The organism is Endozoicomonas sp. ALC013 (assembly GCF_049310205.1).
Lineage (GTDB): Bacteria > Pseudomonadota > Gammaproteobacteria > Pseudomonadales > Endozoicomonadaceae > Endozoicomonas.
In genome coordinates this window covers 1-57,671 of record NZ_JBLYNS010000001.1, presented here as the reverse complement: position 1 = coordinate 57,671, position 57,671 = coordinate 1, and the positions used below count along the sequence as shown (strand labels likewise).

43 protein-coding genes and 2 pseudogenes (1 of these 45 running past the window's edge) are annotated in these 57,671 nt (G+C 48.6%); 26 read left to right on the top strand and 19 right to left on the bottom strand.

Going from position 1 to position 57,671, the window contains the following annotated elements; all coding sequences use genetic code 11:
- The 3 genes in view from dnaQ to ACO6V1_RS00215 are tightly spaced (at most 35 nt apart) and all read right to left on the bottom strand, a layout consistent with a single transcriptional unit that may run on beyond the window.
- Positions 1 to 357, bottom strand: the 5' end (the start) of a protein-coding gene (gene dnaQ / locus ACO6V1_RS00225; RefSeq protein ID WP_422444870.1) for a DNA polymerase III subunit epsilon. Its footprint begins 357 nt before the window's first position; 357 of the gene's 714 nt are visible here — the first part of the coding sequence; its start codon is at positions 355 to 357; its stop codon lies off the left edge, out of view.
- A 35-nt stretch (positions 358 to 392) separates the two neighbouring features.
- Positions 393 to 833 carry a ribonuclease HI gene (rnhA, locus tag ACO6V1_RS00220; protein WP_101745800.1) on the bottom strand — a complete coding sequence of 147 codons (441 nt, stop codon included), beginning with the start codon at positions 831 to 833 and terminating at the stop codon, positions 393 to 395.
- Positions 817 to 1,641, bottom strand: coding sequence for a methyltransferase domain-containing protein (locus ACO6V1_RS00215; RefSeq protein WP_422459200.1), 825 nt, complete (start codon positions 1,639 to 1,641; stop codon positions 817 to 819). The genes rnhA and ACO6V1_RS00215 overlap by 17 nt, the downstream gene beginning before the upstream one ends.
- Positions 1,642 to 1,873: 232 nt before the next feature.
- Between ACO6V1_RS00215 and gloB the strand changes: the two genes are divergently transcribed.
- From gloB to ACO6V1_RS00165, 10 genes are all read left to right on the top strand, one after another.
- Entirely contained in the window at positions 1,874 to 2,656 is a 783-nt protein-coding gene (gene gloB / locus ACO6V1_RS00210) for a hydroxyacylglutathione hydrolase (protein ID WP_422459202.1), read from the top strand.
- A gap of 42 nt (positions 2,657 to 2,698) precedes the next feature.
- Positions 2,699 to 4,324, top strand: coding sequence for a LysM peptidoglycan-binding domain-containing protein (locus ACO6V1_RS00205; protein WP_422465365.1), 1,626 nt, complete (start codon positions 2,699 to 2,701; stop codon positions 4,322 to 4,324).
- Between the two features lie 118 nt (positions 4,325 to 4,442).
- Positions 4,443 to 6,248: an extracellular solute-binding protein gene (locus ACO6V1_RS00200; protein WP_422465363.1), complete on the top strand. Its 1,806-nt coding sequence runs from the start codon at positions 4,443 to 4,445 to the stop codon at positions 6,246 to 6,248.
- A 28-nt stretch (positions 6,249 to 6,276) separates the two neighbouring features.
- The gene (locus tag ACO6V1_RS00195) at positions 6,277 to 8,079 is read left to right on the top strand and encodes an extracellular solute-binding protein (protein ID WP_422465361.1); all 1,803 of its coding nucleotides are present in this window, start codon (positions 6,277 to 6,279) and stop codon (positions 8,077 to 8,079) included.
- Positions 8,080 to 8,198: 119 nt separating this feature from the next.
- On the top strand, positions 8,199 to 10,184 hold the full coding sequence (locus ACO6V1_RS00190) for an extracellular solute-binding protein (protein ID WP_422465359.1): 1,986 nt from the start codon (positions 8,199 to 8,201) through the stop codon (positions 10,182 to 10,184).
- Between the two features lie 12 nt (positions 10,185 to 10,196).
- The gene (locus tag ACO6V1_RS00185; RefSeq protein WP_422465357.1) at positions 10,197 to 11,285 is read left to right on the top strand and encodes a microcin C ABC transporter permease YejB; all 1,089 of its coding nucleotides are present in this window, start codon (positions 10,197 to 10,199) and stop codon (positions 11,283 to 11,285) included.
- A 6-nt stretch (positions 11,286 to 11,291) separates the two neighbouring features.
- A complete protein-coding gene (locus ACO6V1_RS00180; protein WP_422465355.1) occupies positions 11,292 to 12,317 on the top strand; it encodes an ABC transporter permease in 1,026 nt (341 codons plus the stop codon).
- Positions 12,318 to 12,333: 16 nt separating this feature from the next.
- Complete coding sequence (locus tag ACO6V1_RS00175) at positions 12,334 to 13,953, top strand: ABC transporter ATP-binding protein (RefSeq protein WP_422465354.1); 1,620 nt, start codon at positions 12,334 to 12,336, stop codon at positions 13,951 to 13,953.
- A gap of 405 nt (positions 13,954 to 14,358) precedes the next feature.
- A complete protein-coding gene (locus ACO6V1_RS00170; RefSeq protein WP_422444851.1) occupies positions 14,359 to 14,682 on the top strand; it encodes a hypothetical protein in 324 nt (107 codons plus the stop codon).
- Positions 14,683 to 14,729: 47 nt separating this feature from the next.
- Entirely contained in the window at positions 14,730 to 15,326 is a 597-nt protein-coding gene (locus tag ACO6V1_RS00165; RefSeq protein ID WP_422444849.1) for an RING finger domain-containing protein, read from the top strand.
- 41 nt (positions 15,327 to 15,367) lie between these two features.
- Here the strand turns inward: ACO6V1_RS00165 and ACO6V1_RS00160 are convergent, their stop codons facing one another.
- Positions 15,368 to 15,679, bottom strand: coding sequence for an RNA recognition motif domain-containing protein (locus ACO6V1_RS00160; protein WP_269674327.1), 312 nt, complete (start codon positions 15,677 to 15,679; stop codon positions 15,368 to 15,370).
- 247 nt (positions 15,680 to 15,926) lie between these two features.
- Between ACO6V1_RS00160 and ACO6V1_RS00155 the strand changes: the two genes are divergently transcribed.
- On the top strand, positions 15,927 to 19,094 hold the full coding sequence (locus tag ACO6V1_RS00155; RefSeq protein ID WP_422444847.1) for a DUF1601 domain-containing protein: 3,168 nt from the start codon (positions 15,927 to 15,929) through the stop codon (positions 19,092 to 19,094).
- A 163-nt stretch (positions 19,095 to 19,257) separates the two neighbouring features.
- Positions 19,258 to 19,734 (top strand): hypothetical protein, encoded by a 477-nt coding sequence (locus ACO6V1_RS00150; protein WP_422465353.1) that lies wholly within the window; start codon positions 19,258 to 19,260, stop codon positions 19,732 to 19,734.
- On the opposite strand, the gene ACO6V1_RS00145 is transcribed toward ACO6V1_RS00150, so the two are convergent.
- The 13 genes and pseudogenes from ACO6V1_RS00145 to ACO6V1_RS00085 all read right to left on the bottom strand — a co-directional run bounded on the left by ACO6V1_RS00145 (position 19,656) and on the right by ACO6V1_RS00085 (position 33,175).
- Positions 19,656 to 22,622: a Tn3 family transposase gene (locus ACO6V1_RS00145; protein ID WP_422465352.1), complete on the bottom strand. Its 2,967-nt coding sequence runs from the start codon at positions 22,620 to 22,622 to the stop codon at positions 19,656 to 19,658. The genes ACO6V1_RS00150 and ACO6V1_RS00145 overlap by 79 nt on opposite strands.
- 56 nt (positions 22,623 to 22,678) lie before the next feature.
- The gene (locus tag ACO6V1_RS00140; RefSeq protein WP_422465350.1) at positions 22,679 to 23,278 is read right to left on the bottom strand and encodes a recombinase family protein; all 600 of its coding nucleotides are present in this window, start codon (positions 23,276 to 23,278) and stop codon (positions 22,679 to 22,681) included.
- A 348-nt stretch (positions 23,279 to 23,626) separates the two neighbouring features.
- A pseudogene (locus ACO6V1_RS00135) lies at positions 23,627 to 23,887 on the bottom strand (transposase); the annotation flags it as partial.
- 100 nt (positions 23,888 to 23,987) lie between these two features.
- A complete protein-coding gene (locus ACO6V1_RS00130; protein WP_422444841.1) occupies positions 23,988 to 24,884 on the bottom strand; it encodes a DMT family transporter in 897 nt (298 codons plus the stop codon).
- Positions 24,881 to 25,207, bottom strand: a complete 327-nt coding sequence (locus ACO6V1_RS00125) for a hypothetical protein (RefSeq protein ID WP_422444839.1) — start codon at positions 25,205 to 25,207, stop codon at positions 24,881 to 24,883. The genes ACO6V1_RS00130 and ACO6V1_RS00125 overlap by 4 nt, the downstream gene beginning before the upstream one ends.
- Before the next feature lie 77 nt (positions 25,208 to 25,284).
- Positions 25,285 to 26,394, bottom strand: coding sequence for an iron-containing redox enzyme family protein (locus ACO6V1_RS00120; protein WP_422444837.1), 1,110 nt, complete (start codon positions 26,392 to 26,394; stop codon positions 25,285 to 25,287).
- Between the two features lie 29 nt (positions 26,395 to 26,423).
- On the bottom strand, positions 26,424 to 27,461 hold the full coding sequence (locus tag ACO6V1_RS00115) for a hypothetical protein (RefSeq protein ID WP_422444835.1): 1,038 nt from the start codon (positions 27,459 to 27,461) through the stop codon (positions 26,424 to 26,426).
- Between the two features lie 4 nt (positions 27,462 to 27,465).
- Positions 27,466 to 28,665, bottom strand: coding sequence for a cytochrome P450 (locus ACO6V1_RS00110; protein ID WP_422444833.1), 1,200 nt, complete (start codon positions 28,663 to 28,665; stop codon positions 27,466 to 27,468).
- Between the two features lie 13 nt (positions 28,666 to 28,678).
- Positions 28,679 to 29,803: an acyl-CoA dehydrogenase family protein gene (locus ACO6V1_RS00105; protein ID WP_422444831.1), complete on the bottom strand. Its 1,125-nt coding sequence runs from the start codon at positions 29,801 to 29,803 to the stop codon at positions 28,679 to 28,681.
- Entirely contained in the window at positions 29,800 to 31,008 is a 1,209-nt protein-coding gene (locus tag ACO6V1_RS00100; RefSeq protein WP_422465348.1) for an acyl-CoA dehydrogenase family protein, read from the bottom strand. The genes ACO6V1_RS00105 and ACO6V1_RS00100 overlap by 4 nt, the downstream gene beginning before the upstream one ends.
- Positions 31,001 to 32,566 carry an amino acid adenylation domain-containing protein gene (locus ACO6V1_RS00095; protein WP_422444825.1) on the bottom strand — a complete coding sequence of 522 codons (1,566 nt, stop codon included), beginning with the start codon at positions 32,564 to 32,566 and terminating at the stop codon, positions 31,001 to 31,003. The genes ACO6V1_RS00100 and ACO6V1_RS00095 overlap by 8 nt, the downstream gene beginning before the upstream one ends.
- A gap of 12 nt (positions 32,567 to 32,578) precedes the next feature.
- The gene (locus tag ACO6V1_RS00090) at positions 32,579 to 32,842 is read right to left on the bottom strand and encodes an acyl carrier protein (RefSeq protein WP_422444823.1); all 264 of its coding nucleotides are present in this window, start codon (positions 32,840 to 32,842) and stop codon (positions 32,579 to 32,581) included.
- A 60-nt stretch (positions 32,843 to 32,902) separates the two neighbouring features.
- Positions 32,903 to 33,175 (bottom strand): indolepyruvate ferredoxin oxidoreductase subunit alpha, encoded by a 273-nt coding sequence (locus ACO6V1_RS00085; protein WP_422444821.1) that lies wholly within the window; start codon positions 33,173 to 33,175, stop codon positions 32,903 to 32,905.
- Between the two features lie 386 nt (positions 33,176 to 33,561).
- Here ACO6V1_RS00085 and ACO6V1_RS00080 point away from each other — a divergent pair.
- The 3 genes and pseudogenes from ACO6V1_RS00080 (at position 33,562) to ACO6V1_RS00070 (ending at position 36,022) form a co-directional block, all read left to right on the top strand.
- Positions 33,562 to 34,924: pseudogene (locus tag ACO6V1_RS00080) on the top strand (ISNCY family transposase).
- A gap of 580 nt (positions 34,925 to 35,504) precedes the next feature.
- Positions 35,505 to 35,762 (top strand): hypothetical protein, encoded by a 258-nt coding sequence (locus tag ACO6V1_RS00075; protein ID WP_422444819.1) that lies wholly within the window; start codon positions 35,505 to 35,507, stop codon positions 35,760 to 35,762.
- 104 nt (positions 35,763 to 35,866) lie between these two features.
- The gene (locus ACO6V1_RS00070) at positions 35,867 to 36,022 is read left to right on the top strand and encodes a hypothetical protein (protein ID WP_209278884.1); all 156 of its coding nucleotides are present in this window, start codon (positions 35,867 to 35,869) and stop codon (positions 36,020 to 36,022) included.
- Positions 36,023 to 36,201: 179 nt separating this feature from the next.
- Here ACO6V1_RS00070 and ACO6V1_RS00065 read toward each other — a convergent pair whose 3' ends face one another.
- Positions 36,202 to 36,507, bottom strand: coding sequence for a Tn3 family transposase (locus tag ACO6V1_RS00065; RefSeq protein ID WP_422446121.1), 306 nt, complete (start codon positions 36,505 to 36,507; stop codon positions 36,202 to 36,204).
- Positions 36,429 to 36,785: a Tn3 family transposase gene (locus tag ACO6V1_RS00060; RefSeq protein WP_422444817.1), complete on the bottom strand. Its 357-nt coding sequence runs from the start codon at positions 36,783 to 36,785 to the stop codon at positions 36,429 to 36,431. Before ACO6V1_RS00060 ends, ACO6V1_RS00065 begins: the two co-directional genes overlap by 79 nt.
- Positions 36,786 to 37,805: 1,020 nt before the next feature.
- Between ACO6V1_RS00060 and ACO6V1_RS00055 the strand changes: the two genes are divergently transcribed.
- The 11 genes from ACO6V1_RS00055 to ACO6V1_RS00005 form a co-directional block, all read left to right on the top strand.
- A complete protein-coding gene (locus tag ACO6V1_RS00055; RefSeq protein ID WP_422465346.1) occupies positions 37,806 to 38,777 on the top strand; it encodes a DUF1601 domain-containing protein in 972 nt (323 codons plus the stop codon).
- 163 nt (positions 38,778 to 38,940) lie between these two features.
- Positions 38,941 to 41,535: a DUF1601 domain-containing protein gene (locus ACO6V1_RS00050; RefSeq protein WP_422465344.1), complete on the top strand. Its 2,595-nt coding sequence runs from the start codon at positions 38,941 to 38,943 to the stop codon at positions 41,533 to 41,535.
- Positions 41,536 to 41,670: 135 nt separating this feature from the next.
- On the top strand, positions 41,671 to 42,465 hold the full coding sequence (locus ACO6V1_RS00045; protein WP_422444811.1) for a hypothetical protein: 795 nt from the start codon (positions 41,671 to 41,673) through the stop codon (positions 42,463 to 42,465).
- A gap of 39 nt (positions 42,466 to 42,504) precedes the next feature.
- On the top strand, positions 42,505 to 43,638 hold the full coding sequence (locus ACO6V1_RS00040) for an RAP domain-containing protein (protein ID WP_422444809.1): 1,134 nt from the start codon (positions 42,505 to 42,507) through the stop codon (positions 43,636 to 43,638).
- Between the two features lie 115 nt (positions 43,639 to 43,753).
- Positions 43,754 to 46,642, top strand: a complete 2,889-nt coding sequence (locus tag ACO6V1_RS00035) for a DUF1601 domain-containing protein (protein WP_422465342.1) — start codon at positions 43,754 to 43,756, stop codon at positions 46,640 to 46,642.
- A gap of 186 nt (positions 46,643 to 46,828) precedes the next feature.
- Positions 46,829 to 46,993 (top strand): hypothetical protein, encoded by a 165-nt coding sequence (locus tag ACO6V1_RS00030; protein ID WP_422459216.1) that lies wholly within the window; start codon positions 46,829 to 46,831, stop codon positions 46,991 to 46,993.
- 226 nt (positions 46,994 to 47,219) lie between these two features.
- Complete coding sequence (locus ACO6V1_RS00025) at positions 47,220 to 50,648, top strand: DUF1601 domain-containing protein (protein WP_422465340.1); 3,429 nt, start codon at positions 47,220 to 47,222, stop codon at positions 50,646 to 50,648.
- A 237-nt stretch (positions 50,649 to 50,885) separates the two neighbouring features.
- Positions 50,886 to 54,572 (top strand): DUF1601 domain-containing protein, encoded by a 3,687-nt coding sequence (locus tag ACO6V1_RS00020; protein WP_422465338.1) that lies wholly within the window; start codon positions 50,886 to 50,888, stop codon positions 54,570 to 54,572.
- Between the two features lie 112 nt (positions 54,573 to 54,684).
- Positions 54,685 to 55,119 carry a hypothetical protein gene (locus ACO6V1_RS00015; protein ID WP_422465336.1) on the top strand — a complete coding sequence of 145 codons (435 nt, stop codon included), beginning with the start codon at positions 54,685 to 54,687 and terminating at the stop codon, positions 55,117 to 55,119.
- A 69-nt stretch (positions 55,120 to 55,188) separates the two neighbouring features.
- Positions 55,189 to 56,403, top strand: a complete 1,215-nt coding sequence (locus ACO6V1_RS00010; RefSeq protein ID WP_422465335.1) for an RAP domain-containing protein — start codon at positions 55,189 to 55,191, stop codon at positions 56,401 to 56,403.
- 242 nt (positions 56,404 to 56,645) lie between these two features.
- On the top strand, positions 56,646 to 57,671 hold a 1,026-nt coding region (locus ACO6V1_RS00005), incomplete at its 3' end, for a hypothetical protein (protein ID WP_422465333.1).

Sequence of the window (57,671 nt, the reverse complement as noted above, 5' to 3'; positions counted from 1 at the left end):
AAGCACACCACAGCAGCCTTCTACATTGGGGAACCCCCGGCGTAACAGGGAAAACTCATGGTTGATAAAACCAACATCAAACGCTGCGTTATGAATAACCAGCTCGGCTCCGCGAATAAACTCGAGAAATTCATCGGCAATGGCACTGAACACCGGCTTATCGGCCAGAAACTCATTGGTAATGCCGTGAACTTCGATGGCTTCCTGCTCTACCACCCGCTGCGGGTTGATATAGGCATGGTAATGGTTACCGGTGAGTTTCCGGTCAATCATCTCCACGCAGCCTATTTCAATAACCCGGTGCCCTTGTTTAGGGTCAATACCGGTGGTTTCTGTATCAAGAATAATCTGTCGCATAGTTAACGGTTCTCAAATATTGGCCAGAAGACTGTCTACTTTTTGAAAGCTTCCGCACCCTTACAGGCCAGCCGGTCAGCAATTTCATTTTCCCGATGACCGGCATGGCCTTTGATCCATCGCCAATCGATATCGTGTCGTTGATTCTGTTGGTCCAGCAGCTGCCAGAGATCCTGATTCTTCACCGGCTGACCCGCTGCTGTTTTCCAGTTTTTCCGTTTCCAGCCGGTCATCCATTCGGTGATACCTTTACGGACATACTGGGAGTCGGTAGTAAGAATAATTGAACAGGGCCGTTTCAGAGCCTTGAGCCCTTCTATCGCCGCCATAAGTTCCATCCGGTTATTGGTGGTTTCGGGCTCACCGCCAAATAGCTCTTTCTCTACAGTGCCGTAGCGGAGCAACACACCCCAGCCACCGGGCCCGGGGTTTCCTTTACAGGCACCATCGGTAAAAATTTCAACTGTCTGACTCAAAAGAACTCCAGTCTTTGTTTACTTTAACGGAACTGGTTCTACCAGCACTGGGGCGGGTCAATGGCTGACCGACAAAACGCCTGCGCACATCGGACCATACCTTTCTTACCGGGGTCAGCCCGGGGGTTTCGCGGGTGGCAATCATCATATAAAAGCCACCGACCGGCAGCTGAAGTTGTTCCAGCCTTTGTTCAATCAGATCACCACGCAAACCGGTAAAGAAACGTTTCAGCGGTTGAACATAGCCACCATAAACGATTCTTTCCACATTGAAATTGAGCAGGGCAAGCCAGTCTTTCAACCGTGACGGCGGAATAAAGTGAGCATCCCTGAGAAGACGACGCTGACCTGGTACACACCACCGGGCAATATTGGTCATGCTGTAGGGGTTGAAGCCAATAATTATCAGCTTGCCGTCCGGTATAATGGTATTCGCCGCCTCACTGAGCAAGCGATGCGGGCTGTCCACAATTTCCAGCGTGTGTTGCAACAGAACAAGATCCAGGCTTCCCGGTAACACTGGCCAGTAATGGGGATCAGCCATCACCTGTGGTCTCGGGCAATCGGCAAGATGACTGGAACCGAGGATAAACTGCCTTCTTACCGGACTGCTGAACATCAGATCTTTATGCCAGGAGGCAGAGTATTGCCCCGCATGGAAACCAAAGATGGTACCTAACTCTCTTTCCAGCAGACTTTTTTCATAGTCAACCAGTAACCTTCCTGAGTCGGTATCCAGCCAGCGACGCAAGCCTCCAATACGGTCAGAGAAACTGCTTTTGGTCCTTTTCTGAAATGGTCGAATCATGCAAATTATTGTACCAATAAATATCCCAGAGACTTTTCATCATCAGGTCTGTTCATGTTAACCTCGTTAAGATCGAGTTTATACAGAAAATATTATTCTATGACATCAGCAGATATCGGCTATAACATCTTCAACCGGACAACCTCATAGCACATACAGGCTCAAAACTGATCTTCCCTGTGCAGCAGTATCAACGATGATCACAGGGATGAAAGAAAGGACATTCAAGGCGATGCTGATTATATCTCCGATACCCGCATTTAATGACAACTACATCTGGATATTTCATTCACCGGATAGCCGGGATGTTTTTGTGGTTGATCCCGGTGATGCCAGGCCAGTTGAACAGGCACTGAATCATCATGAACTCAATCTGGTGGGTATTCTCATTACCCACCACCACTTTGATCATATTGGCGGAGTCGCTGAACTGACCCGCAACAGAAATATTCCGGTTTACGGTCCTGATAACCCGGACATCAAGGGAATCACTCACCCTTTGCGTGATAATGATACGGTTGAGCTCAGCACCTGCCAGTTTAAAATTCTGGCCACTCCCGGCCACACACTGGACCATATTGCTTACTTTACCGATTCCGGCGAGGATGAAAATCCAGCGCTTTTTTGTGGAGACACTCTATTTGTTGGTGGTTGCGGCCGATTATTTGAAGGGACGGCAGAACAGATGTACAGCAGTCTGTCCCGACTGGCTTCACTCCCTGGCCATACACGGATTTACTGTGCCCATGAATACACCCAGGCCAATCTTGAATTTGCCCGGTCAGTGGAGCCAAATAACCGAAAGCTACAGGAACAGGTTATGCAAGTTGCTGAGTTACGCTCTGAAAACCGGCCTACCGTGCCCTCAACCCTGAGAAAGGAATTGGACACAAATCCGTTCCTCAGATCAGATCAACCGGAAGTTATTCAAGCCGCCTCTGACAGGGATCCGTCCTCAAGTGCCAGCCCCATCGACGTTCTAAGGGTAATCCGAGCATGGAAGGATAATTTTTGATAGTGGTAAAATAATGAACTGATAATACTCAGAACCCTATATATGACCAAAGCCCCCTACTTAACAGGCCAGCGATTTACTTTTGGCCCTCCCCGACGGACTCTGCCAACGCTGGCCCTTTCGCTGTTTCTGACGGGTTGTCAGCTGGTGAGTAACTCGCCCTCATCTTCGGCATCCACGGTCAAGAAAGAAACCAGGCCTATTGTTGAAAAGCCTTCTGTGGAAAAAGCGGAGGTCACCACACCGGAGAAGATAACGCCTGAAAAAAAAGAACCGGTGGTCATCGACGACCTGTGGGTTCGCATTCAGTCAGGTCTGGCAATGGATCTTGACCAGAATAACCCGCGAATTCAGGCTGAACTGAACTGGTATAAACGTCACAAGTCTTACTTCAGCCAGATTTCCAAACGTTCAGAGCCCTATCTCTATTTTATTGTCAAAGAAGCGGAAGCGAGAAATGTTCCCCTGGAACTGGCACTGATGCCCATTGTAGAGAGCAGCTTCGATCCTTTCGCTTACTCTCATGCAGGTGCTTCAGGGCTCTGGCAGTTTATGCCGGCAACGGGTAAACACTACGGCCTCCATCAGAACTGGTGGTATGACGGTCGCCGGGATGTGGTACATTCTACCCGTGCAGCACTGGACTATATGCAAACCCTGTACAACAGGTTTGGCGACTGGGAGCTGGCACTGGCAGCGTTTAACTCTGGCCCCGGCCGGGTACAGCGGGCTGTTCGGAAAAACAAAAAGCTCGGTAAATCTACCCGTTTCTGGGCACTTGACCTTCCCAGAGAAACCACGGCCTATGTGCCGAAACTGATCGCCCTTGGTAAAGTGGTTCGAAACCCATCCAAACATGGCGTCCAGTTGAACAAAATTCCCAATAAGCCCTACTTCGCCAAGGTAGATACCAGTGGTCAGCTGGATATGGCCAAGGCAGCCAAACTGTCGGGGGTCGAATTGGAAGAACTCTACCGACTCAACCCCGGGCTGAACCGCTGGTCAACGCCACCGGAGGGGCCTCACCACCTGGTAGTTCCAGTCACTCATGCTGAACATTTCCGGACTCAGCTGGCAAACCTGCCGCCGGAGAAACGGGTAAAATGGGATCGCTACACAGTCAGTACCGGTGATACCCTGAGCACCATTGCCATGAAATACCAGACCAGTGTCAATGTCATTACCGAGGCCAATAAACTCAGCGGAACCATTATCCGTATTGGTCAGGGCCTGATGATCCCGGTAGCCGCGAAAACCGCAGAAAGTTACACACTCAGTGCCAGCCAGCGCCTTGCAGCAAAGCAAGATCGTTCGGTGAATGGCCGTTACAAAGTTGAGTACCTGGTAAAGTCTGGCGACAGCTTCTGGACGATTGCCCAAAAGTACGAGGTTGGTGTTAACGAGCTGGCTCGTTGGAACAATATGTCTCCCAAAGATACGCTGCGAATTAATCAGAAGCTGGTGGTCTGGAAGAAACAGGATTCACAAAATGCGGTTGTGAGAAAGGTACACTACAAAGTCCGTTCCGGTGACTCCCTGGCCAAAATTGCCTCAAAGTTTAATGTGAATGTCGCCCAGATCAGAGATTGGAACAGCGATATGAGTGGCAAATTTATTCACCCCGGCCAGCAGGTCACATTATTTGTCAATGTAACCCGCAACTTCTGACTCCCCCACCTTTCCGGCAGATGCTATCCTGATAGCTTTCTGCTGGAAGGTCCTGAGCTTTGATCATCTCTCCCAAAAATAAGATAAGTCTTTAACAACAGACATCGGGATTACGGCTATGGGGTTTACCGTCTTCAGATTAACAACACCGCTGATCATCTGTGTCTTGAGTATCAGTCCAATGCTGTCCGCTGCCGACCAGAACAGCAGGTTAAGACACGCCATCAGCCTTTATGGTGAGCCCGGGTATGCTGAGAGCTTCCGGCACTTTAACTATGTTAATCCCGATGCACCAAAAGGTGGTGAGCTGAAACAGGGCGTTATTGGTCATTTTGACAGTCTTGTCCCCTATATAGATCGTGGCACAGCCGCGGCTGGCAGTTATATGATGTATGACACACTACTGGCCAGATCCTGGGATGAGCCCCTGACCAAATACGGCCTGATTGCCGAGCGCATTGAACTTGCCCCTGATAACACCTGGGCATCCTTTTCCATAAACCCGGCGGCCCGATTCCATGATGGTCAACCCGTCACCGCTTACGATGTTAAGTTCAGTTTTGACCTGCTCCGGGAAAAAGGGTCAACGTTTTATAAACAGTTCTATCAGGATGTCGAGAAGGTAGAAGCCACCAGCAGCCACAGAGTGCTTTTTGTGTTCAGGCACAGCAATAACCGGGAACTGCCATTGATTCTGGGGCAAATGCCCATTCTTCCCAAACACTATTGGGCAAACCGTGATTTCTCTTCTCCCGGCATGGAGATTCCTGTCAGCAGTGGCCCCTATAAACCGATTAAAATAGAGCCCGGCCGCTCAATAACCTTTGCCAGGGTCGACAACTACTGGGGGAAAGATCTGCCCGTTAACCGGGGAAGACACAATTTTGACCGCATTCAATACGAATATTATCGAAACAGCCATGTCCTTTTAGAAGCACTGCAGAAAGGAGAATACGATCTCAAAACCATCAGCGACCCTCGCGTCTGGCACGACCAGATACGGGATGAAGCACTGAAAAAAAACCAATTAATTCGCACATCTTTAAGCAATCATAACCCGCAGACCTTAACCATCACCTATAACGCCAGAAGAGAGATTCTATCAGAGCCGGGGGTCAGAGAAGCTCTGGGATACGCCATCGAATTTGACTGGATCAATCGACACCTATTCCATGGTATGTACCATCGGGCAGACAGCGTTTTTGCCGGGACAGAACTGGGAGCTTCGGGAAAACCTTCAGAACAGGAAACAGAATTGCTCTCAGTATGGAAACATGAAATTCCGAAACAAGCATTGGATCAGGCATGGACTCCACCGGGGAATGAGCCCGGGATGACCCGCCGGGATCGCAAAAGAAAAGCGCTATCGCTGTTAAAGCAGAGCAGCTGGACCATCAACAACAACCAGCTGGTGAACCAGAACGGCAAACCGCTGGAGCTTGAAATCCTGTTATCCTCTTCTGAAGAGGAACGGATCTTTATTCCAGTACAAAAGACACTGGAAAGCATGGGGATCAGACTGAATATAAGAACCGTAGACGCTGCCCAATATGTTGAAAGGCTCAGAAACCAGGACTTTGATATGGTTCTGTACACCTTTCCCCACACGCCCTCTCCCGGCACAGAACAGGCCAGCTTATGGGGTTCAGCGACCGTTGACCAGCACGGCTCCAGAAATATTGCCGGTATCAAGCTGAAATCCATTGATAGCCTGACGGAGAAAATACCCCGGGCCAACTCCCGGGAGGAACTGCTAACGCTGGTCAAATCCATGGATAGAATCATTCTCTGGAACCACTATGTACTGCCCCTGTGGTACCAGCCCCACTGGCTGATAGTCCACAAACAGCAACTGAAGTACCCGAAAAATCCTGCGCCCTATGCACTGGATTTGAGTACCTGGTGGTATCAGAAAAACCAATAAGTGTGGCTAATTGCAAGGAACTCGCTGGATGACTGACTTTTTGAAAAATGGATTTCTATTTATCAGTCTTATCTACTCTGTGTATGCTTTCGCGAACCCCGCTGGTATCAATTCGACCAAAGCCCATGGCCTGAGCTTTCATAACTCGCTGCAATATCCTGAGAATTTTACCCACTTTGGCTATGCCAACCCCAATGCCCCCAAAGGCGGTACCCTGAGAAAAGGCGTTGTCGGCAGTTTTGATACGTTTAATACGTTTGCCCCAAAAGGCAACTGGGCGGATGGCAGCTACTTTCTTTATGACCCGTTGATGGTCAAGGCCGGTGATGAACCCTATTCAGTCTATGGCCTGATCGCCCGGCAAATTGAGTATCCGGAGGATTTTCGATGGGTCATATACCATCTGAATCCCCATGCCCGGTTTCATGATGGACACCCCATCACCTCAGAAGATGTTGTCTATACCTTCCAATCACTGAAAAAACGTGGTCCGCCTCATTACAGGCACCTTTATGGAATCATTGATAATGTCGAGGCACTATCTCCCACGTCTGTTCGTTTCAGTTTTTCCGAGCCACCAGCCAAAAGTCTGATTCTTCGACTTTCGCAACTCAGGGTGCTGCCAGCGCACTACTGGCAGCAGCCAGAGCGTGATCTCTTCAAGGCGACACTGAAGCCCCCACTGTCCAGTGGACCTTACCGGGTAAAAGAGTTCAGTCCCGGACGCTTTGTTACCTATGAACGTGTTACGGATTATTGGGCAGCTGACCTGGCCGTCAACAAAGGTCGACATAATTTTGATCTTATCAGAACCGACTACTACCGGGATGACGGCATTGCTCTTGAGGCCTTTAAAAAAGGAGAGTACGACCTCCGCATTGATGCCAATCCCCGAAGCTGGTCACAGGCGTATAAACCAACGCAGACAGGCAAAGCAAAATTCATTCAGGAAAAAATAGATAACAAAAGTCTGGGCATGCGAGCGTTTGTATTCAATCTGAGAAAGCCGGTTTTTGCCAACCGAAAAGTCAGAAAAGCCATTTCCCAGGCGCTGGATTTCAACTGGATGAATCAACACCTGTTTTTTGGGATGTATTATCAGGCCTACAGTCTTTTCTCTAATTCAGACCTTGCCGCTGATGGGCCTCCTTCTGAAAAAGAGAAGGCATTACTGGCTCCCTGGCAAGATGAACTTCCTGATAAGCTGTTTACCGCCCGCTGGGAGCCGGTTCACACAGACGGTTCAGGCAACTGGCGAAACAACAAGACACAGGCCTTCCAATGGCTGAAAGAAGCTGGTTATCGCTACAACAACAAAACTCTTGTTGATCCCCATGGTCAACCACTAAAGTTTGAAATTCTGTTAACTGACCCTGAACATGAACGCTTTGTGATTCCATTCGTCCGTAATCTCAGTGAACTGGGTATTGCCGCCAGCATCAATACCGTAGATGCCTCGCGGTACATCAATCGTCTCCGCACGTTTGATTTTGATATGATCATTCACGGCTTTTACCCAGGCATTACCCCCGGTACCGAGTTGAAAAATTTCTGGGGCAGCGCCAGCGCAGACAGTGACGCGGGACAAAACCTTTCCGGCATTAAACTCGAATCGCTGGACCGTATGATTGATAACGCCATCATGGCAACAACCCGTAAAGAGCTCACTCTTTACACCCGGGCCATTGACCGGATTGTACTCTGGCACTATGCAGTCATTCCTCAATGGTACCTCCCCTATTGGCCGATGGTTTACTGGCCGGGACTGCAACACCCAGAACTTGCCCCGCCTTTTGACAATGGCTTAAGTACCTGGTGGCGGGAATATTGATATAAGTCCAGCCTGACGGGTACTTAACAACCATCCATGATTCAGTCTATATTAGAACGATTACTTATATACAAGACTTCGCAAAGATTTTTAAACACTAACGGTTGCTTATGATGGTCATGAATTCTGGTTATCTTACACTTGCAGCGCTGACCCTTGGGGTGACTCTCTCTTATTCCAGCGGGTCATCAGCCACTGCCTCTGGAAATACCACCGGGTCTGAGCACGAGGTCATCGCTAAAACGTCACTGGTGCTGCACGGTGAAGCGAAATATGGCAGCAAGCCCTTTACGCACTTTGATTATGTCAATCCGGAGGCCCCCAAAGGCGGCAGTATTCGTATGGCTGCCAGTGGTACCTTTGACAGCCTCAATCCATACACCAACAAAGGAACCCCGGTTAGCGGTATCGCGCTTATTTATGACACATTGATGACCCAGAGCCGTGATGAGCCTTTCTCCCTCTATACACTCATCGCCGAGTCCGCAGAAAAAGCCCCTGATAACAGTAGCATTACCTTTAACCTGAACCCCGACGCCCGTTTCCATGATGGTAAGCCCATCACAGCTGACGATGTAAAATACACCTTTGAACTGCTGACCCGTCAGGGGCACCCTTTCTACCGCAGTTACTATTCCGATGTGGACACCGTCACCGTGCTTGCTGATCGTCGGGTCAAATTCACATTCAAACATAGCAATAACCCTGAACTGCCTTTTATTCTGTCAGAGCTGCCTGTGCTCCCTAAACATCACTGGGAACTGGATGAAAATGATTTTTCCTCTGCCTCACTGCAAATCCCCCTTGGTAGTGGCCCCTATCAGGTTAAGAGTGTTGATGGCGGCCGGAGCATTGCCTATCAGCGGGTCAAGGATTACTGGGCCAAAGATTTACCCGTTAACAGGGGCCGATATAATTTTGATGAGGTCAGTTACGACTACTACCGGGACGAACATGTTGCCCTGCAGGCACTGAAAGCGGGCGAATATGACCTGCGCTATGAAAATATTGCCAAAAACTGGGCCACGGCCTACGACGTGCCCCCGGTTCACAACGGCGAACTGATTCTGGCCACCATCCCTACCCGAAACCCTGCGCCTATCCAGGGCTTTGCCTTCAACCTGCGACGGGACTTCCTGCAGGATCCCCTGGTCCGAAAAGCCATGGGCTATGCCATGGATTTCGAATGGCTGAATCGTAACCTTTTCCATGACAGCTACCTTCGTTCGACGAGCTATTTTGGCAATTCAGGCATGGAAGCCACCGGCATTCCTGAGGGGGATGAACTGAAACTCCTTGAGCCCTGGCGCAAGCAGTTACCGGCAGAACTCTTTACCACACCCTATAGCGTTCCGGTGACTAATGGTTCCGGCAATATCCGGCCGCAACTGAAAAAAGCACTGCGGCTATTGAAAAAAGCAGGGTGGACCCTTGAGAACAACAAGCTGGTCAATAACAATGGCCAACCCCTGGAGGTTGAGTTACTGCTCGGACAACCCTCTCTTGAGCGGGTAGCGCTGCCTTTCAAGAAAAATCTGGAACAAATGGGTATTGAACTGAAGATCCGAACCGTTGATATCTCCCAATACATCAACCGTATTCGTGACTTTGACTATGACATGATCGTTGCCGGCTATGGCCAATCGGCCTCTCCGGGTAATGAGCAGACGGGGTTCTGGGGCAGTAAAGCGGCAGACACCAAAGGCAGCCGTAACTACATGGGAATCAAAGATCCGGTAGTGGATGCCATGATTGACCATGTGATTGATGCCACCAGCAGAGAGGAGCTTACCACTGCAGTAAAAGCGCTGGACCGGGTGCTGTTGTGGGGTGAGTACCTGATTCCCCAGTGGTACTACCCTTATGACCGAATCGCCCATTCCAGCCGATTAATCAGACCAGAATCAGAACCTTTGTACAGTACCGACATTTATACCTGGTGGATCGACAGTCAACCGGATGCAACAACCCATTCATCCCGGAACAATGGCGATGCCAGCGACCCCGCCGGTAACGCTGAAAACGACCGTTCATGGTTATACTCAGCACTGATATTGCTGGGCCTTATTCCTGTCTGGATTTATCGCCGCAGAAAAAACCGTTAACAGGAACCCTCCATGAGCAGCTATATTTTGCGCCGACTTGCCCTGATGATCCCGACCCTGTTCGGGATCATGCTGGTGAACTTTGTTATCATTCAGGCCGCCCCCGGTGGCCCGGTGGAACAGATGATTGCCAAACTTGAGGGTTTTGAAGTCAATGCCATCAGCCGAATCGGAGGCTCCGGTAATGCCGAAATCCAACAGATGAGCCTGGATGAGAGCGGCGAATATCGCGGACGCAGAGGTCTTGACCCGGAACTGATCAAAGATATCGAGCAACTGTACGGCTTTGATAAGCCAGCCCATGAGCGGTTTGTGCAGATGATCAAAAACTACCTGACCTTTGATTTTGGCGACTCGTTCTTCCGCGATGCCAAAGTGGTCGACCTGATTAAGGAGAAGCTGCCGGTCTCTATTTCACTGGGCCTCTGGAGCACCCTGATCATCTACCTGATCTCCATTCCGCTGGGTATTCGCAAGGCATTAAAACACGGCAGCCGGTTCGATATCTGGTCAAGCGCTGTGATCACCACGGGTTATGCGATTCCAAGCTTTCTTCTGGCCATTCTGTTAATCGTGCTGTTTGCCGGAGGCAGTTACTGGAACGTTTTCCCACTACGAGGGCTGGTATCGGACAACTTCGAGGAATTAAGTTTTATGGGTCAGATACAGGACTATATCTGGCACATGATACTGCCCATTATCTGTATGGTCATCAGTGGTTTTGCCACACTGACCATGCTGACCAAAAATTCATTCCTGGATGAAATCCATAAACAGTATGTGCAAACCGCAAGGGCCAAAGGACTGGATGACCGTAAAGTCCTGTACGGCCATATCTTCCGTAATGCCATGTTGCTGGTGATTTCCGGCTTCCCTGCGGCATTAATTGGCATCCTGTTTACCAGCTCCTTGCTGATTGAAATCATTTTTTCTCTGGATGGGCTCGGACTGCTTGGCTATGAAGCGGCCATCAACCGGGATTATCCCGTGGTGTTTGGCTCTCTTTATATCTTTACCCTGCTGGGTATGCTGATCAAACTCCTCGGCGATCTCACCTATGTCGTCGTGGACCCCCGTATCGATTTCGAAGCCAGGGACTGACGTGGAATGACAAGGTTCAAACTTAATCCGCTCAACCAGCGCCGCTGGCAGAATTTCAAGCAGAATCGCCGAGGCTATATTTCGCTCTGGCTATTCAGCATTCTCTTCGTCATAACCCTGCTGGCAGAGGTGGTGGCTAACGATAAGCCGCTGCTGCTCTGGTACGATGGCAGCCCCTATTTCCCGACCCTGGTCACCTATCCGGAAACCACCTTTGGCGGAGAGTTTGAACTGGAAATGGACTACCGACAGGAATTTGCCAAAGAACTGATCGAGCCCAAAGGATGGATGCTCTGGCCGCCCATTCGCTACAGTTACGACACCATAAATTACGCCCGTATTGCCCCCGCCCCCCCTTCCCTTGAAAACTGGCTGGGCACCGATGACCAGGGGCGTGATGTACTGGCACGGGTGATTTACGGCTTCCGCATTTCGGTACTTTTCGGTTTGGCGCTGACCTTTTTCAGTACCATCATTGGTGTTGCGGTTGGCGCTCTGCAGGGCTTTTACGGCGGAAAAATCGATTTATTCGGACAGCGTTTTATTGAAATCTGGTCGGGCATGCCCAATCTCTACCTGTTGATCATCCTTGCCAGTTTTGTCGAGCCGGGGTTCTGGTGGCTGCTGGGTATTATGCTGTTATTCCAGTGGATGGCACTGGTGGATGTGGTGCGTGCCGAGTTTCTTCGGGGCAGAAACCTGGAGTATGTTCGGGCCGCGAGGGCCCTGGGGATGACCAACGGGCGTCTGATGTTCCGCCATATTTTACCCAATGCCATGATCGCCACGGTCACGTTTATGCCATTTATTCTGACCGGAGCCATTACCACCCTGACCTCCCTTGATTTCCTGGGTTTCGGCCTGCCAGCTGGCTCCCCTTCTCTTGGTGAGTTGATTGCCCAGGGCAAAAACAACCTTCAGGCACCCTGGCTGGGAATTACCGCGTTCCTGGTCATGTCGATTATGCTGACGTTACTGGTGTTTATTGGTGAAGCGTGCCGGGATGCGTTGGACCCGAGAAAATACTATTAAAGAGAACCGAACATTTATGGATAAGCCATTATTGGCCATTAACAATCTCCGGATTGGTTTTCAACAGGGTGAGCACCGTGTTGAAGCCGTTAGAGGTGTGTCGTTCTCTGTCAATGCCGGAGAAACCGTTGGCCTGGTTGGAGAGTCCGGATCCGGCAAGTCCATCACTGCCCTGAGCATTCTGCAGCTGCTTCCCGAAAACGCCCATTGCTCTGGCGAAATAGCATTTGCCGATGAGGCCCTGCTGGATTTGTCCAAATCACAAATGCGCAAAATTCGTGGCCATAAGATCAGTATGATCTTTCAGGAGCCGATGACAGCGCTTAATCCACTGCATACCATTGAAAAGCAGATAGGTGAAGTACTGGCTATACACCTTGGCCTGCAAAACACAGAAGCAACGGCAAAGACACTGGAACTGCTGGAACTGGTGGGCATCCGTGATGCCAGAAACCGTTTAAAGGCCTACCCCCATGAGCTGTCCGGTGGACAGCGACAACGGGCCATGATTGCCATGGCCCTCGCCTGTGAACCCACACTGCTGATTGCCGATGAACCAACCACCGCTCTGGATGTAACCGTGCAACGACAAATTCTCAGTCTGCTGGCGGACCTTCAGCAGAAACTGGGTATGGCCATTCTCTTTATCAGTCACGACCTTAATCTGATACGCCATGTGTCGGATCGAATCTGCGTGATGAAAAACGGTGAGATTGTTGAGCAGGGCGTCACCGAATCCGTGTTCACAGCGCCCCAACACCCCTACACCATCGACCTGCTCAATGCCGAACCTGACGGAGAACCTGAACCACTGAACGAACACGCCATGCCGCTGGTCAATGGCGAAAAGATCAAAGTCTGGTTCCCGATCAAAAAAGGTTTTTTCAAAAAAACCGTAGGCCATGTGAAGGCGGTCACTGATTTATCGCTCACCATTCACCAGGGCGAAACCCTGGGCATTGTTGGTGAGTCTGGTTCCGGTAAAACAACCCTGGGCATGGCACTGTTGAAACTGCAGACATCAGAGGGCCTGATCAGGTTTGAAGATACCCGTATCGACACGATGAACCAGGACCAGTTCCGGCCACTGCGACGGGAAATGCAGATCGTGTTTCAGGATCCCTTTGGCAGTCTCAGCCCACGCATGACGGTTGCTGATATTGTTGGTGAAGGCCTAGATATTCATAAACTGGCCACCGAAACTAATCGTGAAGAACAGATCATCGCAGCATTGAACGATGTTGGCCTTGACCCGGAGTGTCGTCACCGTTACCCCCATGAGTTTTCCGGTGGCCAGCGCCAGCGTATCTCCATTGCCAGGGCTCTGGTGCTGAAACCCAGGCTGATGGTGCTGGACGAACCAACGTCAGCGCTGGACAGAACCGTTCAATCCCAGATCATCGATTTACTGCGCAACCTGCAAAAAAAATACCACCTCAGTTACATTTTTATCAGCCACGACCTGGCGGTGGTGAAAGCCATGAGTCATCGAATTGTCGTGATGCAGGGGGGAAAGATTGTCGAACAGGGAACTACCCGTCAGATTTTTAACCAGCCTGTAGAAGCCTATACGCGAGAGTTAATCAGTGCTGCTTTTGAATCACAGAAAAGCGCTCAGGAGGCTGACCGAGAATAGACTTCCCTGTTTATTGGCCGAATTTTAGCGGGCACCCTTCACAAGAGTACTCTTCATAGTTCCCGGACCCCATAGGGAACCAAAACCAGATACAGATGTCAGCAGATACCATCAGATGTCAGAAATTGAAACAGTGAGTTTTTTTATATGGGTGTTACAGACGGCGTTGACTGTTTAATCTGTCACGATTCAGCACAATGCAGCCCCTTCAAACTAACGTGTAGACATACTTTTGGCAGATCGTGCATGCAGAGATGGATGGCAAGTTCTGGCCAGAGAAACTGCCTGATATGTACAAGACAATTAACTGATGATGAAGTAGAACAGATAAACTATATCCCGTTGTATGACCGAGTGGTAAATATTTCGATAAAAGCTATCCCAATCTTTGGCAGAACTGCTTCAATGTATCTCGGTAGTTTGTACGCAGGCTTTGCCGCTGGCGTGGTTCTTAACGGGTCCTTGAATCCTGCCTCATTGATTGCAATTGCTGCAAATACTGCCGTGTTTATTCCTGTGGCTGCTATCGGGGCTCTCGGGGCTGCTGCTGATGCCCCCATAGGTTTTGTTACTGCTGCCGGGGCTGCTGCCGGGGCTTGTGGTGGGGTTGCGTTTAATCATACTGCAGCTGCTTGTGGCGTGCTCAATCTTTCTGATACTGCGGTTTGTCTCGGGGGGGCTGCCATGGGAGCTGCCCTGGCTCATTTGGCGTATGAGGAAAGAGAGTGACCAGATAAAGATGTCAGCATTTGAGGATGAAACTGTGAGGCTTTCATATGGATGCTGTTGACGATGTTGCATGTTTAATATGTTATGATTCTGAAAAATGCAGCCCCTTCAAACTAACATGCGGACATGCCTTTGGTAGATCATGCATGCAGGGATGGATTGAAAGTTCTGGCCAAAAGAACTGTCTGTTATGTACAAAACAATTAACTGATGATGAAGTAAAACGGATAAAATGTATCCCATTGTATGACCGGGCAGTAAATATTTTGATAAAAGCTATCCCAATCTTTGGCAAAACTGCTCTGTATTATTTCAGCATCTCCGGTATCGGCACTGCCCTTAACGTAATTCGTGATGGTTTTTTTAAACCGTCCCAGGTTGTTGCCACTGCTGCGGCGGTTGCTACGTTTTTTCCCACTGCTACTATCGGGACTCTTGCAGCTGTTGCTGGTGTTCCCCTACGTTATGCCACAGCCGCCGGGGCTGCTGCCGGGGCTTGTACGGTGGCTATGGTTGATCAAGCTCGAGCTGCCGCCGCTCCTTATCCTTATCACGCAATGTTTCCTTCTGCTGCTGCGGTTTGTATCTGGGGGGCTGCCCTAGGATGTGTCGCAACTGGTATAGCATATTGCGCAAAAAAGTGAGCACATTTCCGCAAAGCTTAAAGCACTTTCAGATTAAACCTTTAGCGGTTAAAGTTGTTATTAAAAGACCTTGGTTGTCTTTTGGCTGAATCTCGCTGACCAGATTCCTTCTGTCGAGCGTCATTTACTCTTAATGGCCGCCCGGCTACTTCTTTGCCATCCATAGTTCTGGCGGCTTCAGCTTCCGTTTCTTTTTCAAAGGTGATGAATGCAAAGCCCCTTGAGCGCCCAGTCTCCCGATCCCTCATCAGTTTGATATCTTCAATGACACCAAATGATTCGAAAGCCTGTTCAAGGTCTTCTTCAACGGCGGTATACGCCAGGTTACCAATGTATAAAGTCCTTTTTTGCATGGAAAACTCTGGTTTTTCTCTAGGTTGAACGCAAGTCCTTGCGTAGAAAAGCAGTATCAACATCAAGATCAACAAAATGTAACAATCATCAGATTGTCATATCACACTGTTGTTGTCCACTTGCTTATCGGCAGATTCATGTTGATCATTAACGGATTCAGGAATTATAGACATTTCACTAAAATGAACTTATGAACAGAACAGCAGTCTGCTTTTTTATATTCTCATGAATTAATGAAATATAATTATGGACAGAAGCTCTGCTGGTATCAGTGGTAGATACGCAAGACCAGATAATGATTACAGACAACCGGATGACCATGCCGCTTCTTTAAGGCGTGGTCGGTATAGACATGCCACGGTCAGCCAGAGGGATAGTACCCCGCGCACTAAACCGTGGCGTCATAAATATTACCGTTCTTCTGCCGTATGCCCTTCTCAACACCTGCAGTGCCGTTCAGTAGACCCTGTTCAAGATTTCAATGACCTCATCAAACAGGAAAGAATGGCTGGTCTGTTGAGTAAATCGAATCGTTTCGGTCACCGCTATGATGGGAGAAATCACGGTCAATATGCCAGTTCAATAAAAAAATACACGTTAGCTGCTAAAAGACCGTTAAATCGAGCGGAACAAAGCCAGCTGATACGTTTGCTGCAAAATTTTATCGCAACCCGGAGTTGGAATTGGCGAAGCCTGACAACAACGCTTCATTCATTCACTTCAGCCGGTGTTTTTACCCTTCATAACCCCATGGATGAACGTATTAAACTTACTCAAGCCAACATATTGTCAACGCTATTTGATGCAATAAAATTTAACTGCAATCTGCAACCTGAATCCGGGGATATTGATACCCAGGAAATCGCCAACCTGCTGTGGGCCATGGCAAAACTGGTGGACAATGGGCAGGGACGAACACCAGGGCTCAAAGAGGCCGCGGCTGCGCTATTGCCCCACGTGAAAGCACAGACAGCTCAATTTAAACCACAGGAAATCGCCAACCTGCTATGGGCCATGGCGAAACTGGGGGACAACGGCCTGGAGTGGGTACCAGGGCTGAAAGAGGCCGTAACCGCGCTGTTGCCTCAGGTGAGCGAACAGAAAGACCAATTTATTCCTCAGCATATCGCCAACCTGTTGTGGGCCATGGCAAAACTGGTGGACAACGGGCTGGAGCAATCACCACGACTCAAAAAGTCCGTAGCCAAGCTGTTGCCACAGGTGAACGCACAGAAAGACCAATTTATTCCTCAGAACATCGCCAACCTGCTGTGGGCCATGGCGAAACTGGTGGACAACGGGCTGGAGCAATCATCAGGCCTCATAGAGGCCGTGGACGTTCTGTTGCCCCACGTGAACGCACAGAAAGCCAACTTTAAAACCCAGGAAATCGCCATACTACTGTGGGTCATGGCGAAACTGATGGACAACGGACCGGAGCGGAAACCAGAGCTCAACCAGGCCGTGGCCGTGCTGTTGCCTTTCGTGAACACACAGAAAGACCAATTTACTCCTAACCAGGTCGCCTGTCTGCTCTGGGCCATGGTGAAACTGCTGGACTATGGGCTGGAGCAGTCGCCAAGGCTCAGAGAAACCTTAGCCGCGCTGTTGCCCTGCGTGAACGCACAGAAAGACCAATTCAATGCCCATGGTATCAGCAACCTGCTGTGGGCCATGGCGAAACTCGTTGACAACGGCCACGAGCAGACACCAGAACTCAAAAAGACGGTGGCCGCACTTTTGCCCTGCGTAAACGCTCAGAAAGACCAACTTAATGCCCAGGGTATCAGCAACCTGCTGTGGGCCTTGGCAAAATTAGTGGATAACGGCCTGGAACAGACACCAGGGCTCAACGCGGCCTTGGCCAGGCTGTTGCCCCACGTGAACACACATAAAGCTCACTTTAAAACACAGGGGATCACCAACCTGCTGTGGGCCATGGCGAAACTGTTGGACAACGGGCTGGAGCTGACACCAGTGTTCAACGAGGCCCTGGCCGCGCTGTTGCCACACGTGAACGCACAGAAAGATCAATTTAATGCCCAGGGTATAGCCAACCTGTTGTGGGCCATGGCGAAACTGGTCGGCAGTGGGCAAGAGCGGACACCAGAACTCAACGAGGCCGTGGCCGTGCTGTTGCCCCATGTGAACACACAGAAAGACCAATTTATTCCTCAGCATATTGCCAACCTGCTGTGGTCCATGGCGAAACTGTTGGACAACGGGCAGGAGCGGACACCAGAGCTCAATGAGGCCGTGGCCGTGCTGTTGCCCCATGTGAACGCACAGAAAGACCAATTTACAGCTCAGCATATCGCCAACCTGCTGTGGGCAATGGCCAAACTTTTGGACAACAGGCAGGAGCAGACACCAGAGTTCAACGAAGCCGTGGCCGCGCTGTTGACCTGCGTGATCGCACAAAAGGCTAACCTTCACCCACTGGGTATTGCCAACCTGCTGTGGGCCATGGCAAAACTGGTGGACAACAAACAGGAGCCGAGATCAGTGCTCACAGAGGCCGTGGTCACGCTGATACCCTATGTAAACCAACAGAAAGATCAATTTATTCCCATGCATATTGCCAACCTGCTGTGGGCCATGGCAAAACTGGGTGAGCTTATCGAGCTGAACGTGTTTACCTCTACGTTTGAATCTCTTGTCCAGAGAATCAGTAACAACCCGACGCTCTCTCAGCAAGGGATATTGATATCTCTCTGGGGAGTAATGGTGTCCTGTGCCAGATTATCTTTGGTGGCCAGTGTCAATAAACAAGATGTGCTTGAAAAACATCTGGCTGTCCTGTTTTCTCGTCTGGAAAATACATCCCCGGATGATGAAGAGGATCAAACCATCATTTCCATGGCCGCCAAGTGGCTCGGGAAACCCTGCCCGTTCGTCCTCGATTACCAGACAACCAGGTCAAGACCTCAAGCCGAGTTCCGCGATAAACTCAAATCATCCATTCCCTCTTTGAAGATTGAAGAAGAAAAGTGTCTGAACTCATTACCTCCGGTTGATCTCTTACTGCCAGATCACAACATGGTTATCGAAATTCAGGGACCGGCTCATTACGTAAGTGGTGATTTCAAAACCAGGAATGGTTCGACTCTGCTGAAAATTGCGCTGCTGCAAAAAGCAGGATTTGAGGTTATTGAAATCCCGGTTAACGAGCTTTTGGACAAAAGGTTAATAAAACGACGTATTGAACAAATAAAGTCCAGAATACACATCCCGGTACACGGGCATGACGCTGTATCACTTAAAAGAGGGTGGACAGATAACGCATACGTTGCTGCCGATAAAGATTGGCACCCCTCAGATTACTGTTACTTAACCGCCGAAGAAAATTCACAAGAGCAAAGAGACCACCCAGAAAGTAAAAAGAAAAAACAACCAGTATACCAATTCAATTAAAAAATACACGTCAGCGTCTAAAAGACCGTTAAATCGAACTGAACAAAGCCAGCTGATATGTCTGCTGAAAAATTTTACCGCAACACGGCGTTGGAGTTGGCGAAGCCTGACGACAACATTTCATTCATTGACTTCAGCAGGTGTTTTTACCCCTCATAAACCCATGGATGACCTGTTTCATCGCCTGCAAAATACATCTCCGGATAATGAAGAGGATCAATCCGTCATTGCCATGGCCGCCAGATGGCTTGGGAGACCTTGCCCGTTCGTCCTCCATTACCAGACAACCAGGTCAAAACCTCAAGCCGGGTTCCGGAATCAACTCCAATCACCCATTCCCTCTTTGAAGATTGAAGAAGGAAAGTGTCTGAATTCATTACCTCCGGTTGACCTGTTACTGCCAGATCACAACATGGTGATTGAAATTCAGGGACCGTCTCATTACGTGAGTGGTGATTACAAAACCAGGAATGGATCGACTCTGCTGAAAAAAGCAGGATTAGAGGTCATTGAAATCCCAGTCGGTACTTGGCCCGTAACCGAGACAAATCTTCATAAAATTCACGTAACTACATTGTTTTTATTAGGAAAAATATCAAATTCTAACGGTCGTACCTTTTGGTGCAGATCCAGCCGGTAATCCCCCAGAAGATTGATGTGATGGTCACGGTACGGTGAGAGGCGGCTCAGCATTTCATCCGTGATTTCATGCCCTTCTTTTCGTAGTTCAGTCAATGTGCGACTCAGAGTTTCGACTGTGTGAAGTATGACCATATTGGCAGTCAGGTGATTGTATTTGATGATTTTTTCCTGCTGGCTCCGGTCATTCTCCCTTATGACGCCTTTGTTACCAAAGAACAGTAACGCAGAGAAGTCATTGAACTTTTCGCTTTTGTTGGTTGCGGCGTTAATCATTCTCCGCATTCCTGTGTCCTGAATGTACTCCAGAAGGAAAAGAGTTCTTACAGCCCGGCCCAGCTCTCTGAACCCATAGTACACAGAGTTTTTTCGGCTTTTGCTGTTGAGCCGTTTGATGATGGTCGATGCTGAGATCTTTCCGGCTTTGATGGACATGGCAATTCGCAGCATATCATCCCAGCAAGCCTCAATCCGTTCCCATTTCAGAGTTTCCCGGAACAAAGGACCAAGGTTATCAACCTTTAGCCCAGCCTCAGGGCGATAAAATATCAGCCTTTTTATGTTCTTGATGCGGGGCATCAGCTTTATTCCCAGCAGATGTGCCAAACCAAATACTGCAAGGCTTTGCCCGTGGGTATCGGCATGCAATGTGTCTGGTTGTATATCTGACTGGTTCTCTAACAGGGCGTCCAGGATATAAATCGCTTCATAGACTCCACAGGGGATGAAGCGGCTGAATAAGGCAATGTAGGTATCAGAGACGTGGTAATACCCGATGCCGCCGTATCCTCCATATCGAACATGGTATTCTGATAACAGGTTATTTTCATACAGATCCCATTTTGTACCATCCGCTGAGGCACTCTTCCCTGTTCCCCAGTAGCCGGGTAAAGAAAACTTGTTGTAGGCGTTAATCACCTCTTTAATGCATTGGCTCAGGCCTTCTTCTGAACTATATTTCAGGTTCATACGGGCAATCTGTTTGCGGCTGACTCCTTTTACTGATCGTGATAGCTGAGCCGATCCCAGGTTGCAGCCATAGCAGAGTAGAGCCAGTACAAAGCGTTCCTCAAGGTTGTCGATACGGCTTTGCTGCCCTGATAGCGGTCGCCAGTGCCTGCTTAAATTGAGCCATTGCTCTGTTTCTGTCAGTAAATCAAGAATATTGATTGATGCTGTCCGTTCTTGAATCAGCGTTTCAAGAGCCTCCAGTTCAGCGGGTTTCTCTTCGGCACGAATAGGAGAGATGACCAGTTCGCCACCCTTTATCTTTGCCTGAGTATTACTTGGAAAAGCCATATCCGTCTTTTGACATACAGCTTTCAGGCGCTGTCTCAGATCCTGACAGAAGGCGACTTTATCAGTAGGGAAACCGACCATATCACAGTAGTCAGCCACGCCGTCCCGGTACTCATCATCACTGATGAGCTGCAGACGCTGGTCACTGAATTCGGTACTGTTTTCAATAAAAAGATCTGCACATTGCAGGCCTTCAGCAACAAGAGTCAGGAGGCATAGCTCCAGATAAAGCCGGTGTACCTTTACGACTTGTTTTGTCTTTTTATCGGTGCCGGTAACCAGCCTCCACCACTTTCTGGCCGGTATCCAGTCCCAACTGATTTGTGTATCACTCATATCCAGCCAGGTTTTGCGTGACTTCTGGTGCTTGTTGACAAAATGCCATGCCTGTATCAGTCGATAGTCATTACAGGCCGTCCTCATAGTGAATAACGACATTGCGGTAAGCAGGCTGGCTCGATGGTATCTGTAAGAAGGAATGGTGAAAGGCAGGTAGTTGCCATCAGAGTATTCCAGCAGTTCACTGCAAGCTTTGATGACTTCCTGAGGTTTGTTTTTCAGGGCTTGGCCAATGGATTCAAGAGTAGGGTCTGGGCTTGTGCTTTCCTGCTGGTAAGCCTGACTGACCGCTTTTAGCTGGGCAATGAGCTTTTCCTGTTGCTTCGTCTTGCCTTTCTGCCACTCCTGCAGTTTGGTCTGTGCCCTGTTATGAATGCTCCGAAGCAATTTCAAAAAAATACTGGCAATGTCATCGAGTACCTGGGCGTGCCGGTAGCGCAACAGCAAAGCAAGCAGTAAAGCCTGTTTCTCCGGTTTTATGCTTTCCATATCTGATCGATTCTGGGCGCAAGCTTCAAGCTCCAATGCCCGGCACTTTTCAGGTGTCATTTCCGGCAGGACAGGAAGGTTTTTCCGAATATCCTGGTACCATTGCAGTTGATTGAGAAGCACGGAAGCACTATTGCGACTCACTTTTCTATTGATGGGCTTAAGTCGATCCCAGGATTCCTGTTCCAGCAATTCGGTTAGCTGCTTTTTACCTTTCGCTGAAAGCTTCTGCCAATAGCTTAAGTAGAGGTTGCTGTTGAACTTATGTCGGGCACTGATAGCCATTTTGTTCAGTGTTGAAAAGCCCGGGAGTTCACACCGGTCTTTCAACAGAAGCTCAATGACTTCATTGATCATATCCTGCTGGTAGTGGCGTGTTTCAGTAGATGTTGCCATAGCCTGTTCTGCTAGATCAGTATCAAATGGCCTTACGCCCAAATATTGCCTGATCTGCTTGATGTAAAACGACCGACGAGAGCTGTGAGCATCACGTCTGACGGATTCAACGGTAGATCGATTACGCAATGTCTTACCATAGTACTGTATAAAACCAGCTGGTATATCTTTGAAGGCAATGTGATACCCCAGATGCTGGAACATTTTAAGATGGATCAACAATACATGTCGGTGCAGAGACTTGGTAACGACCTGCTTAATCCATTTCAGCTCGTCCGGGGAGGGCTCCCAAATAGACCCCTTCAAGTCTTTGAAGGTCGTTCTCGAACGCAACCGGGGATAGGCGGTTTCATGAATTGCAACCATTTGTACTTCGTCTTATTATTAATTTCTTATTAATGCTCGGACTGAAAAAGTTTCCTTCAGTCAACTTTTCCGGCTATGGGAACTCCCCGATACCGCAAATAGGAATAAAGTGTCGATTTGCAAATGCCCAGATGAGACGCAATCTCATCAACGGTTAATTGCCCCTCTTTATATAGAGTCTCTGCAGCACAAGCGATCTTCTGCGCCCGCTCGGGTAGCCCCTTAGGCCGACCACCTCTGCGACCACGCAGCCGTGCAGACTCTAGGCCGATGCGGGTGCGTTCCCTGATAATCTCTCGTTCAAATTCAGCCAGTGCCGCAAATAGATTAAAGCTTAACCTTCCCTGTGGCGTCGAAGTATCCACGGGATCATTGAGGCTAATCAGGCCGATTTGCTGCTCAATCAGCTCGCTGGCCAGAGAGACAAGATGTTGGAGTGATCGTCCCAGTCGGTCCAATTTGCAAATGACCAGCATGTCACCAGGCCGGATTGCTTTCATAAGATCTTCAAGACCGGGTCGGTCTGATTTTGCTCCGCTGGCAACATCCTGAAAAATTTTCTCGCAACCAGCTTTTCTCAGCGCATCAATTTGCGAATTCAGATTCTGATCTGAAGTACTAATACGAGCGTAGCCAATTTTCATGCTATCGGTCAAAGTCGTCTGCTGATCTCAACACTAAAGAAGAAAAGTAGACGATAAAAAGTTAGACGGCAAAATTGCACGATTTGGTGGGAGGTACAGAGGTTGGTCGAACCTCCGTACCACGGTCTGAAAAAACGACCGTTAAAATGAACTAACCCATAAAGGAGATTCAAATGGTGCTTTATGGGGGTTTGCGCCCCCCCTTTTAATTAGCAATTTGCAGGCCAAAACCCGATACTCCAGAATGAGTGTTCATTGTTACCAGAATACGCACGAGGTAGACCACCAATAGGCGGACGGCCGCTCCCTTCAGCGTAAAAAGCAGTGTAGCTGTTCAAAGAGTTTCTATTTCACAGGGAAGAGATGAATCCCGTTGGGAGTTTTTAGGATTTCAAGCTCCTCTGCTTGCTCAGCTAACTGCCGCTTGATTTCGGTAGCTAATGCAGACTCTCGTTCACTGACTGTCTTTTTGCGGTTGGCAGCGGTACGCCATGTATAAAGTTGAGATTCTTTCAGGCCAAGCTCTTTTGCAGCAAAGGGCGCACCTGTTTTCTCAGCCAGTTTCAATGCTTCAGCTTTGAATTCAGGAAAATGAAATTTTCTTTTTTTCTTGGTATTCATTGGTCACCTCACAGAGTGATTTTAGTCTCTTATGAAGGTGTCCATAACTACTGCTTAACATCACTATTGAGTCAACATGCATAAGTGGTCAGCGGGAATTTCAGGTGAACCATTTAAACTGATGTCCCAACAGTGCAACAGAGCACAATATCACGCCTCCCCATTGCATCCCTACGGGTAACTCGCCAAGAATAGGGATAGCCAATATTGCCGTCACCACCGGCACGAATGCCATAAACAGACTGCTTGTCATCGGCCCAAGCACTTTTATCGCATATGAAAAAAGCAGTAGCCCTCCCAAACTGACAACAACACCCTGATAAAGCATTTGAAACCCAATTTCGCCAATGCTCGCGTGAATTAATTGCGAGGGCATGAATACCCATAGCGGAATAAACAGTAGCGTGTTCGACCAAGGTACCCACACAATAATATCACTCAACGCCACTTTCCAGACTTTTACCGCCAACATATAAATTGCTAAAACCCATGCTGCACTAAACAGCAAAACAACACCACCTGCATAAAACTCAGTTTCATGTGTGTTGTACCACAGTAGAGCGTTTGCAATCGCCAGCAAGACAACTGTAACAGCCATAGCCAGCGAGGGCTTTTCTTTCAGTAATATCCAACAAAGAATGCCGCTTACAATAGGCAAAGAACCGTTAACGATCACACCTGCATAAGCTGCGGGATTCAATGCTAAGCCATAGAAGCTTAGTAAGGTATAAGGAAATCCACACCCCAAGCCCACTATTAGCACGCGGTACATTTTTACGCGTTTCCATGGGTACCTGATCGCCAGTGGCAGCGTGCACAGCGCAGCTGTTCCAAACCGCAACAGCGTCATATCGGAGGCTGTCAGCGTTGATTGCAAACCTAATCTGGAAAACACAATCCACCCCGACCAGATAAGCATTACCGCCAAACCACTTAACACTGCTAACACAGTGGTTGACGCCGCCAACCTATTCCCAAAGATCTGCGAGAGACTCATAGCTTCGATTCCGGATAGTCTGCATTAGGCCAATAGGAAAAGATTTCGTCACGTTGCTGCTCGGCGGTAAATCTTTCCCACATAATGCCATTGCAGTCGTGTGATTCTGTCAGGTTTGGCGCGTTGGGATCCTCAAAACCAAGGTGCCGTAACTGCCCCGCTATCTCAGGCTTTTCATTGATAGAGAAATTCAATTGTGCAGTCCGCCACAAGGCGTACCTTCCCGGAACAACACATACTGGCTCTACGCCTAAACGATGAGTATATTCAGCAATGGATGCATTAAGCTCGGTGACTGCCAACGCGATATGAATAGGTTTCATGCTTACTCCTTAAGACTAATAAAAACGACGAAGTCTCAGCCGACTTGTAAAGCCCGCCAACATCATTCAACGGTAATCTAGGCTGTCGCCTGACCGATGTGGCGGGGAATGCCTTTGGTATCAAACTTTTCAAGCAACTGATCCAGATATCGCTGTGAGCTGTTCATCCGAATAAGCGCGCCAAGCGCTATTTCTCTACCTAACCGCGGGTCACGGTCGATAAGTGGGGCAATAACTTTATTAAGCCAAGCTTTCGCGTGGACGGTGTCAATGCCGATATGTAACTCGTGATAGACAATACCGACTTCCGGCAAACCGTTCCGCTTCCAAGCTTTAACGACGTGCTTGAATCGACGCGGAGCAAGGTACTCTGTCACCCCAAAATAACCAATTGCTTTATAGTAGTGCCGCCGAGACAGCGCTAAGCAAGCCGATAAATTACCCGAGATTCGGGCACCTGGCAGAATATGCTCACGAACATAACTCGGTGTGATAGATAAATCGTTCAAGGCTTGCGCGAACAAGCGACTGTGGACTTCGTGAAGGTTACCATTACCCATCTCATCCCAGTAGTTTTGAGCAATTTCTAGCTTTACATCCACCTGATTTCCAATTTGCATCAACGCAAGAATGTCATCAAATCGGGGGTCTAGCGTCGTCTCTTGAGCAAAATAGTAGGCAAGCTCATCCGGTCCGGCATGGTTAGAAAGGTACTCATTGTATACTGAGTGAACACTAGAGGGATGCTGACTGATCAAACGTTGCAACCACTTTACGTATTCAGCACCGTTTTTTGGGTACGCGTTGATCAGCTCTAAATCTATCAGCGTATGCTCTGCCGAGAGCATTGCGGCTTCAAGTTGCGCTGCCAAATCACGAATTAGCGGCTGTGTATCGGTGTTCAGGTTTTCGTAGCTAGGAACGACAAAGTCTTGGTTATATATCAGCTCAAGCGTTCGGTGAATCTCGGTCAACGCTGCCTGTTTCGATTCAGCGTCGTCTGGGTTTTGAAGTTTTTGTGCAATATCACACAGTTGTTTACCATACGCATAAAGTTGATGGCGGAAGCCAAAATTGGCATGCAAGCTCTGCCATACTTGCTCAGGCTGCTTTAGCAGTTCTGCTAACCATTCATCCAGTGGGCATTTAGCCAATTGGGAGATCATGTATTCGGTCTGCGTGTACATTCTCAATTAATTCCAATTTAATTAGAGGGTTAAACAAGCTCTGTGAGTGTTTTTATAGATTGCTGTACTAAGGCTGAAAGCTGATTTTCTCTCTCAACCACTTGATTCAATATGGTGAGCAATTGCTTGTCCGAGACAGCAACACTGACATCACGGCTTTTACATTGCATCTTGAACATTCGCCAAGCTTTTACACAGATAGACAGTGCTTCGAACACCTCTTGGGAATCAGGCAACACCCGTTGCCATGGCATTGGATCATATTCCCAACTTTCCAAAATTGCCGTGTAAGCAGTTTCTATCATTAAGGCCGTTGTGTAAGAATTATGTACTTGGGCATAAGTGCGCGGCATGCCTGCTTCAAGATCGTCTGAAAACTGTGAAAAATACGTATCAAATGCATCCGCATTCGCTTTTCGATGTGTGGCCCAATGAGTAATGGCGTTTACCACTCTCGTTTGATGGTTGGATAACAGCGTCATTGCCGACGTAATACTGTCATCCGGCAGGTAATAAAATGTGTCCTCTTTCTCATAGACATGGAACAGGTTTGAACGGATACTTTCAATAAACCAGTCACGGCGAAAAGCCATGACCAAAGTTTTAATACCCAAGTTATCAATGCCGTAATAATATTCGTCGTCCCAATCGATCACTGTTACTTTGTGACCATTAGTACGGTGTTCCTTGAGGTAAAACTCATCAAAATGCTCGTGATAGTAGCTATCAACACGGCAGATACAGTATCCCTGCTCTTCTACCGTAGATCGAATTTGTTGTTCCAAATCCCCAGTGATCGGAACGAGTTGCTTAGAAAGACCCATCTGATCAAACAGCACCTCATCCCGCTTGTGCTCCGAGTCCAGAGCATTGCGACAACTTAAACCACGCCATTGAGATTCAATGAAAGGCAATGCAGTCAGAGTCAACCACGGATAGTACAGTTCTTTAGGTAATATCTGAGCCAGAGAAACGACGTGACAATCATAGTAAACGCTGTTCAACGTTTGCCAAGATTTCCCTGTGATGCGGCTTTTATGCTGTGTGATTTCTTTCGTGGCGATCATACCGTTACTTCCACTGTAAATGTAATTGTGCAGGTGAGCGGAACGCCACACCTTCGATGGCTGGTGAGTAGCCCGATGCAAATGTAAGTTGGCGCGCATCGGCCAGAACTGCCTGAAGCACCTCGATGACTTCGCGGGTAGCCAGAAGACGACCCATGCACTGATGTTTCCCGCCGCCAAAACTGAAATGTCTTTTCACATTGGCTCGTAGCGGATTGAACTCGTTTGGATTATCAAATCGACTTTCATCCCGGTTAGCCGCAGCAAAGTTGATATTCAGCAGGGCTCCTTGTTCAAGTTCTACACCGAGCACAGAAACCGATTTTTTGCAGATTCTTACACTGGAGTGGATCGGTGGCTCAAAACGCATTACTTCCTCTACAAAAGCGGGCAGTAGAGCATGTTGTTCACGCAATCGCGCTTGCCATTCGGGATTTTGGGTAAGTAAGTACAGTGCGTTACCAATCAGCCGATTCGTCGTATCTATTGCAGCGGGAATCAATAGCCCAATCTGGCGAATAATTTCATCGTCACTAATCGAGGCACCATCTCGCTGGGCCTGAATCAAACCGCCGATAACACTGTTATCGGGTTCAGAGCGCTGCTGATCACATAATGTAATGACCATTTTTTTCAAAATTGTCATTGACGCTTTAGCAGCAACAAGGGTTTCGCGGTTTGCTACGTCTAAGTATCGAATTATCGGTAAAGTGAGCTCGAAAAACTCTCGGTAATCTTGTACAGGAATACCGATGATTTGCGACATCACTTTGGTGGGAATGTGGTTAGCAAATTCTCCAATAAAATCTCCGCCATTTTTCGCCCGAAGGGGAGCCAACTGCTCCTGAATAACGGGTCTAACAATATTTTCAACATAGTCATCATAACGAGCGGGAACAAAACTGCCATTGATGATAGAACGTAATCGCGTATGCTCCTCACCATCAACATCCATGACCGTGCGCCCAAACAGGATGCGGGATGCTCGGAATGGTGTATCCACGATGAAATCACGCTTAACCATGACATGGTGTAATGCGTCAGCGCTCAATACAAAGTACTGTCTGTGCCGCGGGGACCAGAAAACCGGGTGTTCTTTGCGAGCTGCGGCATAGTATGGATACGGGTTGCACTGAAAATCCTGATCTTGGAAATCTGGCAGATCGAATAACTCAATGTCTTTTTTATTGTTGTTATACATCATGGGAAAATGTCCTTCAGAGGTAGTCTCGTGCGATTACTCCAATCAGTGTTTCTTCACTACCGCCAGCCAGCCCCAGCCCCGGGGACTCACAATACGCGCGGGCGGCTGCGTGGCTTTCCATGTAACCGCGCCCACCACTCCACTGGAGAAATCGGTCAGCCGTTTGTACTAATAATCGGCTGCCATTGAGCTTGAGCATGGCGGTTTCTCGGGTGGCTGTTTTCCCAGCTTGGAGCACTTTTGCTAACTGCTCGGCCTGCGCTTGAAAACCCGCCCACTCAGCCCAAAGATGAGCATGATCAAAAGCTGCGGCCTGACGATCAATCAACGGCTTTCCAAACGTTTTCCGTTTTTTCAGTTCAGTTAACTGTTGTTCTAGGAGAAACTTCCCGTAACCCGCAATACGTGCAGAAATCAAAAGTCGCTCAAAGTCCAAGTGCTTGAGCAGCGTGATTAACCCTTGACCGGGTAGACCAATCATTGCATCCACGGGCAACTCAACATTGTTGAGATCGAACCCACCCAAGCATCCCTCATACCCCAATAAGTCATAGTGATCATGTCGGTCTACACCTGGGCTATTTAGAGGGACTAAAAACAGCGCATAGGATAAAGGTGAGCGCCCAGCTTGAATTCGCGCCAGCACTATCGCTAAATCAGCATCTGCACCATTGGTAATACTTGCCTTGTGCCCTGTCAGACTCCACCCTGATTCCGTTTTTTGAGCAAAGGTTTCAATGCCTTGAAGATCGCTTCCAGCGTTGCGCTCAGTCATAGCGAGCGCCAGCAGACATTCGCCAGTCAATGCTTTAGGTAGCCATGCCACTTGCTGCTGATTTGTGCCATATCGCTGAAGGAGTCGCCCCCCAATATCAAGGTGAGATGCCAAACACAGACCCAATCCACCAATGGGTTGCTGTGCAATACAATAGTGAAGATACAATTGTTGGCTAATGTCGTTGTTGCCCCATGGCGCAGGCCAACCTGACGTAAGAAGTTGGTGCTCATTCAAGGAGGTAATCAATTTACGGACTTGCGGTCGCGCATATTGTTGCCAATGCTCTAACTGCGCCAGTATCTGGCGCTGAAACCAAGCATCCAGCTTCTCTTTATATTGCCTATCCACGTCAAACATCATCGCTGCTCTCCTCGTATCGTTTGCGCAAATTTTTCGCTAGCGATCAAGCTGGTCAGCATCATTTCATCAGAGCCTGTCGAAATGGAAAATAAACGAGAATCGGTATATAACTGCGCCAGTTCGGATTGCTGTTGATAATGATTAACACCACCCGCATGAAGCGCAGTTCGAGCGACACGACGAACCAAGCGCGAAGAAAGCAATTTGCTGGCTGATGAAAGGCTTTCATACGGTAAACCTTCTGCCCATGCTTCTAGCGCCTGATAGGTCAACGCCCGACATTTTGCCCAGTCACTTTCCAGGTCAGCAATTTTGTGTTGCCAGCTGTCACGATCAATCAGCCTTTGATCAGCAACCAACCGCTCTTGCGTATGCGAGATCAATCTGTCTAGCCCACGCCGGGCTGCGGCATTGGCTCGAAGGGAAGACACGATCCTCTCTTGAACAAATTGCTGTAGCTGAATTACAAAACCTAGGCCCTGTGCGCCTAGCCTACAATCGTCATCTACCCATACATTGTCTAAATGAATATCAGCAACAGGACAGCCTTTATTACCCATAGTTGCTTGCTCAGGCCCAACGGACACACCTTTCAAGCTTGACGGCACAAGCAAGATCACCATATGAAATGGTGCTTTTTTTTCAGGGAGCCTTGCGAGAACAAAATGAACATCAGCGGCAGTCGCGAGCGAAATCATTGTCTTCGTACCGTTGAGCAGCCAGCCACCTTTGTGGCGCTGAGCTGTGCAGGAAATGTTACTAAAATCAGATCCCGCTGACGCTTCGGAAACGGCATGACTGAAGAGCAATTCCCCTCTAAGAGCTGGCTTTAAAAAGCGTTGCTGACAAGCGGTATTACCATGGGCCGCGATGACGGGGGCCACCATGTCATAATGAATTGTGAGCCCCATACCTACCGCTCCCGAAATGACATGACCAAGTCGCTCTGCAAACAATGCTTGAGACCAGAGCCCATCGTCTGTGCCGCCTTGTGCAACTGAGTACCTAAGCCCAGACAACCCCCTTTCATCAAGCAATCTTATGTAACCCTTAAAATCCAGGGAACCTCCTGCATTTAACGCGGCCTGACTACGTTCATTAATAAGGCTGAAGCAGTCACCCAGTTTTTTGCTAAGAGTTTTAAATCGGCTATCCAGCCAAAAAACAGGAGGGTGAATATCTTTTCCCCAGTAAACATCAGACATCACTCACCACCTCTGATGATTCGAGAGTCAAGGCATTAATATTAGTATTCTGACTTAACGTTAAAGCTTGGGAAGCGGCAATTTGACGCAAAAGCTTTGCATCCACCTTGCCCGAAGGTTTTAATGGAAACTCAGCGGCGGAAAACCAAAATTTAGGACGCATATACGGAGGCAAAAGGCTTTTGGCCGATTCAAATACCGCTGCCCATCGATCCGATGACGAATTCGTGTTCACGACAATGACTAAACACTCCCCTAATTGATCGTGTTTAATGTTGACTGCCACCGCATCACTGATCTCTTTCTGGTTTCGAAACGGTGTCGCTACATCATCAAGATGTATTCGATATCCCCTGACCTTAACTTGGTCGTCGCATCGACCAAGAAAGATAAGCTTTCCCTGATCATCACGCTCGACTAAATCACCAGTACGGTAATAGCGTGTGCCATTGACAACGACGATACGATTTTCATTAAGGTCTGGACGGTTGAGGTAGCCAGTCAAAAGCTGACTGCCTGCAATCCAAAGTTCACCTTGTTCTGATTCGCTGTCATTGCTCTCATCGATCAATACAGAGATACCCGCTAAGGGCGAGCCAATGGGGTAAGCCTCATATTTATCCACGTTTGCTGCGTTTATGGTAAACACTGTACAGACACATGTTGCTTCAGTCGGTCCATACCCATTTAAAATATGTACATTCGGTGCCACATCTATCCATTGCTGCATGGTTTTTGGATTAAGTACTTCCGCACCTGTCATGATGGTTTTTAATTGTGGCCAAGAACGCTGTTCAAAACCTGGCGTTGACGTTAAAACGGTTTGTGTCGAACCTACTCCGCAAAGATGCGTAATTTGTTCCTGCTCAATTAATTCGATTATCCGTAATGGCATGGGAAATTCGGGACTCAGCCAAACCGACGCTCCCTGATAGAGTGGAAGCAGCGTATCAACAACCGATACGTCAAAATACATCGCTGAGGTATTTAAACAACGAGAACGTTGTTCCACACCCATATAGACGTTAACCGCATTAAAGAAATCAATCATGGCACGATGACTTATTCGCACACCATTTGGGACGCCAGTAGAACCGGATGTATAAAGTACGTACGCATCATTTTCAGGACAAAAAGACCAGTCATCAACTTGATAGTTTTCCACATCCTCAACATGACACATATCTAAGATTGTATAGTTTTCGACTGTATCGCACAGCGGTTCAGCGGATGCATAAAGAATCAAGCTTGGCTTTGCATCTTTGACGATAGATAAAATGCGGTCTTTGGGAGATTTCGTATCTAAAGGGACATAAGCCGCACCTAAAGAGAGTGTCGCGAGAAGTGCAACTACGGCATCACAAGACTTTTGAATGTGAATAAGAACCCGATCACCGGGCAGTACTCCTCGAGCATTTAACGCCTTTGCCAGCGAAGATACTTTCTTGCCTAGTTCACAGTAGGAAAGCTTGCACCTACCGTCGTCAACGGCTAATCGATCACCGTGATAAGCTGCCCAATATTGAATGCGTTGGGGTAACGCTACTGCAGTAGACATCTTTATCTCCAACTACACCGTTCTGCTTTCAATAAGTTCAACAAGCGTTCCAAACGAGGCTAGTGCATCAATATCATCCATTGACTCACCAAAATTAACACCGAGCTCAGAACTGATTTGCACGGTAAGTGATACCGAATCAAGGCTATCTAAATTGTATTTAGTAATAAAATCATCACTATCACTAAGCTCTATCGTGTCAACTGGTAGTTTTTTAATATCCGCGATGATTTTCATCAAACTTTGCGCCGCAGAAGAAGTTGTAGACGTATTCATTTCAAGTCCCTCTAAAATTAAATAGATCGGTAAAAAACGGGTATTTATCAGTAGAGCGTGCTACACCAAAGGCTCTTGGCTTTCAGCAATGACTGGCAAGATCGTAGACTGCTCTAAATTCCACCCTAAACATTCGATTTCGTCGTCAGATAAGTCGGAATCTGCTTTTATCGCATCAATTGGACACTCAGGTTCACAAACACCACAATCAATACAAACTTCAGGGTTAATAACCAGAAAAGTTGGAGCTTGATGGAAAGCCTCAACAGGGCATACATCCACACAGTCAGTGAAACGACAATGAACGCAATCCTTTTTAACTACATAAGTCATCTTGCTCACTTTTTTTAAATAAACAATGAATGTGTATGACGCCTTACAGGTCTTTATACTTATAGATCTTGAAGCTACTGGATATGAGAGGTCTCATGGTTTTTCCCTGCTGGTCACACAATACCGCACTCTGGTTATCTCCCCTTCTTAGACATAAAGGTTTGATTGCATATCGATAAATAGCTATGTGCACTATACGTACATATACGTATACTTTCAAGATTAAAACATTAAATTCTTCTTGCTTTGATTTCATTTTTATGAAAATTAAAACGCATATTATTGAACTATGTAGTGCCTGTCCGGAAACCCTAACACTATGAAAACAGTGACCTGAAGCCATATATATCATTTGAAGATTTTCCAAACAGGCTATTTCTGAGCTTATGCGTCAAGCCATCAACCCACAAATGCAGTTGGGCGAGGTCGATATCTCCGCCATCACATTCAACCCCAAGTCGAGAGACGACATTCCCCGCCTGCTCCGGGCTTTGCAGCATATCTGGACCGATCTGGAGCTGCGAAATCAGGTTTTTCGGGTACTTGAAACCATGATACCCGCAAATCGGAACAATGGTCGCCCTGGCATGGACCTCTGGAAAGTACTGGTTTTCGGCACGTTGCGCCTTGTCACCAACTGCGACTACGACCGGCTGCAGGAGCTGGCCAATGAACATGGCACGTTACGGAAAATGCTCGGGCACGGGCCATATTGCACACATTCCTACCACATCCAGACACTGCAGGATAACATCAGCCTGTTCACGCCAGAGATACTGGATCAGGTCAACCAGGTCGTGGTGGCTGCCGGTCACCAGCTGGTTAAAAAAAAGATGAGCCGCTACATGGCCGTGCCGATTCGTTTGTCGTCAAGACTAACGTTCACTTCCCTACTGACATCAGCCTCCTGAGCGACGCTTGCCGTAAAATCATTGAGTTTGCATCGGCGTTAGCCTGTGACGACAAAGAGCCTTTATGGCGGCAGCATGACTACTTGAAGAGACAGCACATGAAGTGCTATCACAAAGTGCGGAACCTGAAGCACTCCACAGCGGACTGCGAGACCAAACGAAGCCTGCGCCAGCATGATATTGAGATGGCGCACGCGGAATACCTGAAGTACAGCCTCAAGATCATACGCAAGGCGGAACTCACACAGTCGGTGCTGGCAAAGCGCCACTCTGATGAGGCAAGGCTTGAGAACCTCCACTACTGGATACTTCATGCAAGGCACCAGTTTACTTGATTTATCGCCGGGTGGTTGAACATGAAGCCATTCCTCATGCCGAGAAAGTGTTTTCGCTTTTTGAGCCCCATACCGAGTGGATCAGCAAATGTAAGGCCGGGGTTCTTGTAGAGCTTGGTCTGCGTGTTTGCGTTCTGCAGGATCAGTTTGGTTTTACCCTGCATCAGCAGGTGATGGAAAAACAAACCGATGACCAGGTAGCGGCTCCCGTGGCCGAGAAGGCAAAACTTGAAAAACTGGAAACCCTTCTGGACCGGGCGGTGCTCCCCAAGAAGGGAAAACTCTCGGCAAAGGATAAGAAACGGGAGTCACACCCGGAATTTGTCCGGGCAAAACGTAAACACTCTGCTGTTGAGTCGGATATCAACGCACTGGAGGCGCATGGCCTCGACAAGTGTCCGGATAAAGGGATTGACGCCTTCAAGCGCTATGTCGCCCTCGCTGTCCTGGGCAGCAACCTGAACCGGTTGGGTAAAATCCTGCTGGAACGGGATCGGCAGTAGTTATCGACGGACCGATTGACGTCTACTCTCACAATCATGCGGAGCATGAGGCTTCTGTATACCAGCAGAATAAGGTTTTTGTGTGATTTTTAAACATACCTGTCAGATATGGCAAGAAATAATTGGCTGTACGATCAAATCTTGCTGACTGCCTGATGACCGACTGAGCTGATGACTAAAATTGATGGGTTTTCTGACAGGCACTATGTAGATATACTTCAATGGCAATGGCACTGACTTAAGCCTTCACCCCTGAAATACCAAGGCTTGCTCAAGAATAAAAACGATTATAAAAGTCATGAGTATTCAAACTCTCCTCGAGTGAGCCATGACCAAGTTTAGCCCAGAATACCTCCGCCTCGCAGACGAACTACTCCGCCAATTCGCTTTGGCGGGGTGTGACAGGTTCTCAGACGTACTAACCAAAGAGAACCTTGGGAATTTTCAGCTACAGTATACAGGCGGAAGAGTCAGGGCCTTCCCGCCATTAAAGACTCTCAGTCTGTTTATGCACCAGGTGGCCAGTTAGAATAAGTCCTTCCGTAATACCCTGATCGCTGATACACGAGATCAGATAGCCATGGGACGCGAACCCAATAAAACCGGCAGCAGTAGCTACTGCAATGCAAGGCAGCGCCTCACGGAAGAGAGTCTCATGACACTCCTGACTCAATCCGGTAATAACCTCGGTAGTGCCAGCCTGGAGTCGTGGCTCTGGTTTAATCGCAGAGTCGTCATTGTCGATGGCTCGACGCTCTCCATGCCAGACACAGCCGAGAATCAGAAAACGTACCCTCAATATGGTTCGCAAAAAAAGAGGTTGGAAATCCGCTCCTGAGAATAGAAGCTCTCACGGCAGTAGGCAGTGGTGCTCTACTGGCCTACGCGGTCGCTCCCTACAAAGGCAAACAAACTGGCGAAGTCACGCTATTCAGGCAACTGGTGGGACAGCTTAAAGCCGGTGACATCGTTCTGGGTGATACCATTTTTGAAAATTACTTTCTACTCGCGCTGCTCCAGATAGGCGACATTGATGCGGTCTGTGAGAAAAATAGAGCCCGACATGTAGACTTCAGGCAATGTGACCAGAAGCTGTAGAAGAAAGACGGGCTAATCCACCTGACCAAACCGGCACGCCCAGACTGGATGAGCCGTGAGTACTAGGATCATTGGGTGCCTGATGAACTGACAATCAGGGTGATCAAAAATAAAAAACGCATTATCGTCACTACGCCGTTGGATTCTGAACAATATCCACGGTCAGAAATTGTCAGCCTTTATCTGGCCCGGTGGCATGTTGAGCTGGATTTAAGAGCCATCAAAAGCCTGATGAAGGTGGGCGTACTACGTTGTAAAACCCCGGAGATGGTCACTACATCTATAGAGTCCAGTGCCACAAAATTCAGCTTGTTCAACGAATGGTTATCACTTGTCATCATATGGATATCAATATCGGTTTTGTTGTTGTAGATCATGTCGTACAGGGAGTGGCCTTCATACTCATTCAGGCCGATATTCTTGGCGTTAACGGCGACATGATTGGCGAGTAAGTTGTAAAGCGATATACCTCGCCCTTTGCCCAGGTACTTTTTGGAATAGCGTGACTGAATAGTGCTATCGGTGGTTGCGAATTTTGCCCGTGTGCATCTGCCAGTACCTTTTCGTTCATGAGATTCGACTGTTTGAAAATCGGCCGTGAATGAATATGGTTGCTGACAATATCATTAGCCGCACACAGAGTATCAATACGAATAAAGTCTTCCCGAATTGACCGTAACTGGCTCAGCTCGATATCTGACATATCAGCCATTTTGAGCGCGCCAAATCCAAAAGCTCCTGACAGCAGACAGGCGTTAATCACCAGTGGTAAAGGTTTTTTCCATTTGGTGTAACGATCGTTTTATCAAACTGCGATCTGGGTCTTTCGTAAGAAAATTCATTTTTTCTTGATGCAATCAAATGGTTATGGAGATTCTATGAAGATTTGTCGCAGTTACGGGCCACGTACCCAGTCAACCGGTTTTGCAGCCAGTATTTAATGAAACTATGCATTAATCAAATAAAGACCAGGTTAGACATACCACCACAGGATCGTCTATAGACAATTTCAGCAAAATGAACTTCTGAACAGAACCGCAGTCTGCGTTTTATATTCTCATGAATTAATGAAATATAATTATGAATAGAAGCTCTGCTGGTATCAGTCGTAGATACGCAAGACCCGGTAATGATGACATCCAACCGGATAACCGGGCTGCTTGTTCAAGGCGCGCGCAATATAGACAGAGTACAGTCAGACTGTGGGATAATCCCCCCCGCTCTACCCCGGGGCGTAATGAATTTTACCATTCTTCTGGCGCATGCTCTCCTCAACATCTACAGCGTCGTTCAGTAAACCCCGCTCAAGATTTTATTAACCTTATCAAACAGGAAATAATGGCTGGTCTGAACAGTAGATCTGAGCGTTTCGGTCATCGCTATGATGGGAGAGATCACGGTCAATATGCCAATTCAATTAAAAGATACACGTCAGCTGCTAAAAGACCGTTAAATCGGGCTGAACAAAACCAGCTGATAGGATTACTGCAAAATTTTACAATAACACGGCGATGGGGTTGGCGAAGCCTGACGACAACAATTAATTCATTGACTTCAGCGGGTGTTTTTACCCCCCATAATCCCATGGATAAGCAGGTCACGCTTACTCAAGCTGCCTTACTGTCCAATCTGCTTGATGCAATAATATTCAAGTGCCACCAAAAATCCCAAGCCCGGGATATTGATGCCCGGGGAATCGTCAACCTTCTTTGGGCCATGGCGAAGCTGGTGGACAACGGGCAGAAGCAGACACCAGAGTGTCAACGACACAGTGGCCGCGTTGTTGCCGCATATTCACGAACAGACAGACCAATTTATTCCTCAGCATATCGCCAACCTGCTGTGGGCCATGGCAAAGCTGGTGGACAACGGGCAGGAGTGGACACCGGCGCTCAACAAGGCGGTGACCACGCTGTTGCCCCACGTGAAAGCACAGAAAGCTAACTTTCAACCACAGGGTATCGCCAACCTGTTGTGGGCCATGGCAAAACTGGTGGAGAACGGGCAGGAGCAGACATCAGGGCTCAAAGAAGCCGTGGCCGCGCTGTTGTCCCTCGTGAAGGCACAGAAAGCTAACTTTAAACCACAGGGTATCACCAACCTGCTGTGGGCCATGGCGAAACTGATGGACAACGAGCATTGGACAGCAAAGCTTAAAGAAGCTGTGGCCGTACTATTACCTTACGTGAACGCACAAAAAGACCAGTTTACTCCTCAGCATATCGCCAACCTGCTGTGGGCCATGGCAAAACTGGTGGACAACGGGCAGGAGCTGATATCAGAGCTCAAAAAGGCCATGGCAGCGCTGTTGCCCCACGTAAAAGCACATAAAGACCACTTTACTCCTCAGCATATCGCCAACCTGATGTGGGCCCTGGCGAAACTGGGTGAGCTCGTTGAGCTGAATGTGGTTACATCCACGTTTGAAACGCTTGTCTGCATCAGTGAAAACTCACAGTTCTCTCAGCAAACGATAATGATGTCCCTCTGGGGAGTGATGGTATGTTGTACCAGGTTGTCTCTGGTCGCCAATGCCAATAAAAATCACGTGCTTGAAAAGCACATGGGTGACCTGTTTACTCGCGTGCAAAATACATCCCAATATAATGAAGAGGATCAACGCAGCATTGCCATGGCCGCCAATTGGCTTGGCAGAGCATGTCCGGTCGTCCCCCATTACCAGACAATCATTTCAAAACCTCAATCCGACTTCCGCAATCAACTCCAATCAGGATTCAATAAAACTATGTATTGATCAAATAAAGACCAGGCTAGGAGGCTGACCGAGAATAGCGCCCGCAGCGAGGATGCCAGAAAATGGAAAAAGGAAGCAAAATTATAAACTTTTAAGCAAAATGAACTTCTGAACAGAACCGCAGTCTGCTTTTTATATTTTCATGAATTGATGAAATATAATTATGGATAGAAGCTCTGCTGGTATCAGTGGTAAATACGCAAGACCAGGTAATGATGACATCCAGTCGGATAACCGGGCTGCTTCTTCAAGGCGCGCTCAATATAGACAGAGTACTGTCAGACAGTGGGATAATCCCCCCCGCTCTACCCCGAAGCGTAATGAATTTTACCATTCTTCTGCCGCATGCTCTTCTCAACATCTACAGCGTCGTTCAGTAAACCCTGCGCAAGATTTTAATGCCCTCATTAAACAGGAAATAATGGATGATCTGGTGAGTAAATCAGATCATTTCGGTCATCGCTATGATGGGAGAAATCACGGTCAATATGCCAGTTCAATTAAAAAATACACGTCAGCTGCTAAAAGACCGTTAAATCGAGCTGAACAAAGCCAGCTGATACGTCTGCTGCAAAATTTCACCGCAACACGGAGCTGGAATTGGCGAAGCCTGACGACCACACTTCATTCATTTACTTCAGCAGGTGTTTTTACCCTTCATAAACCCATGAATGAGCGTATTAAACTTACTCAAGCTCACTTATTGTCAACCCTGCTTAATGCAATAACATTTAAGTGCAACCAAAAACCTGAAGCCAGGAATATTGATGCCAGGGGAATCGCCAACCTGCTATGGGCCATCGCAAAACTGTTGGACAACGGGCAGGAGCTGACACCAGGGCTCAAACAGGCCGTGGCCGCGCTGTTGTCCCATGTGAGCGTACAGAAAGACCAATTTATTCCTCAGCATATCGCTAACCTGCTGTGGGCCATGGCGAAACTGGTGGACAACGGGCAAGAGTGGACACCAGAGCTCAAAGAGGCCCTGGCTGCGTTGTGGCCCCAAGTGAATGCACAGAAAGCTAACTTTAACCCACAAGAAATCGCCAACCTGCTGTGGGCTATGGCGAAACTGATAGACACCGGGCTGGAGCAGACACCAGAGCTCAACGAAGCCGTGGCCACGCTGTTGCCCCGCGTGAATGCGCAGAAAGGTAACTTTAAACCACAGCACATCGCCAACCTGCTGTGGGCCATGGCGAAACTGGTGATCAACGGTCAGGAGCAGACACCAGAGCTCAAAGAAGCAGTGGCCGCGCTGTTGCCCCATGTAAATGCACAGAAAAACCAGTTTCTTCCTCAGCATATCGCCAACCTGCTGTGGGCCATGGCGAAACTGGTGGACAACGGGGAGTGGACACCAGAGCTTCTTAAAGAAGCTCTGGCCTCACTGTTACTCCAAGTGAACGTACTACATCAAACTGACTTTAAACCACGGGAAATCGCCAGCCTGCTGTGGGCCATAGCGAAGCTAGTGGAGAATGGGCAGGCGCGGACACCAGGGCTCAAAGAGGCTGTGGCTGCTCTGTTACCGTGCATGAACGCACAGAAAGACCAATTTAATCCTCAGAATTTCACCAACCTGCTGTGGGCCTTGGCGAAACTGGTGGAAAGCGGGCAGGAGCGGATACCAGAGTTCAATGAGACCCTGGCCGCGCTGTTACCCCAGGTGAACGTACAGAAAGACCAATTTAATGCCCAGGGTATCGCCAACCTGTTGTGGGCCATGGCAAAACTGGTGGAGAACGGGCAGGAGCAGACACCAGAGCTCAAAGCAGCCGTGGGCGCGCTGTTGTCCCTCGTGAAGGCACAGAAAGCTAACTTTAAACCACAGGGTATTGCCAACCTGCTGTGGGCCATGGCGAAACTGGTGGACAACGGGGAGTGGGCACCAGAGCTTCTTAAAGAAGCTCTGGCCTCACTGTTACTCCACGTGAACGTACAGCAAGCTGACTTTAAACCACAGGAAATCGCCAACCTGATGTGGGCCATAGCAAAACTGGTGGACAACGGGCAGGAGCAGACAACAGGGCTCAAACAGGCCGTGGCCGAGCTGTTGCCCCACGTAAACGCACAGAAAGACCACTTTATTCCTCAGCATATTGCCAACCTGATGTGGGCACTGGCGAAACTGGGTGAGCTCATTGAGCTGAACGTGGTTACATCCACGCTCGAAACGCTTGCCTGCAAAATCAGTGGAAACTCTCAGCTCTCTCAGCAAGCGATATTGATGTCTCTCTGGGGAGTAATGGTATGCTGTGCCAGGTTGTCTCTGGTCTCCCATGCCAATAAACATCACGTGCTTGAAAAACACATGAATGACCTGTTTACTCGCCTGCAAAATACATCCCGGGATAATGAAGAGGAACAACGCAGCATTGCCATGGCCGCAAGCTGGCTTGGCAGAGCGTGTCCGGTCGTTCCCCATTACCAGACAATCATTTCAAAAACTCAATCCGACTTCCGCAATCAACTCCAATCATGTATTCCCTCTTTGAAGATTGAAGAAGAAAAGAGTCTGAACTCATTACCTCCGGTGGACCTGCTACTGCCAGATCACAATATTGTGATTGAGATTCAGGGATCGTCCCACTACGTGGGTGGTGATTTCAAAACCAGGAATGGTTCAACTCTGCTGAAAAATGCACTGCTGCAAAAATCAGGATTTGAGGTCATTGAAATCCCGGTTAAAATGCTTGGGAATCAGGATTCAATAAAACTATGTATTGATCAAATAAAGACCAGGCTAGGAGGCTGACCGTGAATAGCGCCCGCAGCGAGGATGCCAGAAAATGGAAAAAGGAAGCAAAATTATAAACTTTTCAGCAAAATTAACTTCTGAACAGAACCGCAGTCTGCTTTTTATATTCTCATGAATTGATGAAATATAATTATGGATAGAAGCACTGCTGGTATCAGCGGTAAATACGCAAGATCAAGCAATGATCACAACCGACCGGATGATCATGCCGCTTCTTCAAGGCATGGGCAATACAGACAGGGTACAGTCAGACGACGGGATCATTCCTCCCGTACTACCCCGGGGCGCAATGAATTTTGCCACTCGTCTGGCGCACGCCCCTCTCCATATCTAATACACCGTTCAATAAACCCTGCTGAAGATTTTAGCGCCCTCACCAAACAGGAAATAATGGATGATCTGGTGAGTAAATCGAATCATTTCGGTCACCGCTATGATGGGAGAAATCATGGGCAATATGCCAGTTCAATTAAAAGATACACGTCAGCGTCAAAAAGACCGTTAAATCCAGCGGAACAAAGCCAGCTGATACGTTTGCTAAAACATTTTACAGTCACCCAGAGCTGGAATTGGCGAAGCCTGACGACAACACTTTATTCATTTACTTCAGCGGGTGTTTTTACCCCTCATAAACCCATGGGTGAGCGCGTTAAGCTTACTCAAGCTGTCTTATTGTCAACGCTACTTGATACAATCACATTCAAGTGCAACCAAAAACCTCAAGCATGGGATATTGATGCCCAGGGAATCGCCAACCTGCTGTGGGCCATGGCAAAACTGGTGGACAACGGGCAGCAATGGACACCAGGGCTCAAAGAAGCTGTGGCAGCGCTGTTACCCCTCGTGAACTCAGAGAAAAACCAGTTTATTCCTCAGCATATCGCCAACCTGCTGTGGGCCTTGGCGAAACTTGTGGGCCACGGGTAAGAGTGGACACCAGGGTTCAACGGGGCCCTGTTCGCACTGTTGCCGCACGTTAACGCACAAAAGAACCAATTTAATGCCCAGGGCATCGCCAATCTGCTCTGGGCCATGGCAAAACTGGTGGACAACGGGCAGGAGTGGGCACCAGGGCTCAAAGAAACTGTGGCCGCACTGTTGCCTCAGGTGAACATACAGAAAGACCAATTTAATGCCCAGGCTATCGCCAACCTGCTGTGGGCCATGGCGAAACTGGTGGACAACAGACAGGAGCGGACTCCAGAAATCAACGAAGCCGTGGCCTCGCTGCTGTCCCTGGTAAACGCAAAGAAAGCTGACTTTAAACCACAGGAAATCGCCAACCTGCTGTGGGCCATGGCCAAACTCGGTGAGTTCGTTGTGCTGAACATGGCTACCTCTACGTTCGAATCCCTTGTCTACCAAATCAGTTACAACCCTCAGTTCTCTCACCATGCCATATTGATGTCTCTCTGGGGAGTAATGGTATGCTGTGCCAGGTTGGCTCTGGACTCTAATACCAATAGAAATTATGTGCTTGAAAAGCATATGGATGACCTGTTTACTCGCCTGGAAAATATATCCCCGGTCAATGAAGAGGATCGATCCATCCTTGCCATGGCCGCATGTTGGCTTGGAAAACCATGTCCGGTCACCCCTCATTACCAGACAACCACTTCAAAATATCAGACCATCTTCCGCAATCAACTCCAATCTCGCATTCCCTTTTTGAAGATTGAAGAAGAAAAGAGTCTGCATTCATTACCTCCGGTTGATCTGCTACTGCCAGATCACAACATTATTATTGAAGTTCAGGGACCCTCTCATTACGTCAGCGGTGACTTCAAAACCCGGAATGGTTCAACTCTGCTTAAAATCGCACTGCTGAGAAAATCAGGATTTGAGGTCATTGAAATCCCGGTTAACGGGTTTTGGAACAAAGGTTTAATGAATAGATGTATTGATCAAATAAAGACCAGGGTAGACACCCCGGCACAAGGTCATGGCACTGTATCATTTAACATCGGGTGGACAGAAGAGGCCAACGTTGCTGCCAATAAAGGACGGCAATGCTCAGATCACTCTTACTTAAAGGCCGAAGAACATTTAGAACAGCACACACGCAAACCAAAAAGAAAAAGGAAGAGAAAAAAAAGGTAATAACCTCTTCCCTTTCATTATGGTTCCTGAACCATGTTCACATTCGAGCAAAATGAACTTCTGAACAGAATCGCAGTCTGCTTTTTATATTCTCATGAATTAATGAAATATAATTATGGATAGAAGCACTGCTGGTATCCGTGGTAAATACGCAAGGTCAGGTAATGAATATCACCAACCGGATAACCATGCCGCTTCTTCAAGGCATGGGCAATACAGACAGGGTACAGTCAGACGGCGGGATCATTCTTCCCGCACTACCCCGGGGCGTAACGAATCTTGCCATTCTTATGACGCACGCTCTTCTCAAGATTTACAGTGCCGTTCAGTACACCCTGCTCCAGATTTTAATGCCCTCATTAAACAGGAAATAATGGATGATCTGCTGAAAAAATCGGATCGTTTCGGTTATCGCTATGATGGGAGGAATCACGGGCAATATGCCAGTTCCATTAAAAAATACGCATTAGCTGTTAAACGACCGTTAAATCGAGCTGAACAAAGCCAGCTGCTACGTTTGCTGCAACGCTTTACCGCAGCACGCAGCTGGAATTGGCTAAGCCTGTCGACAACACTTCATTCATTGACTTCAGCAGGTGTTTTTACCACTAATAGACCCATGGATGAGCGCGTCAGGCTTACTCAAGCGAACATATTGTCAACGCTATTTGATGCAATAATATTCAAGTGCCATCAAACATCTGAAGCCAGGTATATTGATACTCAGGGAATTGCCAACCTGCTGTGGGCCATGGCGAAAATGGTGGACTTGGGGCAGGATCAGACACCAGAGCTGAAACAGGCCGTGGCCGCGCTATTGTCCCTTGTAAACGCCCGGAAAACCAATTTTAATCCACAGGAAATCGCCAATCTGCTGTGGGCCATGGCGAAACTGGCGGACAAAGGGCAGAAGCAGACACCAGGACTCAAAGAAGCCCTGGCTACCCTGTTGCCCCATGTAAACGCACAGAAGGCTAACTTTAAACCACAGGAAATCGCCAACATACTCTGGGCCATGGCCAAACTGGTGGACGGCGGCCAGCAGCAGACACCAGCGTTGAAACAGGCTTTAGCTGCGCTGTTACCCCACATAAATGCATCGAAAGATAACTTCAAACCACGGGATATCGCCATCCTGCTGTGGGCCATGGCGAAACTGGTGGACAACGGGCATAAGCAGACACCGGAACTCAACGAGGCCCTGGCTGCGCTGTTGCCTCATGTGAACGCACTGAAAGACCAATTTGATGCCCAGGGTATCGCCAACCTGGTGTGGGCCATGGCGAAACTGGTGGACAACGGGCAGGAATGGACACCAGAACTCGAAGAGGCTCTGGCCGCGCTATTGCCCCGCGTGAACGCGCGCAAAGCTAACTTTACTCAACAGGAAATCGCCAATCTGCTGTGGGCCATGGCAAAACTGGTGAACAACGGACTTGAGCGGACGCCAGAGTTCAAAATGACCGTGGTCGCGCTGCTGCCCCTCGTGAGCGCACATAAAGACCAATTTATTCCTCAACATATCGCCAACCTGCTGTGGGCCATAGCGAAACTGGTGGACAATGAGCAGGAGCGAACACCTGCGCTCAATAAGGCCGTGGTCGTGCTGTTCCCCCAAGTGAGCGCACAGAGAGACCAATTTATTCCTCAGCATATCGTCAATCTGCTCTGGGCCATGGCGAAACTGGTAGACAACGAACAGGAGCGTACACCGGGGCTTGGAGAGGCTGTGATCGCGCTGTTGCCCCTCGTGAACGCACAGAAAGCTAACTTTAAAACACAGGAAATGGTCAACCTGATGTGGTCCATTGCCAAACTGGTTGACAATGGGCAAAAGCGTACACCAGAACTCAACAAGGCTGTGGCTGCGCTGCTGCCCCGCGTGAACGTACAGAAAGACTATTTTACTGCCCATAGTATCGCCAACCTGCTATGGGCCCTGGCAAAACTGATGGACAACGGGCAGGACATGACCTCAGTGCTAAAAGACGCCGTAGCCGCGCTGTTGCCCCACGTCAACGCACAGAAAGCTAACTTTAAACCACAGGGTATCGCCAACCTGCTGTGGGCCCTGGCGAAGCTGGTGGATAACGGACAGGAGCGATCATCAGAATTCAATGAGGTCGTAGCCGCGTTGTTGCCCCTCGTGAACGCACAAAAAGCTAACTTTAATCCCCAGGCTATTGCCAACCTGCTGTGGGCCATGGCAAAACTGGTGGAACACGGGCAGGAGCAGACACCAGAGTTCAACAAGGCCGTGGCCGTTCTGTTACTCCTCGTGAACACACAGAAAGACCAATTTACTCCTCAGCATATCGCCAACCTGCTGTGGGCCATGGCGAAACTGGGTGAGTTCGTTGAGCTGAACGTGGCTATGGCCACGTTTGAGCCTCTTGTCCACCGAATCAGTAAAAACCCTCATGTCTCTCTCAAGGCAATATTGATGTCTCTCTGGGGAGTAATGGTATGCTGTGCCAGGTTGTTTCTGGTCTCTAATGCCAATAAAAATAATGTGTTTGAAAAGCACATGGATGACCTGTTTACTCGCCTGAAAAATACATCCCCGGACAATGATGAGGATAAACGCGTCATTGCCATGGCCGCAAGTTGGCTCGGGAGACCCTGTCCGGTTACCCCCCATTACCGGATAGTCGTTTCACAACCTCAAACCGGCTTCCGCGAACAACTCCAATCACGCATTCCCTCTTTGAAGATTGAAGAAGAAAAGTGTCTGAACTCATTGCCTCCGGTTGACCTGCTACTGCCGGATTACAACATGGTTATTGAAATTCAGGGACCAACTCATTACGTGAGTGGTGATTTCAACACCAGGAATGGTTCGACTCTGCTTAAAATCGCCCTGCTGCAAAAATCAGGATTTGAGGTCATTGAAATCCCGGTTAACCAGCTTTGGAACCTGGATTCAATGAAACTGTGTATTGATCGCATAAAGACCAGGGTAGACATCCGGGCACAAGGGCATGGTTCTGTATCAATTACTTAACCCGGATATTTCATCAGTATGAACTTCTGAACAGAGCAGCAGTCTGCTTTTTATATTTTCATGAATTAATGAAATGAATTTTACCCTTCTTCTGCCGCATACTCTTCTCAATATCTGCTGCGCCGTTCAGTAAACCCTGCTCAAGATTTTAATGCTCTCACCAAACAGGAAATAATAGATGACCTGGTGAGTCAATCGGAGCGTGTCGGTCATCGCTATGATGGGAGAAATCACTGTCTGTATGCCAATTCAATTAAACAATACACGTCAGCTGCTAAAAGACCGTTAAACCAGGCGGAACAAAGCCTGCTGATACGTTTTCTACAAAATTTGAGGCTTATGATAACATAAGCCTATTCTCGGTCAGCCTCCTAGAGGGACATGGCTCAGTATCACTTATTTAAAAGCGGGGTAAAGATGAGCTATGTATAACTGTCGATAAAGGATGGCAACACTGTAACTTAACCGCCGAAAAACATTCAGCAGAGCAAAGAGACAAACCAAAAAGTAAAAAATGAACTTCTGAACCGAACAGCAGTCTGTTTTTTATATTTCCATGAATTAATGAAATGTAATTATGGATAGAAGCTCTGCTGGTATCAGTGGTCAACACGCAAGATCCGATAAAAATTACAATCAGTCGAATGACCATGCTGCTTCTTCAAGGCATGGGCGATATAGACATGCCACAGTCAGACAATGGGATAATCCCCCCCGGTCTACCACAGGGCGTAATGAATTTTACTGTTCTACCGGCACACGCTCTTCTCAATATCTACAGTACCGTTCAGTAAACACTGCCCAGGATTTTAATGCTCTCATCAAACAAGAAATAATGGCTGGTCTGGTGAGTACATCTGGTCGTTTCGGTCATTCCTATGATGGGAGAAATCACAGTCAATATGCCAGTTCAATTAAAAAATACACGTCAGCTGCTAAAAGACCACTAAATCAAGCGGAACAAGGCAAGCTGATAAGTTTTCTGCAAAATTTTACAGCAACACGGAGCTGGAGTTGGCGAAGCCTGTCAACAACACTTCATTCATTGACTTCAGCGGGTGTTTTTACCCCTCATAAACCCATGGATGAGCGTGTAAAGCTTACCCAAGCTGCCTTATTGTCAACGCTACTTGATGCAATAGTATTCAAGTGCCATCAAAAACCTGAAGCCAGGGATATTGATGCTCAGGGAATCGCCAACCTGCTGTGGGCCATGGCAAAACTGGTGAGCAATGGGCAAGAGTGGACATCAGGGCTCAAAAAGGCCCTGGCTGCGCTGTTGCCCCACGTGAACGCACAGAAAGACCAATTTATTCCTCAGCATATCGTCAACCTGCTGTGGGCCATGGCAAAGCTGGTGGACAACGGACAGAAGCGGACACCAGAGCTCAAAGAGGCCGTGGCCGCGCTGTTGCCCCAAGTGAACGCACAGCAGGACCACTTTAATGCTCAGGGCATTGCCAACCTGCTGTGGGCCATGGCGAAACTTGTGGGAAATGGACAGGAGCGGACACCAGGGCTCAAAGAGGGTGTGGCAGCGCTGTTGCCCCACGTGAACGCACAGAAGGACCGATTTAATGCTCAGGGCATTGTCAACCTGCTGTGGGCCATGGCGAAACTTGTGGACAACGGGCAGGAGCGGACATCAGGGCTCAACGAGGCCGTGGCCGCGCTGTTGCCCCACGTGAACACACAGAAAGCTCACTTTAAACCACAGGAAATCACCAACCTGCTATGGGCCATGGCGAAACTGGTAGACAACGGACAGGAGCGGACACCAGAGCTCAAAAAGGCCGTGTCCGCTCTGTTGCCCCAGGTGAACGTACAAACAGCTAACTTTAAACCCCAGGAAATCGCCAACCTGCTGTGGGCCATGGCGAAACTGGTCGACAACGGGCAGGAGCGAACACCAGAACTCGAAGAGGCCGTGGCCGCGCTTTTGCGCTACGTGAACGCACAGAAAGACCAATTTAATGCCCAGAGTATCGCCAACCTGCTATGGGCTATGGCGAAACTGGTGGACAACGGACAGGAGCAGACACCAGAGTTCAACGAGAACATGGCCGCGCTGTTGCCCCGCATCAACGCACAGAAAGACCAATTTATCCCTCAGCATATCGCCAACCTGCTGTGGGCCATGGCGAAACTGGTGGACAACGGGCAGGAGCGGACACCAGAGCTCAACGAGGCCGTGGCCGCGCTGTTGCCCTACGTGAACGCACACAAAGACCAATTTATTCCACAGCATATCGCCAACCTGCTGTGGGCCATGGCAAAACTGTTGAGCAATGGGCAAGAGTGGACATCAGGGCTCAAAGAGGCCCTGGCTGCGCTGTTACCCCACGTGAACGCTCAGAAAGACCAATTTATTCCTCAGCATATCGTCAACCTGCTGTGGGCTATGGCGAAACTGGTGGACAACGGACAGAAGCAGACACCAGAGTTCAGCGAGGCCGTGGCCGCACTGTTACCCCACATAAACGCACAGAAGGACCAATTTAATGCTCAGGGTATCGCCAACCTGCTGTGGGCCATGACGAAACTGGTGGACAACGGCCAGGAGTGGATACCAGGGCTCAGCGAGGCCGTAGCCGCGCTGTTGCCCCAAGTGAATGCACAGAAAGCTAACTTTAATCCACAGGAAATCGCCAACCTGCTGTGGGCCATGGCGAAACAGGTAGACAACGGGCTGGAGCAGACGCCAGAGCTCAAAGAGGCTGTGGCCGCGTTATTGCTCCTCGTGAACGTACAGAAAGCTAACTTTAAATCACAGGAAATCGCCAGCCTGCTTTGGGCCATGGCGAAACTGGTGGACAACGGCCAGGAGCAGACACCCGAGCTCAACGAGGCCGTGGCCGTGGCCGTACTGTTACCCCACGTGAACTCACAGAAAGACCAATTTATTCCTCAGCATATCGCCATCCTGCTATGGGCCATGGCGAAACTCGTGGACAACGGACAGGAGCGGACATCAGGGCTCAAAGAGGCTGTTGCCGCGTTGTTACCCTACGTGAACGTACAGACAGCTAACTTTAAACCACAGGAAATCGCCAACCTGCTGTGGGCCATGGCGAAACTGGTGGACAACGGTCAGGAGCGGACACCAGGGTTTAACGAGGCCGTGACCGCGCTGTTGCCCCAAGTGAACGCACAGAAAGACCAATTTACTCCTCAGCATATCGCCAACCTGCTGTGGGCCACGGCAAAACTGGGCGAGCTCGTTGAGCTGAACGTGGTTACCTCCACGTTCGAATCGCTTGTCCGCCGAATCAGTAAAAACCCTCAGCTCTCTCAGCAAGCGATATTGATGTCTATCTGGGGAGTAATGGTCTGCTGTGCCAGGTTATCTCTAGACTCCAATACCAATAATAACGTGCTTGAAAAACACATGGATGACCTGTTTAATCGCCTGGAAAATACCTTCCCAGACAATGAAGAGGATCAACGCATCATTGCCATGGCCGCAAGTTGGCTTGGCAGAGCGTACCCGATCATCCTCCACTACGAGACCATCATTTCAAAACCGCAATCCGACTTCCGCAATCAACTGCAATCAAGTATTCCTTTTTTGAAGATTGAAGAAGAAAAGAGTCTGAACTCATTACCGCCGGTTGACCTGCTACTGCCAGATCACAAGATGGTTATTGAAGTTCAGGGACCGTCCCATTACGTAAGTGGCGATTTCAACACCAGGAATGGTTCGACTCTGCTTAAAATCGCACTGCTGCAAAAAGCAGGATTTGAGGTCATTGAAATCCCGGTTAACCAGCTTTATAACCAGGATTCAATAAAACGATATATTGATCACATAAAGACCAGAGTAGACACCCCGCCGAGGGGGCATGGCTCTGGATCACTTAAAAGAGCTTGGGCAGATGAGGCATACGTGACCGCCGATAAAAGATGGCAGCCCGCAGATCACTGTGACTTGACCGCCGAAGAACATTTAGAAGAGCAAGCATGCAATCCCAAAAGTAGAAAAAGGAAGAGAACAAACAGCCAGTAATCTTCTCCCTTCATCATGACTCAAGAACCGTTTTCACATTTCAGGAAAGGAATGCCGGTGTGGAACCCATGTGTTCTAACAATCTTCCTCCGGATGATTTGAAAATAACGGATTGCTGACATCAGGAGTAGTTGTGCTCTCTCAACCGGTTACGTCTATCGCTATTTCAGCAAAATGAACTTCTGAACAGAACAGCAGTCTGTTTTTTATATTTTCATGAATTGATGAAATGTAATTATGGATAGAAGCTCTGCTGGTATCAGTGGTAAATACGCAAGATCCGATAACGATTACAACCAGCCGAATGACCATCCCGGATATTCAAGGCGTGGGCGATATAGAGATGCCACAGTCAGACGATGGCATAATCCCCCACGCACCACACCGAGGCATAATGGATTTTACCATTCTTCTGGTGCATACACTTCTCAATATCTACAGAGCCGTTCAGTAAGCCCTGCTCAAGATTTTAATGCTCTCATCAAACAGGAAATAATGGATGGTTTGCTGAGTAGATCGGCTCGTTTCGGTCATCGCTATGATGGGAGAAATCACGGTCTATATGCCAATTCAGTCAAACAATACACGTCAGCTGCTAAAAGACCGTTAAACCAGGCGGAACAAAGCCAGCTGATACGTTTTCTGGAAAATTTTACCGCAGCACGGAGCTGGAATTGGCGAAGCCTGACAACAACACTTCATGCATTTACTTCAGCGGGTGTTTTTACCCCTCATAGCCCCATGGATGAGGGTGTTAAGCATACTCAAGCTACCTTATTGTCAACGCTACTGGATGCAATAATATTTAACAGCAACCAAAGACTTAAAGACAGTAATATTGATGCTTGGGGAATCGCCAACCAGCTGTGGGCCATGGCAAAACTGGTGGACAACGGGCACGAGCAGACACCAGGGCTCAAAGAGGCCGTGACTGCGCTGTTACCCCACGTAAGCGCACAAAAATCTAACTTTACAACACAGGGAATCGCCAACGTGCTGTGGGCCTTGGCCAAACTGGTGGACAACGGCCAGGAGCAGACACCTGGGCTCAAAGAGGCCGTGGCTGCGCTGTTAACCGGCGTAAATGCACAGAAAGCTAATTTTAATCCACAGGGAATCGCCAACCTGCTGTGGGCCATGGCGAAACTGGTGGATAACGGGCATGAACAGACACCGGGGCTTAAAAAGGCTGTGGCCGCGTTGTTGCCCATCGTACGCGAACAGAAAGACCAACTTCATGCCCTGGGAATCATCAACCTGCTATGGGCCATGGCGAAACTGGTGGACAACGGGCTGGAGCAGACAACCGATTTCAGCGAGGCCGTAGCAGCGCTATTGCCCCGCGTGAGCGCACAGAAAACTGACTTTAAACCACAGGGTATTGCCAACCTGCTGTGGGCCATGGCAAAACTGGTGGACAGTGGGCAGAAGCTGACACCCGAGTTCAATGAGGCCGTGGCCGCACTGTTGCCCCATGTGAACCCACAGAAAGACCAATTTGATTCTCAGCATATCGCCAGCCTGCTGTGGGCCATGGCAAAACTGGTGGATAACGGGCATGAACAGACACCGGGGCTTAAACAGGCTGTGGCCGCGCTGTTGCCCCACGTGAACGCACATAAAAACCAATTTAATGCCCAGGGAATCGCCAACTTGCTGTGGGCCGTGGCGAAACTGGTGGACAACGGGCAGGAGCAGACACCGGGGCTCATAGAGGCCGTGGCCGCGCTGTTACCCCACGTGAACGCAAAGAAAGACCAATTTATACCTCAACATATCACCATCCTGCTGTGGGCCATGGCGAAGCTGGTGGACAACGGGCAGGAGCAGATGCCAGAGTTCAACAGTACTGTGGTCGCTCTGCTGCCTTATGTGAACGCAAGGAAAGACCAATTTATACCTCAACAAATCGTCAACCTGCTGTGGGCCATGGCGAAACTGGTGGACAACGGGCAGGAGCATACACCAGGGCTGAAAAAAGCTGTGGCCGCGCTGTTGCCCCGCGTGAACGCACAGACAGAGCAATTTAATGCCCAGGGAATCTCCAACCTGCTGTGGGCCATGGCGAAACTGGTGGACAACGGGCAGGAACGGACACCAGAGATCAAAGGGACCCTGGGAGCCCTGTTACACCACGTGAACGCACAGAAATACCAGTTTATTCCTCAGCATATCGCCATCCTGTTGTGGGCCATGGCGAAACTGGTGGACAACGGGCAGGAGCAGACACCAGAGTTCAACGTGGCTGTGGCCCAGCTGTTGTCCCACGTGAACGCAACCAGAGACCAATTTACTCCTCAGCAAATTGCCAACCTGTTGTGGGCCATGGCGAAACTGGTGGACAACGGGCAGGAACAGACACCAGGGCTTAAAACAGCTGTGGCCGTACTGTTGCCCCACGTGAACGCACAGGCAGACCAATTTAATGCCCAGGGAATCACCAACCTGCTGTGGGCCATGGCGAAACTGGTGGACAACGGCCGGGAACAGACACCAGGGCTTAAAACAGCTGTGGCCGCACTGTTGCCTCACGTGAAGGCACAGAAAAACCAATTCAATGCCCAGGATATTACCAACCTGCTCTGGGCCATAGCGAAACTGGTGGACAACGGACAGGAGCAGGCATCAGGGCTCAACGAGGCCATGGCCACGCTGTTACCCCTCGTAAAACTACTGAGAGACCAATTTATTCCTCAGCATATCTCCAACCTGCTGTGGGCCATGGCGAAACTGGTGGACAACGGCCTGGAGCCGACACCAGAGTTCATCGAGGCCGTGGCCCGCCTGTTGCCCCACGTGAACGCAATGAATGACCAATTTAATCCTCAGCAAATCGCCAACCTGCTGTGGGCCATGGCAAAACTGGTGGACAACGACCAGCAACAGACATCAGGGCTTAAAAAAGCTGTGGCCACGCTGTTACCACACGTGCACGCACATACAGCCAACTTTACACCAAAGGCAATCACCAACCTGCTGTGGGCCATGGCAAAACTGGTGGAAAACGGAGAGTGGACCCCAGGGCTTAAAGAAGCTGTGGCCGCGCTGCTGCCCTGCGTAAACCCACAGAAAGCTCAATTTGATCCTCAGCAAATCGCCAACCTGCTGTGGGCCATGGCGAAGCTGGGTGAACTCGTTGAGCTGCACGTGGTTACCTCTACATTCGAATCGTTGCTCTGCCGATTCAGCGACAACCCTCAGCTCTCTCAGCAAGATATAGTGATGTCTCTCTGGGGAGTAATGGTATGTTGTGCCAGGTTGTCTCTGGCCCCCAATGCCATTAAAAATAACGTGCTTGAAAAGCACATGGATGACCTGTCCACTCGCCTGGAAAATACATCCCCGGACAATCAAAAGAATCAACAAATCATTACCATGGCTGCCATTTGGTTGGGGAGAGCGTGTCCGATCATCCCCCATTACCGGACAACTATTTCAAAACCTCAAGCCAACTTACGCAATCAACTCCAATCACGCATGCCCTCTTTGAAGATTGAACAGGAAAAGAGCCTGAACTCATTGCCTCCCGTTGACCTGCTACTGCCAGATCACAACATGGTGATTGAAATTCAGGGACCGTCTCATTACGTAAGTAATGATTTCAAAATCAGGAATGGTTCAACTCTGCTTAAAATAGCACTGCTGAAAAAATCAGGATTTGAGGTCATTGAAATCCCGGCTAACCAGCTTTGGAGACAGAATTCAATGAAACAATGCATTGATCAAATAAAGGCCAGAGTGGACATACCGCCACAGGGTCATGGCTGTGTATTACCTGACATCGGATCGATAGAGGAGACAAACGTTACCGCCGATAAAAAGTGGCAATCTTCAGGTCATTGTTACTTAGCCGTTGAAGAAAATTCAGAAAAGCAAACAGACAAACCAAAAAACAGAAAAAGGAAAAGAAAAAAAAGGCACTAACCACTTCCCTTTCATCATGACTCAAGAACCGTGTTCACATTCCGACAAAATGAACTTCTGAACAAAACAGCAGTCTGTAGTTTATATTTTCATGAATTAATGAAATATAATTATGCACAGAACCTCTGCTGGGATCAGTGGTAAATACGCAAGATCCGATAAAGATTACAACCAGCCGGATGGCCATGCTACTTCTTCAAGGCGCGTACAATATAGACAGAATACAGTCAGAAAGTGGGATAATCCCCCCCGCACTACCCCGGGGCGTAAGGAATTTTACCGTTCTTCTGGCGTATGCCCTTCTCAACATCTACAGAGCCGTTCAGTAAACCCTGCTCAAGATTTTAACGCCCTCATTAAACAGGAAATAATGGATGATCTGGTGAATAAATCGTATCGCTTCGGTCATCGCTATGATGGGAGAAATCACGGTCTGTATGCCAATTCAATTAAAAAATACACGTCAGCTGCTAAAAGACCGTTAAATCAAGCGGAACAAACCCAGCTGATACGTTTGCTGCAAAATTTTACAGTAACACGGAGTTGAAGTTGGCGAAGCCTGTCAACAACACTTCATGCATTGACTTCAGCGGATGTTTTTACCCCTCATAGACCCATGGATGAGCGTGTTAAGCATACTCAAGCTGTCTTATTGTCAATGCTACTGGATACAATAATATTCAAGTGCAACCAAAAACCTGAAGCCAGGAATATTGGTGCCCAGGGAATCGCCAACCTGCTGTGGGCCATGGCGAAACTGGTGGACAACAGGCAGGAGCAAACACCAGAACTCAAAGAGGCCGTGGCCGTGCTGTTGCCTCACATGAATGCACAGAAAGACCACTTTATTCCTCAGCAAACCGCCAACCTGCTGTGGGCCATGGCGAAACTGGTGGACAAGGGCCTGCAACAGACACCAGGACTTAAAAAAGCTGTAGCCGCGCTGTTGCCCCACGTGCACGCAAATAAAGCCAACTTTACACCACAGGCAATTGCCAAACTGCTGTGGGCCATGGCGAAACTGGTGGAAAACGGAAAGTGGACACCAGGTCTTAAAGAAGCCGTGGCCACGCTGCTGCCCTACGTGAACCCACAGAAAGCCCAATTTGATCCTCAGCAAGTCGCCAACCTGCTGTGGGCCATGGCGAAGCTGGGGGAACTCGTTGAGCTGCACGTGGTTACCTCTACGTTCGAATCGTTCCTCTGCCGATTCAGTGACAACCCTCAGCTCTCTCAACAATTTATATTGATGTTTCTCTGGGGAGTAATGGTATGTTGTGCCAGGTTGTCTCTGGCCCCCAATGCCATTAAAAAAATAACGTGCTTGAAAAGCACATGGATGACCTGTTTACTCGCCTGGAAAATACATCCCCGGACAATGAAAAGGATCAACGCACCATTGCCATGCATTGCCATGGCCGCCAGTTGGCTTGGGAGAGCGTGTCCGATCGTTCCCTATTACCAGACAACCATTTCAAAACCTCAAGCCGACTTTTGCGATCAACTCCAATCATGCATGCCCTCTTTGAAGATTGAACAAGAAAAAAGCCTGAACTCATTGCCTCCCGTTGACCTGCTACTGTCAGAACACAACATGGTTGTTGAAATTCAGGGGCCGTCTCATTACGTAAGTAATGATTTTAAAATCAGGAATGGTTCGACTTTGCTTAAAATAGCACTGCTGCAAAGATCAGGATTTGAGGTCATTGAAATCCCGGCTAACCAGCTTTGTAGCCAGAATTCAATGAAACTATGCATTGATCAAATAAAGACCAGGTTGGACATCCCGCCCCAGGGCATGGCTGTGCATCACCTGACATCGGATCGGTAGAGGAGACAAACGTTACCGCCGATAAAAAGTGGCAATCTTCAAGTCATTGTTACTTAGCCGTTGAAGAAAATTAAGAAAAGCAAACAGACAAACCAAAAAACAGAAAAGGAAAAGAAAAAAAAGGCACTAACCACTTCCCTTTCATCATGACTCCGGAACCGTGTACACATTCCGGCAAAATGAACTTCTGAACAGAACAGCAGTCTGTTTTTTATATTTTCATGAATTGATGAAATATAATTATGCATAGAACCTCTGCTGGTATCAGTGGTCAATACGCAAGATCCGATAAAAATTACAACCATCCGGATAACCATCCCAGATCTTCAAGGCATGGGCGATATAAACATGCCACAGTCAAACAATGGAATAATCCCCCACGCACTACCCAGGGGCGCAATGAATTTCACCATTCTTCTGGCGCACACACTTCTCAATATCTACAGAGCCGTTCAGTAAACCCTGTTCAAGATTTCAGTGCTCTCATCAAACAGGAAATAATGGATGGTTTGCTGAGTAAATCGGATCATTTCGGTCATCGCTATGATGGGAGAAATCACGGTCTGTATGCCAATTCAATTAAACGATACACATCAGCTGCCCAAAGACGGTTGAATCGAGCGGAACAAAGCCAGCTGATGCATTTTCTGCAAAATTTTACCGTAACACGGCGTTGGGGCTGGCGAAGCCTTACGACCACACTTCATGCATTGACTTCAGCGGGTGTTTTTACCCCTTATAAACCCGTGGATGAGCGTGTCAGGCACACTCAGGTTGCCTTATTGTCAACGCTACTTGATGCAATCATATTCAAGTGCAACCAACAACCTCAAGCCCGGGACATTGATGCCCGGGGAATCTCCAACCAGCTGTGGGCAATAGCAAAACTGGTGGACAACGGGCAGGAGCACACACCAGGGCTCAAAGAGGCCGTGGCCGCGCTGTTGCCACATGTGAATGCAAAGAAAGACCAATTTATTCCTCAGGGCATTGCCATCCTGCTGTGGGCCATGGCGAAACTGCTGGACTACGGGCAGGAGCAGACACCAGAGTTCAAAGAGGCCGTGGCCGCGCTGTTGCCCCACGTGAACGCACTGAAGGACCGATTGAAAGCTCAGGACATTGTCAACCTGCTGTGGGCCATGGCGAAACTTGTAGACCACGGGCAGGAGCGAACACCGGGGCTCAACAAGGCCGTGGCCACGTTATTGCCCCTTGTGCACGAACAGAAAGACCAACTTACTACTCAGGGAATCGCCAACCTGTTA

What these genes read in the sequence shown, in the direction of transcription:
- ACO6V1_RS00215 (WP_422459200.1), bottom strand. Translation starts at nt 1,641, where the DNA reads ATGATTCGACCATTTCAGAAAAGGACCAAAAGCAGTTTCTCTGACCGT.
- gloB (WP_422459202.1), top strand. Translation starts at nt 1,874, where the DNA reads ATGCTGATTATATCTCCGATACCCGCATTTAATGACAACTACATCTGG.
- ACO6V1_RS00205 (WP_422465365.1), top strand. Translation starts at nt 2,699, where the DNA reads ATGACCAAAGCCCCCTACTTAACAGGCCAGCGATTTACTTTTGGCCCT.
- ACO6V1_RS00200 (WP_422465363.1), top strand. Translation starts at nt 4,443, where the DNA reads ATGGGGTTTACCGTCTTCAGATTAACAACACCGCTGATCATCTGTGTC.
- ACO6V1_RS00195 (WP_422465361.1), top strand. Translation starts at nt 6,277, where the DNA reads ATGACTGACTTTTTGAAAAATGGATTTCTATTTATCAGTCTTATCTAC.
- ACO6V1_RS00190 (WP_422465359.1), top strand. Translation starts at nt 8,199, where the DNA reads ATGAATTCTGGTTATCTTACACTTGCAGCGCTGACCCTTGGGGTGACT.
- ACO6V1_RS00185 (WP_422465357.1), top strand. Translation starts at nt 10,197, where the DNA reads ATGAGCAGCTATATTTTGCGCCGACTTGCCCTGATGATCCCGACCCTG.
- ACO6V1_RS00180 (WP_422465355.1), top strand. Translation starts at nt 11,292, where the DNA reads ATGACAAGGTTCAAACTTAATCCGCTCAACCAGCGCCGCTGGCAGAAT.
- ACO6V1_RS00175 (WP_422465354.1), top strand. Translation starts at nt 12,334, where the DNA reads ATGGATAAGCCATTATTGGCCATTAACAATCTCCGGATTGGTTTTCAA.
- ACO6V1_RS00170 (WP_422444851.1), top strand. Translation starts at nt 14,359, where the DNA reads ATGTATCTCGGTAGTTTGTACGCAGGCTTTGCCGCTGGCGTGGTTCTT.
- ACO6V1_RS00165 (WP_422444849.1), top strand. Translation starts at nt 14,730, where the DNA reads ATGGATGCTGTTGACGATGTTGCATGTTTAATATGTTATGATTCTGAA.
- ACO6V1_RS00160 (WP_269674327.1), bottom strand. Translation starts at nt 15,679, where the DNA reads ATGCAAAAAAGGACTTTATACATTGGTAACCTGGCGTATACCGCCGTT.
- ACO6V1_RS00155 (WP_422444847.1), top strand. Translation starts at nt 15,927, where the DNA reads ATGGACAGAAGCTCTGCTGGTATCAGTGGTAGATACGCAAGACCAGAT.
- ACO6V1_RS00150 (WP_422465353.1), top strand. Translation starts at nt 19,258, where the DNA reads ATGGATGACCTGTTTCATCGCCTGCAAAATACATCTCCGGATAATGAA.
- ACO6V1_RS00145 (WP_422465352.1), bottom strand. Translation starts at nt 22,622, where the DNA reads ATGGTTGCAATTCATGAAACCGCCTATCCCCGGTTGCGTTCGAGAACG.
- ACO6V1_RS00130 (WP_422444841.1), bottom strand. Translation starts at nt 24,884, where the DNA reads ATGAGTCTCTCGCAGATCTTTGGGAATAGGTTGGCGGCGTCAACCACT.
- ACO6V1_RS00125 (WP_422444839.1), bottom strand. Translation starts at nt 25,207, where the DNA reads ATGAAACCTATTCATATCGCGTTGGCAGTCACCGAGCTTAATGCATCC.
- ACO6V1_RS00120 (WP_422444837.1), bottom strand. Translation starts at nt 26,394, where the DNA reads ATGTACACGCAGACCGAATACATGATCTCCCAATTGGCTAAATGCCCA.
- ACO6V1_RS00115 (WP_422444835.1), bottom strand. Translation starts at nt 27,461, where the DNA reads ATGATCGCCACGAAAGAAATCACACAGCATAAAAGCCGCATCACAGGG.
- ACO6V1_RS00110 (WP_422444833.1), bottom strand. Translation starts at nt 28,665, where the DNA reads ATGATGTATAACAACAATAAAAAAGACATTGAGTTATTCGATCTGCCA.
- ACO6V1_RS00105 (WP_422444831.1), bottom strand. Translation starts at nt 29,803, where the DNA reads ATGATGTTTGACGTGGATAGGCAATATAAAGAGAAGCTGGATGCTTGG.
- ACO6V1_RS00100 (WP_422465348.1), bottom strand. Translation starts at nt 31,008, where the DNA reads ATGTCTGATGTTTACTGGGGAAAAGATATTCACCCTCCTGTTTTTTGG.
- ACO6V1_RS00095 (WP_422444825.1), bottom strand. Translation starts at nt 32,566, where the DNA reads ATGTCTACTGCAGTAGCGTTACCCCAACGCATTCAATATTGGGCAGCT.
- ACO6V1_RS00090 (WP_422444823.1), bottom strand. Translation starts at nt 32,842, where the DNA reads ATGAATACGTCTACAACTTCTTCTGCGGCGCAAAGTTTGATGAAAATC.
- ACO6V1_RS00085 (WP_422444821.1), bottom strand. Translation starts at nt 33,175, where the DNA reads ATGACTTATGTAGTTAAAAAGGATTGCGTTCATTGTCGTTTCACTGAC.
- ACO6V1_RS00075 (WP_422444819.1), top strand. Translation starts at nt 35,505, where the DNA reads ATGGGACGCGAACCCAATAAAACCGGCAGCAGTAGCTACTGCAATGCA.
- ACO6V1_RS00050 (WP_422465344.1), top strand. Translation starts at nt 38,941, where the DNA reads ATGGATAGAAGCTCTGCTGGTATCAGTGGTAAATACGCAAGACCAGGT.
- ACO6V1_RS00045 (WP_422444811.1), top strand. Translation starts at nt 41,671, where the DNA reads ATGGATAGAAGCACTGCTGGTATCAGCGGTAAATACGCAAGATCAAGC.
- ACO6V1_RS00035 (WP_422465342.1), top strand. Translation starts at nt 43,754, where the DNA reads ATGGATAGAAGCACTGCTGGTATCCGTGGTAAATACGCAAGGTCAGGT.
- ACO6V1_RS00025 (WP_422465340.1), top strand. Translation starts at nt 47,220, where the DNA reads ATGGATAGAAGCTCTGCTGGTATCAGTGGTCAACACGCAAGATCCGAT.
- ACO6V1_RS00020 (WP_422465338.1), top strand. Translation starts at nt 50,886, where the DNA reads ATGGATAGAAGCTCTGCTGGTATCAGTGGTAAATACGCAAGATCCGAT.
- ACO6V1_RS00015 (WP_422465336.1), top strand. Translation starts at nt 54,685, where the DNA reads ATGCACAGAACCTCTGCTGGGATCAGTGGTAAATACGCAAGATCCGAT.
- ACO6V1_RS00010 (WP_422465335.1), top strand. Translation starts at nt 55,189, where the DNA reads ATGGATGAGCGTGTTAAGCATACTCAAGCTGTCTTATTGTCAATGCTA.